Annotated in this window: 50 protein-coding genes, 1 tRNA gene and 2 pseudogenes (2 of these 53 running past the window's edge); 32 read left to right on the forward strand and 21 right to left on the reverse strand. The window is 47.9% G+C overall.

Going from position 1 to position 57,671, the window contains the following annotated elements; translation table 11 throughout:
• A protein-coding gene (gene nupC / locus ACK8NJ_RS06855) for a nucleoside permease NupC (protein WP_000376337.1) crosses the window boundary here: on the reverse strand, positions 1 to 399 show its start. The gene continues 804 nt to the left of window position 1, outside the view; 399 of the gene's 1,203 nt are visible here — the first part of the coding sequence; the start codon lies at positions 397 to 399; its stop codon lies off the left edge, out of view.
• A 298-nt stretch (positions 400 to 697) separates the two neighbouring features.
• On the opposite strand from nupC, the gene ACK8NJ_RS23860 reads away from it, so the two are divergent.
• Positions 698 to 754, forward strand: a complete 57-nt coding sequence (locus ACK8NJ_RS23860) for a hypothetical protein (protein WP_418134935.1) — start codon at positions 698 to 700, stop codon at positions 752 to 754.
• On the forward strand, positions 735 to 1,973 hold the full coding sequence (locus ACK8NJ_RS06860) for an Nramp family divalent metal transporter (protein WP_000186369.1): 1,239 nt from the start codon (positions 735 to 737) through the stop codon (positions 1,971 to 1,973). The genes ACK8NJ_RS23860 and ACK8NJ_RS06860 overlap by 20 nt, the downstream gene beginning before the upstream one ends.
• Before the next feature lie 141 nt (positions 1,974 to 2,114).
• Here the strand turns inward: ACK8NJ_RS06860 and ypeC are convergent, their stop codons facing one another.
• Together ypeC and ACK8NJ_RS06870 are read right to left on the reverse strand one after the other, a co-directional pair.
• A complete protein-coding gene (gene ypeC, locus ACK8NJ_RS06865) occupies positions 2,115 to 2,441 on the reverse strand; it encodes a DUF2502 domain-containing protein YpeC (RefSeq protein ID WP_000490072.1) in 327 nt (108 codons plus the stop codon).
• A gap of 114 nt (positions 2,442 to 2,555) precedes the next feature.
• Positions 2,556 to 3,812: an ion channel protein gene (locus ACK8NJ_RS06870; protein WP_061300831.1), complete on the reverse strand. Its 1,257-nt coding sequence runs from the start codon at positions 3,810 to 3,812 to the stop codon at positions 2,556 to 2,558.
• A 203-nt stretch (positions 3,813 to 4,015) separates the two neighbouring features.
• Here ACK8NJ_RS06870 and glk point away from each other — a divergent pair, with 203 nt between their 5' ends.
• The 6 genes from glk to ptsP all read left to right on the forward strand — a co-directional run bounded on the left by glk (position 4,016) and on the right by ptsP (position 11,452).
• Positions 4,016 to 4,981, forward strand: coding sequence for a glucokinase (gene glk / locus ACK8NJ_RS06875; RefSeq protein ID WP_000170346.1), 966 nt, complete (start codon positions 4,016 to 4,018; stop codon positions 4,979 to 4,981).
• Positions 4,982 to 5,199: 218 nt separating this feature from the next.
• Positions 5,200 to 5,526: a PTS fructose transporter subunit IIB gene (locus ACK8NJ_RS06880; protein ID WP_000038456.1), complete on the forward strand. Its 327-nt coding sequence runs from the start codon at positions 5,200 to 5,202 to the stop codon at positions 5,524 to 5,526.
• 21 nt (positions 5,527 to 5,547) lie between these two features.
• Positions 5,548 to 6,795 (forward strand): PTS fructose transporter subunit IIC, encoded by a 1,248-nt coding sequence (locus ACK8NJ_RS06885; RefSeq protein WP_411962282.1) that lies wholly within the window; start codon positions 5,548 to 5,550, stop codon positions 6,793 to 6,795.
• Positions 6,796 to 6,809: 14 nt separating this feature from the next.
• Positions 6,810 to 7,895 (forward strand): aminopeptidase, encoded by a 1,086-nt coding sequence (gene ypdF / locus ACK8NJ_RS06890; protein ID WP_001600263.1) that lies wholly within the window; start codon positions 6,810 to 6,812, stop codon positions 7,893 to 7,895.
• The gene (ypdE, locus tag ACK8NJ_RS06895; RefSeq protein ID WP_000366061.1) at positions 7,895 to 8,932 is read left to right on the forward strand and encodes an aminopeptidase; all 1,038 of its coding nucleotides are present in this window, start codon (positions 7,895 to 7,897) and stop codon (positions 8,930 to 8,932) included. The genes ypdF and ypdE overlap by 1 nt, the downstream gene beginning before the upstream one ends.
• 24 nt (positions 8,933 to 8,956) lie before the next feature.
• Positions 8,957 to 11,452, forward strand: coding sequence for a phosphoenolpyruvate--protein phosphotransferase (gene ptsP, locus ACK8NJ_RS06900; protein ID WP_411962283.1), 2,496 nt, complete (start codon positions 8,957 to 8,959; stop codon positions 11,450 to 11,452).
• A gap of 2 nt (positions 11,453 to 11,454) precedes the next feature.
• Here ptsP and ACK8NJ_RS06905 read toward each other — a convergent pair whose 3' ends face one another.
• From ACK8NJ_RS06905 to ypdA, 3 genes are read right to left on the reverse strand one after another with little or no spacing between them, the layout of a single operon-like run.
• The gene (locus tag ACK8NJ_RS06905) at positions 11,455 to 12,312 is read right to left on the reverse strand and encodes an AraC family transcriptional regulator (protein WP_000646842.1); all 858 of its coding nucleotides are present in this window, start codon (positions 12,310 to 12,312) and stop codon (positions 11,455 to 11,457) included.
• A gap of 12 nt (positions 12,313 to 12,324) precedes the next feature.
• Positions 12,325 to 13,059 carry a two-component system response regulator YpdB gene (gene ypdB, locus ACK8NJ_RS06910; RefSeq protein ID WP_001298580.1) on the reverse strand — a complete coding sequence of 245 codons (735 nt, stop codon included), beginning with the start codon at positions 13,057 to 13,059 and terminating at the stop codon, positions 12,325 to 12,327.
• A 14-nt stretch (positions 13,060 to 13,073) separates the two neighbouring features.
• Positions 13,074 to 14,771 carry a two-component system sensor histidine kinase YpdA gene (gene ypdA / locus ACK8NJ_RS06915; protein WP_000544359.1) on the reverse strand — a complete coding sequence of 566 codons (1,698 nt, stop codon included), beginning with the start codon at positions 14,769 to 14,771 and terminating at the stop codon, positions 13,074 to 13,076.
• Positions 14,772 to 15,147: 376 nt separating this feature from the next.
• Here ypdA and alaC point away from each other — a divergent pair, with 376 nt between their 5' ends.
• On the forward strand, positions 15,148 to 16,386 hold the full coding sequence (alaC, locus tag ACK8NJ_RS06920; protein WP_000785931.1) for an alanine transaminase: 1,239 nt from the start codon (positions 15,148 to 15,150) through the stop codon (positions 16,384 to 16,386).
• 64 nt (positions 16,387 to 16,450) lie between these two features.
• On the opposite strand, the gene ypdK is transcribed toward alaC, so the two are convergent.
• Both ypdK and lpxP read right to left on the reverse strand, forming a co-directional pair.
• Complete coding sequence (gene ypdK / locus ACK8NJ_RS06925; protein WP_010723117.1) at positions 16,451 to 16,522, reverse strand: membrane protein YpdK; 72 nt, start codon at positions 16,520 to 16,522, stop codon at positions 16,451 to 16,453.
• Between the two features lie 355 nt (positions 16,523 to 16,877).
• Positions 16,878 to 17,798 (reverse strand): kdo(2)-lipid IV(A) palmitoleoyltransferase, encoded by a 921-nt coding sequence (lpxP, locus tag ACK8NJ_RS06930; protein WP_000484405.1) that lies wholly within the window; start codon positions 17,796 to 17,798, stop codon positions 16,878 to 16,880.
• 352 nt (positions 17,799 to 18,150) lie between these two features.
• Between lpxP and ACK8NJ_RS06935 the strand changes: the two genes are divergently transcribed.
• Entirely contained in the window at positions 18,151 to 18,393 is a 243-nt protein-coding gene (locus ACK8NJ_RS06935) for a YfdY family protein (protein WP_000639883.1), read from the forward strand.
• Between the two features lie 76 nt (positions 18,394 to 18,469).
• Here ACK8NJ_RS06935 and ypdI read toward each other — a convergent pair whose 3' ends face one another.
• Positions 18,470 to 18,745 carry a colanic acid biosynthesis lipoprotein YpdI gene (gene ypdI / locus ACK8NJ_RS06940; protein WP_411962285.1) on the reverse strand — a complete coding sequence of 92 codons (276 nt, stop codon included), beginning with the start codon at positions 18,743 to 18,745 and terminating at the stop codon, positions 18,470 to 18,472.
• Between the two features lie 295 nt (positions 18,746 to 19,040).
• Between ypdI and ACK8NJ_RS06945 the strand changes: the two genes are divergently transcribed.
• From ACK8NJ_RS06945 to yfdE, 5 genes are all read left to right on the forward strand, one after another.
• On the forward strand, positions 19,041 to 19,673 hold the full coding sequence (locus ACK8NJ_RS06945) for a YfdX family protein (protein WP_411962286.1): 633 nt from the start codon (positions 19,041 to 19,043) through the stop codon (positions 19,671 to 19,673).
• Between the two features lie 512 nt (positions 19,674 to 20,185).
• The gene (gene frc, locus ACK8NJ_RS06950) at positions 20,186 to 21,436 is read left to right on the forward strand and encodes a formyl-CoA transferase (protein WP_000106757.1); all 1,251 of its coding nucleotides are present in this window, start codon (positions 20,186 to 20,188) and stop codon (positions 21,434 to 21,436) included.
• Between the two features lie 53 nt (positions 21,437 to 21,489).
• Positions 21,490 to 23,184, forward strand: coding sequence for an oxalyl-CoA decarboxylase (gene oxc / locus ACK8NJ_RS06955; RefSeq protein ID WP_001283465.1), 1,695 nt, complete (start codon positions 21,490 to 21,492; stop codon positions 23,182 to 23,184).
• 68 nt (positions 23,185 to 23,252) lie between these two features.
• On the forward strand, positions 23,253 to 24,197 hold the full coding sequence (yfdV, locus tag ACK8NJ_RS06960; protein ID WP_000955028.1) for a transporter YfdV: 945 nt from the start codon (positions 23,253 to 23,255) through the stop codon (positions 24,195 to 24,197).
• Positions 24,198 to 24,270: 73 nt separating this feature from the next.
• Positions 24,271 to 25,416, forward strand: a complete 1,146-nt coding sequence (yfdE, locus tag ACK8NJ_RS06965; RefSeq protein WP_001308823.1) for a CoA:oxalate CoA-transferase — start codon at positions 24,271 to 24,273, stop codon at positions 25,414 to 25,416.
• Positions 25,417 to 25,470: 54 nt separating this feature from the next.
• Here yfdE and evgS read toward each other — a convergent pair whose 3' ends face one another.
• Complete coding sequence (gene evgS / locus ACK8NJ_RS06970) at positions 25,471 to 29,064, reverse strand: acid-sensing system histidine kinase EvgS (RefSeq protein ID WP_411962287.1); 3,594 nt, start codon at positions 29,062 to 29,064, stop codon at positions 25,471 to 25,473.
• 4 nt (positions 29,065 to 29,068) lie between these two features.
• Positions 29,069 to 29,683 (reverse strand): acid-sensing system DNA-binding response regulator EvgA, encoded by a 615-nt coding sequence (evgA, locus tag ACK8NJ_RS06975; RefSeq protein ID WP_000991370.1) that lies wholly within the window; start codon positions 29,681 to 29,683, stop codon positions 29,069 to 29,071.
• Between the two features lie 415 nt (positions 29,684 to 30,098).
• Between evgA and emrK the strand changes: the two genes are divergently transcribed.
• A complete protein-coding gene (emrK, locus tag ACK8NJ_RS06980) occupies positions 30,099 to 31,262 on the forward strand; it encodes a multidrug efflux MFS transporter periplasmic adaptor subunit EmrK (protein ID WP_411962288.1) in 1,164 nt (387 codons plus the stop codon).
• Entirely contained in the window at positions 31,262 to 32,800 is a 1,539-nt protein-coding gene (gene emrY, locus ACK8NJ_RS06985) for a multidrug efflux MFS transporter permease subunit EmrY (RefSeq protein ID WP_001018714.1), read from the forward strand. The genes emrK and emrY overlap by 1 nt, the downstream gene beginning before the upstream one ends.
• Before the next feature lie 108 nt (positions 32,801 to 32,908).
• On the opposite strand, the gene dsdA is transcribed toward emrY, so the two are convergent.
• Both dsdA and ACK8NJ_RS06995 read right to left on the reverse strand, forming a co-directional pair.
• A complete protein-coding gene (dsdA, locus tag ACK8NJ_RS06990) occupies positions 32,909 to 34,237 on the reverse strand; it encodes a D-serine ammonia-lyase (protein WP_264832303.1) in 1,329 nt (442 codons plus the stop codon).
• 17 nt (positions 34,238 to 34,254) lie between these two features.
• A pseudogene (locus ACK8NJ_RS06995) lies at positions 34,255 to 34,473 on the reverse strand (D-serine transporter DsdX); the annotation flags it as partial.
• Positions 34,474 to 34,715: 242 nt separating this feature from the next.
• Here ACK8NJ_RS06995 and ACK8NJ_RS07000 point away from each other — a divergent pair.
• Positions 34,716 to 35,711 (forward strand): LacI family DNA-binding transcriptional regulator, encoded by a 996-nt coding sequence (locus tag ACK8NJ_RS07000; protein ID WP_001315771.1) that lies wholly within the window; start codon positions 34,716 to 34,718, stop codon positions 35,709 to 35,711.
• A gap of 7 nt (positions 35,712 to 35,718) precedes the next feature.
• Here ACK8NJ_RS07000 and cscA read toward each other — a convergent pair whose 3' ends face one another.
• On the reverse strand, positions 35,719 to 37,152 hold the full coding sequence (gene cscA, locus ACK8NJ_RS07005; RefSeq protein WP_000194523.1) for a sucrose-6-phosphate hydrolase: 1,434 nt from the start codon (positions 37,150 to 37,152) through the stop codon (positions 35,719 to 35,721).
• Positions 37,153 to 37,367: 215 nt separating this feature from the next.
• On the opposite strand from cscA, the gene ACK8NJ_RS07010 reads away from it, so the two are divergent.
• The gene (locus ACK8NJ_RS07010; RefSeq protein WP_001274881.1) at positions 37,368 to 38,291 is read left to right on the forward strand and encodes an aminoimidazole riboside kinase; all 924 of its coding nucleotides are present in this window, start codon (positions 37,368 to 37,370) and stop codon (positions 38,289 to 38,291) included.
• Positions 38,292 to 38,352: 61 nt separating this feature from the next.
• Positions 38,353 to 39,600 (forward strand): MFS transporter, encoded by a 1,248-nt coding sequence (locus ACK8NJ_RS07015; RefSeq protein ID WP_001197021.1) that lies wholly within the window; start codon positions 38,353 to 38,355, stop codon positions 39,598 to 39,600.
• A gap of 79 nt (positions 39,601 to 39,679) precedes the next feature.
• Here the strand turns inward: ACK8NJ_RS07015 and ACK8NJ_RS07020 are convergent, their stop codons facing one another.
• From ACK8NJ_RS07020 to ACK8NJ_RS07030, 3 genes are all read right to left on the reverse strand, one after another.
• On the reverse strand, positions 39,680 to 39,832 hold the full coding sequence (locus ACK8NJ_RS07020; protein ID WP_001316510.1) for a DUF4942 domain-containing protein: 153 nt from the start codon (positions 39,830 to 39,832) through the stop codon (positions 39,680 to 39,682).
• 209 nt (positions 39,833 to 40,041) lie between these two features.
• Positions 40,042 to 40,116: transfer RNA gene (locus ACK8NJ_RS07025), tRNA-Arg, on the reverse strand.
• Between the two features lie 75 nt (positions 40,117 to 40,191).
• Complete coding sequence (locus ACK8NJ_RS07030) at positions 40,192 to 41,124, reverse strand: formate/nitrite transporter family protein (RefSeq protein WP_000368131.1); 933 nt, start codon at positions 41,122 to 41,124, stop codon at positions 40,192 to 40,194.
• A 293-nt stretch (positions 41,125 to 41,417) separates the two neighbouring features.
• Here ACK8NJ_RS07030 and mlaA point away from each other — a divergent pair, with 293 nt between their 5' ends.
• Entirely contained in the window at positions 41,418 to 42,173 is a 756-nt protein-coding gene (mlaA, locus tag ACK8NJ_RS07035) for a phospholipid-binding lipoprotein MlaA (RefSeq protein WP_000776768.1), read from the forward strand.
• A gap of 227 nt (positions 42,174 to 42,400) precedes the next feature.
• On the opposite strand, the pseudogene ACK8NJ_RS07040 reads toward mlaA, so the two are convergent.
• The 3 genes and pseudogenes from ACK8NJ_RS07040 to fadL all read right to left on the reverse strand — a co-directional run.
• Positions 42,401 to 42,538: pseudogene (locus ACK8NJ_RS07040) on the reverse strand (hypothetical protein); the annotation flags it as partial.
• 30 nt (positions 42,539 to 42,568) lie between these two features.
• Positions 42,569 to 43,624, reverse strand: a complete 1,056-nt coding sequence (locus tag ACK8NJ_RS07045; RefSeq protein ID WP_411962290.1) for a hypothetical protein — start codon at positions 43,622 to 43,624, stop codon at positions 42,569 to 42,571.
• Between the two features lie 366 nt (positions 43,625 to 43,990).
• Positions 43,991 to 45,331, reverse strand: a complete 1,341-nt coding sequence (fadL, locus tag ACK8NJ_RS07050; RefSeq protein ID WP_001362313.1) for a long-chain fatty acid transporter FadL — start codon at positions 45,329 to 45,331, stop codon at positions 43,991 to 43,993.
• Between the two features lie 371 nt (positions 45,332 to 45,702).
• On the opposite strand from fadL, the gene ACK8NJ_RS07055 reads away from it, so the two are divergent.
• The 11 genes from ACK8NJ_RS07055 (at position 45,703) to ACK8NJ_RS07105 (ending at position 57,417) form a co-directional block, all read left to right on the forward strand.
• The gene (locus ACK8NJ_RS07055; protein ID WP_001296261.1) at positions 45,703 to 45,987 is read left to right on the forward strand and encodes a YfcZ/YiiS family protein; all 285 of its coding nucleotides are present in this window, start codon (positions 45,703 to 45,705) and stop codon (positions 45,985 to 45,987) included.
• Positions 45,988 to 46,167: 180 nt separating this feature from the next.
• Entirely contained in the window at positions 46,168 to 47,478 is a 1,311-nt protein-coding gene (gene fadI / locus ACK8NJ_RS07060) for an acetyl-CoA C-acyltransferase FadI (RefSeq protein WP_411962291.1), read from the forward strand.
• Complete coding sequence (gene fadJ / locus ACK8NJ_RS07065) at positions 47,478 to 49,622, forward strand: fatty acid oxidation complex subunit alpha FadJ (protein ID WP_411962292.1); 2,145 nt, start codon at positions 47,478 to 47,480, stop codon at positions 49,620 to 49,622. The genes fadI and fadJ overlap by 1 nt, the downstream gene beginning before the upstream one ends.
• Before the next feature lie 202 nt (positions 49,623 to 49,824).
• Entirely contained in the window at positions 49,825 to 50,310 is a 486-nt protein-coding gene (gene sixA, locus ACK8NJ_RS07070) for a phosphohistidine phosphatase SixA (protein WP_096930848.1), read from the forward strand.
• Between the two features lie 658 nt (positions 50,311 to 50,968).
• On the forward strand, positions 50,969 to 51,535 hold the full coding sequence (locus ACK8NJ_RS07075) for a fimbrial protein (RefSeq protein ID WP_000033308.1): 567 nt from the start codon (positions 50,969 to 50,971) through the stop codon (positions 51,533 to 51,535).
• 83 nt (positions 51,536 to 51,618) lie between these two features.
• Complete coding sequence (locus ACK8NJ_RS07080) at positions 51,619 to 54,258, forward strand: fimbrial biogenesis outer membrane usher protein (protein WP_411962293.1); 2,640 nt, start codon at positions 51,619 to 51,621, stop codon at positions 54,256 to 54,258.
• Between the two features lie 19 nt (positions 54,259 to 54,277).
• A complete protein-coding gene (locus ACK8NJ_RS07085) occupies positions 54,278 to 55,027 on the forward strand; it encodes a fimbria/pilus periplasmic chaperone (protein ID WP_000170521.1) in 750 nt (249 codons plus the stop codon).
• Positions 55,028 to 55,042: 15 nt separating this feature from the next.
• The gene (locus ACK8NJ_RS07090) at positions 55,043 to 55,534 is read left to right on the forward strand and encodes a fimbrial protein (RefSeq protein ID WP_000826023.1); all 492 of its coding nucleotides are present in this window, start codon (positions 55,043 to 55,045) and stop codon (positions 55,532 to 55,534) included.
• On the forward strand, positions 55,531 to 56,010 hold the full coding sequence (locus ACK8NJ_RS07095) for a fimbrial protein (RefSeq protein ID WP_000826833.1): 480 nt from the start codon (positions 55,531 to 55,533) through the stop codon (positions 56,008 to 56,010). The genes ACK8NJ_RS07090 and ACK8NJ_RS07095 overlap by 4 nt, the downstream gene beginning before the upstream one ends.
• Positions 56,007 to 56,552, forward strand: a complete 546-nt coding sequence (locus ACK8NJ_RS07100; protein ID WP_001037532.1) for a fimbrial protein — start codon at positions 56,007 to 56,009, stop codon at positions 56,550 to 56,552. The genes ACK8NJ_RS07095 and ACK8NJ_RS07100 overlap by 4 nt, the downstream gene beginning before the upstream one ends.
• A 1-nt stretch (position 56,553) precedes the next feature.
• Entirely contained in the window at positions 56,554 to 57,417 is an 864-nt protein-coding gene (locus ACK8NJ_RS07105) for a StfH/YfcO family fimbrial adhesin (protein WP_328115718.1), read from the forward strand.
• 69 nt (positions 57,418 to 57,486) lie between these two features.
• Here ACK8NJ_RS07105 and smrB read toward each other — a convergent pair whose 3' ends face one another.
• Positions 57,487 to 57,671 carry the end of an endonuclease SmrB gene (smrB, locus tag ACK8NJ_RS07110; RefSeq protein ID WP_000727295.1) on the reverse strand. The gene runs 367 nt beyond the window's last position, so the window shows 185 of its 552 coding nt (coding positions 368-552); the start codon falls outside the window, past its right edge; its stop codon occupies positions 57,487 to 57,489.

Below are 57,671 nucleotides of genomic sequence, written 5' to 3' on the forward strand. Positions count from 1 at the left end.
TTTGCCCATGCCGTTGACTTTGGAGAGCAGGAAACCAATTGCGCGGATAATCACCGGCAACACGCGAATGTGCTGGAGAATACCGATCAGTGCAGAGATAAAGACGATTGGGCACAGCACTTTCAGGAAGAAGAATGCCAGGCCTTGATCATTCATGCTACCAAAGACGAAGTTAGTCCCTTCGTTGGCAAATCCGAGCAGTTTTTCGAACATTTCGGAGAAGCCTTTCACGAAGCCTAAACCAACGTCGGAGTTCAGGAAGAACCACGCCAGTAACACTTCGATAACAAGCAGTTGAATAACATAACGGATACGAATTTTTTTGCGGTCGCTGCTTACCAGCAGTGCGAGAATCGCAACAACGGCAAGTGCCAGTACAAAATGAAGGACGCGGTCCATATTTGCTCCAAATATGAGGCAGGTTAAATTTCCGTGCACATTCTATGTAACATGGTTAAGGAAAACGAGATCTGACACACACTATAATGACGTCCTGTGACCAGCTTCAAAAATAGTGAGCTGTCATACATTTCTGCTATGTTGTGTATGGAAGCTGAAAGTTATGTAAATGTGCTAACATTAAACATAACCATAACATTCAAGTCATCAATCTTTTCGTAGTCATAATCCTGGTCTATCAGAGAAATCACCACAACCCATTTAAATGAATTTGATAATCATTCTCGTTTGGCATAGCATGAAACATAGCAAAGGCTATGTTTTAGAGGCACAAGATGACGAACTATCGCGTTGAGAGTAGCAGCGGACGGGCGGCGCGCAAGATGAGGCTCGCATTAATGGGACCTGCGTTCATTGCGGCGATTGGTTATATCGATCCCGGTAACTTTGCGACCAATATTCAGGCGGGTGCCAGCTTCGGCTATCAGCTACTGTGGGTTGTCGTTTGGGCCAACCTGATGGCGATGCTGATTCAGATCCTCTCTGCCAAACTGGGGATTGCCACCGGTAAAAATCTGGCGGAGCAGATTCGTGATCACTATCCGCGTCCCGTAGTGTGGTTCTATTGGGTTCAGGCAGAAATTATTGCGATGGCAACCGACCTGGCGGAATTTATTGGTGCGGCGATCGGTTTTAAACTCATTCTTGGTGTTTCGTTGTTGCAGGGCGCGGTGCTGACGGGTATCGCGACATTCCTGATTTTAATGCTGCAACGTCGCGGGCAAAAACCGCTGGAGAAAGTGATAGGCGGGTTACTGTTGTTTGTTGCCGCGGCTTACATTGTCGAGTTGATTTTCTCCCAGCCTAACCTGGCGCAGCTGGGTAAAGGAATGGTGATCCCGAGTTTACCTACTTCGGAGGCGGTCTTCCTGGCAGCAGGCGTGTTGGGGGCGACGATTATGCCGCATGTGATTTATTTGCACTCTTCGCTCACTCAGCATTTACATGGCGGTTCGCGTCAACAACGTTATTCCGCCACCAAATGGGATGTGGCTATCGCCATGACTATTGCCGGTTTTGTCAATCTGGCGATGATGGCTACAGCTGCGGCGGCGTTCCACTTTTCTGGTCATACCGGTGTTGCCGATCTTGATGAGGCTTATCTGACGCTGCAACCGTTGTTAAGCCATGCTGCGGCAACGGTCTTTGGATTAAGCCTGGTTGCTGCCGGACTGTCCTCAACGGTGGTGGGGACACTGGCGGGGCAGGTGGTGATGCAGGGCTTCATTCGCTTTCATATCCCGCTGTGGGTGCGTCGTACAGTCACCATGCTGCCGTCATTTATTGTCATTCTGATGGGATTAGATCCGACACGGATTCTGGTTATGAGTCAGGTGCTGTTAAGTTTTGGTATCGCCCTGGCGCTGGTTCCACTGCTGATTTTCACCAGTGACAGCAAGTTGATGGGCGATCTGGTGAACAGCAAACGCGTAAAACAGACAGGCTGGGTGATTGTGGTGCTGGTAGTGGCTCTGAATATCTGGTTGTTAGTGGGTACGGCGCTGGGGCTATAGTTCAACTGGCGTCGTACCAGGCATCACTGGCGGATGCGGCGTAAAACGCCTTATCCGCCCTATGCGTTAAAGAGACGGTTTGTAGGTCTGATAAGACGCGCTAGCGTCGCATCAGGCATTGTGCTCCATTGGCGAATGTGTTTAATGGCGGTGTCCATGTCCGCGGCCTTTTCCACGATGATCGTCACGATCGCGCCAGCCTTCACGATAGCCACGCTCATACGCTTTACGCTTATCCCAGCCACGATGGTAGCCATTATCATGACGCCACCAGCGGTTCTTACGCCATTCATAATTGCGATGCCAGTAGTCACGGTCGCGCCAGTGACCACCGTCCCAGTAATTACCGTAATGATCGCGATCGCCAATTTGTAATTTGATTGATGGCAGTAGGGTGATTTCACCTGCGTTTGCCGCAAGCGGGGTAAATGCCATCAGGGCGGCCGCCAGAAACAGTGACCTGAACATTGTTATTCTCCTTCACGATCGAAGCCGTCAGCGGCCTGTTAACGCAATATTACGGGGAGGTAAAGCCCCGTATCATCGCCATAACTCTTAAATCATAAAGGAGAGCATTTTTTGCTAAACGTTATCGTGGGGTGGCTGTTGCTTCGGACGATTGACCATCATCATCGGCTTACCTGCTAATAACAGCCATGCCGGAAGCATGACGATACAGAGCAGCGGTAGCAATGTGGTATTGGGTACAACGACTGCCGCCATAAAAAGACTTAACCAGCCATCGCGTGTTACCACCAGCACGATGCCGAGAATAGCGCAGGAAACGGTTATTGCCGCTGGAACGGCGGGAACGTGCTCATGCAGCATCAACCCTAATGCCACCCCGACAAACACTGCCGGGAAGATTCGCCCACCGCGAAAGCCACTGGCGGCAGCAACGACCAGGGCGGCAAGTTTAATTACTGCCAGCAAAAAGTAATCGCTGGTGCTGAAAGCCTGATTTGCCACCATCTGCTGCATCTCATCCAGCCCTTTAAACAGCGAAACTGGTCCACCCATAACCCCCAGAATACCGAGAATAAATCCGCCAATACCCAGCACGAGCACCGGATTTTTCATTTGATGCATCATCGCGTGCAACCGTGGTAAGCACCATACGGCGACCATCCCTGCTGCGATGGCAATCGCCGCGACAATTGCACCGCTGAGAATATCGGTCATTTCCATTTTTCCGTAATGCGCAATGGGCAGTGAAAAATGGGGATGGAAAAATAATCCGGTAGTAAGTGCACCAGCTGCTGCCGCCATTAACGGCGCAAAAAGACGATCCCATAGCGGAACTTCACTACTACCATTTAAGGTTTGCGAAAATATCAACGCCGCCGCAACAGGTGTGCCAAACAGTGCGCCGATGGTGCCGGCAGAGGCTAAAATAGTCCACTCCATTCGGTTGACGCGCGGTAACAGACGAGCGCCAATGGCAACCGCAAGGGCGATATTGACGGTCATGATCGGATGTTCCGGCCCCAGGCTGACGCCGCCAGCAAGACCGAGAATTAATGCTACGATAAGTCCAGGTAGCGCAGAGGGCGGAACCGGTGCGCCGATCAGCGGTTCACAGGCGGGGTCTGGTCCAGCATGCCCCTGGCTGAAACGGATAACCAACCCCACCGCAATACCTGTTAGCGTTAATATGGCGATGATCCAGAAAGGTGAATCCTGAGCTATCCCCAGAGTTCCCGGCAGTCGTTGCCAGAGCAAATTCTGTAATACCGAGGCGATTTTCATCACCACAATCAGAATAAGACTGGACGCAATCCCAATTGCCACGGCGGGGAGCGATAATAACAACATGGTTCTGGCTCGCGGATGGAGCATGTTCTATTCCTTATGCGGGGTCAGATACTTAGTTTGCCCAGCTTGCAAAAAGGCATCGCTGCAATTGGTGCTGAAACGATAAAGTAATTGTGTGACCCAGATCGATATTTACAGGGAGCCTGCCTTTCCGGCGTTGTTGTTATGCCCCCAGGTATTTACAGTGTGAGAAAGAATTATTTTGACTTTAGCGGAGCAGTTGAAGAATGACAAAGTATGCATTAGTCGGTGATGTGGGCGGCACCAACGCACGTCTTGCTCTGTGTGATATTGCCAGTGGTGAAATCTCGCAGGCTAAGACCTATTCAGGGCTTGATTACCCCAGCCTCGAAGCGGTCATTCGCGTTTATCTTGAAGAACATAAGGTCGAGGTGAAAGACGGCTGTATTGCCATCGCTTGCCCAATTACCGGTGACTGGGTGGCAATGACCAACCATACCTGGGCGTTCTCAATTGCCGAAATGAAAAAGAATCTCGGTTTTAGCCATCTGGAAATTATTAACGATTTTACCGCTGTATCGATGGCGATCCCGATGCTGAAAAAAGAGCATCTGATTCAGTTTGGTGGCGCAGAACCGGTCGAAGGTAAGCCTATTGCGGTTTACGGTGCCGGAACGGGGCTTGGGGTTGCGCATCTGGTCCATGTCGATAAGCGTTGGGTAAGCTTGCCAGGCGAAGGCGGTCACGTTGATTTTGCGCCGAATAGTGAAGAAGAGGCCATTATCCTCGAAATACTGCGTGCAGAAATTGGTCATGTTTCGGCAGAGCGCGTGCTTTCTGGCCCAGGACTGGTGAATTTGTATCGCGCAATTGTTAAAGCCGACAACCGCCTGCCAGAAAATCTCAAGCCAAAAGATATTACCGAACGCGCGCTGGCTGACAGCTGCACCGATTGCCGCCGTGCGTTGTCGCTGTTTTGCGTCATTATGGGCCGTTTTGGCGGCAATCTGGCGCTCAATCTCGGGACATTTGGCGGCGTGTTTATTGCGGGTGGTATCGTGCCACGTTTCCTTGAGTTCTTCAAAGCCTCCGGTTTCCGTGCCGCATTTGAAGATAAAGGGCGCTTTAAAGAATATGTCCATGATATTCCGGTGTATCTCATCGTCCATGACAATCCGGGCCTTCTTGGTTCCGGTGCACATTTACGCCAGACCTTAGGTCACATTCTGTAAATCCTTCCTGTTATATCGGGAGGTAACTCTCCCGATAATCTTTTAAATCATACAGTTAATTCAATTTTCCTTTGTGTCCCCTCACAAGGCCGACCTGCGTCACACTTCCGTACAGCGGGATTAATTCTCCAGTAAATGCATTATTTGTCTGGTAACGGCGATTTGTTTTGCACGTTCATAATTTCACTCGTCAACTATCACTGAACGAGGAATTAACGATGAGTAAGAAACTGATTGCTTTATGTGCCTGCCCGATGGGTCTGGCTCACACCTTTATGGCAGCCCAGGCGCTGGAAGAAGCGGCGGTGGAAGCAGGCTATGAAGTGAAAATTGAAACTCAGGGCGCGGACGGCATCCAGAATCGCCTGACCGCGCAGGATATCGCCGAAGCGACCATCATCATCCACTCCGTGGCGGTTACCCCGGAAGATAACGAACGTTTCGAATCACGCGACGTTTATGAAATCACTTTGCAGGACGCAATTAAAAACGCTGCGGGCATCATCAAAGAAATCGAAGAGATGATTGCCTCTGAACAACAGTAATATTCGACAGGGATAATTGTTATGGCCATTAAAAAACGCAGTGCAACCTTTGTGCCTGGCGCATCCGGTGCGGCAGCGGCAGTTAAGAATCCGCAGGCCTCTAAAAGCAGCTTCTGGGGTGAACTCCCGCAGCATGTGATGTCAGGGATTTCACGCATGGTGCCGACCTTAATTATGGGCGGTGTGATCCTCGCTTTCAGCCAGCTTATTGCTTATAGCTGGCTTAAAATTCCTGCTGATATCGGCATCATGGATGCTCTTAATAGCGGGAAATTCTCCGGTTTCGACCTTTCCTTACTGAAATTTGCCTGGCTGTCGCAGTCCTTCGGCGGCGTGTTGTTTGGTTTCGCCATTCCGATGTTTGCCGCTTTTGTGGCGAACTCTATCGGCGGCAAACTGGCGTTCCCGGCTGGTTTTATTGGCGGCTTGATGTCTACCCAGCCGACGCAACTGCTGAACTTCGATCCCAGCACTATGCAATGGGCGACCTCTTCGCCGGTGCCGTCCACCTTCATTGGTGCGCTGATTATTTCTATCGTTGCCGGTTACCTTGTGAAATGGATGAACCAGAAAATCCAGTTACCGGATTTCCTGTTAGCGTTCAAAACCACTTTTTTGCTACCGATTCTTTCCGCCATTTTTGTCATGCTGGCGATGTACTACGTCATCACCCCCTTTGGCGGCTGGATCAACGGCGGTATCCGTACCGTGCTGACTGCCGCAGGTGAGAAGGGCGCGCTAATGTATGCGATGGGGATCGCCGCGGCGACAGCAATCGACCTTGGTGGCCCGATCAACAAAGCCGCAGGTTTCGTTGCCTTCAGCTTTACCACGGACCACGTATTACCGGTCACCGCACGTTCTATCGCTATCGTTATTCCGCCGATTGGTCTGGGTCTGGCGACCATTATTGACCGTCGTTTAACCGGCAAACGCCTGTTCAACGCTCAGCTTTATCCGCAGGGTAAAACCGCCATGTTCCTTGCCTTTATGGGGATCAGTGAAGGTGCGATTCCGTTTGCGCTGGAAAGCCCCATCACCGCCATTCCGTCGTATATGGTCGGCGCGATTGTCGGCTCAACCGCTGCAGTCTGGCTGGGCGCAGTGCAATGGTTCCCGGAGTCCGCTATCTGGGCATGGCCGCTGGTCACTAACCTCGGCGTCTACATGGCGGGGATCGCGCTGGGGGCAGTCATTACTGCGCTGATGGTGGTGTTCCTGCGTCTGATGATGTTCCGTAAAGGCAAATTGTTAATCGATAGCCTGTAAGAAGGAAAATCCAGATGACATTACTCGCTTCGCTGCGCGACTGGCTTAAGGCGCAACAACTGGATGCGGTGCTTCTCTCCTCACGGCAGAACAAACAGCCGCATCTGGGGATCTCCACCGGATCAGGCTATGTGCTGATTAGCCGTGAAAGTGCGCACATTCTGGTGGACTCGCGCTATTACGCGGATGTCGAAGCCCGCACGCAAGGTTACCAGCTGCATTTGCTTGACGCGACGCACAAGCTTACAACCATCGCCAGGCAAATCATTGCCGATGAGCAGTTGCAAACGCTCGGTTTTGAGGGCCAGCAGGTGAGTTGGGAAACCGTGCACCGCTGGCAGTCTGAACTCAATGCGAAACTGGTTAGCGCCACGCCGGATGTGCTGCGGCAAATCAAAACGCCAGAGGAGGTGGAGAAAATCCGCCTCGCCTGTGGGATTGCCGATCGTGGTGCGGAGCATATTCGCCGCTTTATTCAGGCGGGGATGAGCGAATGCGAGATAGCCGCTGAACTGGAGTGGTTTATGCGCCAGCAGGGCGCAGAAAAAGCCTCTTTTGACACCATTGTCGCCAGCGGCTGGCGTGGGGCGCTGCCGCACGGTAAAGCCAGCGACAAGATTGTTGCGGCGGGCGAGTTTGTCACTCTTGATTTTGGTGCGCTCTATCAGGGGTACTGCTCTGATATGACGCGCACCTTGCTGGTGAATGGCGAAGGGGTGAGCGCCGAATCTCACCCGCTGTTTAACGTCTATCAAATTGTCCTGCAGGCACAGCTCGCAGCAATCTCCGCGATTCGCCCCGGCGTGCGCTGCCAGCAGGTTGACGACGCCGCGCGCCGGGTGATTACCGAGGCTGGATTTGGTGACAATTTCGGTCATAACACCGGTCATGCTATCGGTATTGAAGTCCATGAGGATCCGCGTTTTTCACCGCGGGACACCACGACGCTACAGCCAGGCATGTTACTGACCGTGGAGCCGGGGATTTATTTGCCAGGGCAAGGGGGCGTGCGCATCGAGGATGTTGTGCTGGTCACCCCGCAAGGCGCAGAAGTGCTCTACGCCATGCCGAAAACAGTGTTGCTCACGGGAGAGGCATAATGGATTTATCGTTATTAAAAGCGTTGAGCGAGGCAGATGCGATCGCCTCCTCGGAACAGGAAGTGCGGCAGATCCTGCTGGAAGAAGCGGATCGCCTGCAAAAAGAAGTGCGATTTGACGGCCTGGGATCGGTGCTGATCCGCCTCAATGAATCGACAGGTCCGAAGGTGATGATCTGTGCGCATATGGATGAAGTGGGATTTATGGTGCGCAGCATCTCCCGCGAAGGGGCGATCGATGTGTTGCCGGTTGGCAATGTACGCATGGCTGCCCGCCAGCTTCAGTCGGTGCGTATCACTACCCGTGAAGAGTGCAAAATTCCAGGCCTGCTTGACGGCGACCGGCAGGGGAATGACGTCAGCGCCATGCGCGTGGACATTGGTGCGCGCTCGTATGACGAAGTGATGCAGGCGGGAATTCGTCCAGGCGATCGCGTCACCTTTGATACAACTTTTCAGGTTCTCCCTCACCAGCGGGTGATGGGGAAAGCCTTTGATGATCGCCTCGGTTGCTATCTGCTGGTGACGTTACTACGTGAGCTGCACGACGCCGAACTGCCTGCGGAGGTGTGGCTGGTGGCCAGCTCCAGCGAAGAGGTGGGATTACGCGGCGGGCAAACCGCTACCCGTGCGGTTTCACCGGACGTTGCGATTGTGCTGGATACCGCCTGCTGGGCGAAAAACTTTGATTATGGCGCGGCTAACCATCGCCAGATTGGTAACGGCCCGATGCTGGTATTAAGCGACAAGTCGCTGATTGCGCCGCCAAAACTTACCGCGTGGATTGAAACCGTGGCGGCAGAAATTGGCGTGCCGTTACAGGCAGATATGTTCAGCAACGGCGGCACGGACGGTGGAGCGGTGCATTTAACTGGCACCGGCGTACCCACGGTGGTGATGGGGCCAGCGACGCGCCACGGACATTGTGCGGCATCGATTGCCGATTGCCGCGACATTTTGCAGATGCAGCAACTTTTATCTGCCCTTATTCAACGTCTTACCCGTGAGACGGTTGTTCAACTGACGGATTTCAGATGATCTCCTGATTAACCCGGAGCGGTTATGTTAACGATTCAATTTCTCTGTCCTTTGCCTAACGGTATTCATGCTCGTCCGGCGTGGGAACTTAAAGAACAGTGCAGCCAGTGGCAAAGCGAAATCACTTTTATTAACCATCGCCAGAACGCAAAGGCCGATGCCAAAAGTTCGCTGGCGCTGATTGGTACCGGCACTTTATTTAATGACAGTTGCAGCCTGAACATTAGCGGCAGCGATGAAGAGCAGGCGCGGCGCGTGCTGGAAGAGTACATCCAGGTGCGCTTTATCGACAGCGACAGCGTCCAGCCAACGCAGGCAGAACTGACGGCGCATCCGCTGCCGCGTTCATTAAGCCGTCTGAATCCTGATTTATTGTACGGCAATGTGCTGGCAAGCGGCGTCGGCGTGGGTACGCTGATCCTGTTACAGAGCGACAGCCTCGACAGTTACCGGGCGATCCCCGCCAGTGCGCAAGATTCCACCCGGCTGGAGCACAGCCTGGCAACGCTTGCCGAGCAACTGAACCAGCAGCTGCGTGAGCGTGACGGCGAAAGCAAAACTATCCTCAGCGCCCATTTGTCGCTGATTCAGGATGATGAATTTGCAGGCAATATCCGTCGCCTTATGGCAGAACAGCATCAGGGACTGGGGGCGGCGATCATCAGCAATATGGAGCAGGTTTGCGCCAAACTATCTGCTTCTGCCAGCGATTATCTGCGCGAGCGGGTCAGCGACATTCGCGATATCAGCGAACAGTTGCTGCATATCACCTGGCCGGAACTGAAGCCGCGCAACAATCTGGTGCTGGAAAAACCGACTATTCTGGTGGCCGAGGATTTAACCCCAAGCCAGTTTTTGAGCCTCGATTTAAAAAATCTTGCGGGCATGATTCTGGAGAAAACCGGGCGCACCTCGCATACCCTGATTCTGGCCCGCGCCTCGGCGATCCCGGTACTAAGTGGCTTGCCGCTGGATGCGATCGCGCGCTATGCCGGGCAACCGGCAGTGCTTGACGCCCAGTGCGGCGTGCTGGCGATTAATCCTGATGACGCGGTGAGCGGTTATTATCAGGTTGCGCAGACGCTGGCAGATAAACGTCAGCAGCAGCAGGCGCAGGCTGCCGCGCAGCTGGCCTATTCCCGTGATAACAAGCGCATTGATATCGCGGCGAATATTGGCACCGCTCTGGAAGCGCCTGGCGCGTTTGCCAACGGCGCGGAAGGCGTCGGGCTGTTCCGTACCGAAATGCTCTATATGGATCGCGACAGCGCGCCGGACGAGCAGGAGCAATTTGAAGCCTACCAGCAGGTGCTACTGGCAGCGGGCGACAAGCCGATTATCTTCCGCACGATGGACATCGGCGGCGATAAAAGCATTCCTTATCTCAACATTCCCCAGGAAGAGAACCCGTTCCTCGGCTATCGCGCGGTACGTATTTACCCGGAATTTGCTGGCCTGTTCCGCACTCAACTGCGGGCCATTTTGCGCGCCGCCAGTTTCGGCAACGCCCAGTTGATGATCCCAATGGTTCACAGCCTCGATCAGATCTTATGGGTGAAGGGCGAGATCCAAAAAGCGATCGTTGAGCTTAAGCGCGATGGCCTGCGTCATGCAGAGACGATTACGCTGGGTATCATGGTGGAAGTGCCGTCGGTGTGCTACATCATCGACCACTTCTGCGATGAGGTCGATTTCTTCAGTATCGGTTCTAACGATATGACCCAGTATCTGTATGCGGTCGATCGTAATAACCCGCGCGTATCGCCGCTGTATAACCCGATTACGCCATCGTTCCTGCGCATGTTGCAGCAGATTATTACCACTGCGCATCAGCGCGGAAAATGGGTAGGTATTTGCGGTGAACTGGGCGGTGAAAGTCGTTATCTGCCGCTACTGCTTGGGCTGGGCCTGGATGAGCTGAGTATGAGTAGCCCGCGCATTCCGGCGGTGAGAAGCCAGCTTCGTCAACTGGATAGCGAGGCGTGTCGGGAACTGGCGCGTCAGGCGTGTGAATGTCGCAGCGCGCAGGAGATTGAAGCGTTACTCACCGCCTTTACGCCGGAAGAAGACGTTCGCCCGCTGCTGGCGCTGGAGAATATCTTCGTTGATCAGGCCTTTAGCAATAAAGAGCAGGCGATCCAGTTCCTGTGCGGTAACCTCGGCGTTAACGGGCGCACTGAACATCCGTTCGAGCTGGAAGAGGATGTCTGGCAACGGGAAGAGATTGTTACCACCGGCGTTGGTTTTGGCGTAGCGATCCCGCACACCAAATCTCAGTGGATCCGTCATTCCAGTATCAGCATTGCCCGGCTGGTGAAACCGGTTGACTGGCAGTCAGAAATGGGCGAAGTCGAACTGGTGATCATGCTGACGTTGGGTGCTAACGAAGGGATGAACCATGTGAAAGTCTTCTCGCAGCTGGCGCGCAAACTGGTGAATAAAAACTTCCGCCAGTCGCTGTTCGCCGCGCAAGATGCACAAAGCATCCTGACGCTGCTGGAAACAGAATTAACCTTCTGACGTTAGCCCTGAAAACGGGCGCTGTACTCTCCTGGCGTCAGGCCAAACTGACGCCGGAAGACGCGACAAAAATAGTCGCTGTCCGGAAAGCCGCAACGCTGCGCCACTTCATGAATCGACAGATGATATTTCTGCAAAATCATCCTCGCCTTCGCCATTCGCACCCAACGCACATATTCGATAAAACGCATTGTTCCATGCTGCGCAAACAGTTTTGACAGATGATTGGGCGTGATATTAAAAAACAGCGCCACGCTCTCACGGGTGAGCGGCTGGGCATAATTATCCTGAACCCAGTTACAAATGCTGTGATAAAGAAAATCGCCGCGCGGCTGCGAATTACCCGGCGGCATATTCACCACGTTGCGGCAAAGATGCAGCAAACTTAACACCAGCGGCTGAATGATATTCTGCTCCAGCGGCGAACGGCTAAGATGGGTGAGGGCAGTAAGCATTGCTTCACCTTCGCCGCGTTGCAGGCTGGGAAGTTGGATCTGGCGAGCAGGATGCAACAACGACGTGGTACGGCTATCGTAAAACGATAACCCAAGCCAGGTCGGTGCGAACACCAGGCTTAACAGCATCACCGGTTTGTTGTTGATCGGTAAATTAGCCGCGCGCGCTGGAATAAACAGCATTTCTCCTTCAACCATACGTTGCTGCTTTGCTTCCAGCAGATTGCCGTATTCGCCGCGCAGCACGATATCCAGACGGGGAAAATCAATACATAAACTGCCCACCGGTAACGAGGCAGGCTGGCTGGCAAACCAGACGCGCCCCAGTAGTTGCGGGTTAAGCACCAGGCCGCTGAACAGATCGGCGAAAAATTGTTGATCGGCGGGCAAGCCTGGTGCTTTCATGAAAGTTCCCGATTAAAGATGCATTAACTGGCGGAATTCTTTAACTTTGCTGCGGCTGACTGGCACTTCAAAATCCAGATCTTTCAGCCGCAGAATATAGGTGTTATTAAACCACGGTTCGATCTCGCGGATTTTGTTCAGATTGACACAAAATGAGCGATGGCAGCGGAAAAAATGCGATGGCGGCAGCTTGCTGCAAAACTCGGTAATGTTCATCGGCATTACGTAGGATTCACGCCGCGTATAGACAAAGGTCATTTTCTCGTGCGCTTCGGCGTAATAGATATCGTTAATTGGCGTGACGATTATTCGCTCATCTTTCACCAGATTAATGGTGTCATTCTCACGCGTTACCGTCGTGGCAGGCGTACTGCTGGTCTGCTGTTGCTGCCAGGCCGCTTCCAGTTTTTGCAGCATCCCGGTAATGCGTGACTCCTGATACGGTTTGAGAATGTAGTCAAACGCTTCCAGTTCAAACGCTTCTACCGCATGTTCTTTCCACGCGGTGATGAACACAATAAACGGTTTATGGGCGAACTGGCTGATGTTTTGCGCCAGCAACACACCGTCCAGCGACGGAATATTGATATCCAGAAAAATGGCGTCGACGCGGTTATGCTGCAAAAACTTCAACACGTCCAGACCGTCGTCAAAGGTGCCGACAATCTCCATCTGGCTGTGCTCTTTAATTAGCCAGCTCAGTTCCTGTTGTGCCAGGAATTCGTCTTCAACAATGATGACTTTCACAATATCACTCCGGCTCAAAGCAATAACGTAGCCTGTGAGGCGACAGGGGTGCGTTGGTTAGGAATGTAAAACGCAATTTCCGTTCCTGGTTCCAGACGGCGGATATGCAGTCCCTCGCCATACAATAACTTCACGCGATGATGGACATTCAGCAGGCCAATTTTATTGCCCGGCATTTCGTTCGCTTCGACCCGCTCAATGACTTTTGGATCGATGCCGTGCCCGGTATCCCGCACCGCAATGCGTACCCGATTACCGCACTCTGCAACGCTGATGGTGACAACGCCTTTACCTTTGCAAGGCTGAATACCGTGGACAATGGCGTTCTCCACCAACGGTTGGATCAGCAGGCTGGGAATGCAGCAATTCACCTCTTCATCAATATCATAGATAACCGTCAGCTTGTCGCCAAAGCGGGCCTGCTCAATGGCAATATAGTCTTTAATTTGATACAGCTCTTTTTTGATATCGATTTGCTCATCGTCTTTTAATTCAATGTTATAGCGTAGATAACGCGACAGATTAAAGATCAGCTGGCGAGCGGTATCCGGATTCAGACGGATCGACGATGAAATAGCGTTCAAAGCGTTAAACAGGAAATGGGGATTAATTTTGCTTTGCAGGGCGCGAAGCTCTGCCTTATTTGCCATTTCACGTAGCTGCTCGGCGCGTGAAACCTCCAGTTGCGTGGAGATGATTTGCGACAGACCGACCGCCATTTCCTGTAATGATGACGTAATCTGATGCGCGTGGCAGTAGTAAATTTTCAGTGTTCCGGTCACAACGCCTTTCTCCCACAATGGGATCACCAGCATGGAATGAATCTCTGGTGTGCGGTGGGCTTCATCATTGTTTTTAATGATGATTTTTCCGTAATTCATCGCCTGTCGGGTAGTCGGGCTAATGAAGTCATCGCCATTCTGATAGTTGTGTTCACCCACGCCAACATAGGCCAGCACATGATCGGTATTGGTAATCGCCACCGCATCGGCATGAATATCATCGCGGATAATTTCACAAACTTTGCGTAATGACTCGCTATTGACATGGCGAAACAGCGGCAGCGTTTTGTTGGCGATATCCAGCGCCAGCTTGGCCTGCCGCGCGGCGCTGGCCTCTTTTTCGCCCTCAACGCTTTGCACCAGCAGCACAATAAAGCCGATACAGACGCTACCGAGGATCATTGGAATCCCGATTTTAGAGACGATATCGATCCCCAACGCGGTAGTTGGTGCCCAGACAATCACCAGAATCATGGTCAACGTTTCACATAACATGCCGCCGAGAATACCGACGCGCCAGCGCTGTGCTTTGGGGATTTTCAGGTTGATCCAGCCCGATATACAACCCGCCAGAATGCTGGTGATAAAGCAGGGGATCGCCGTCACGCCGCCGATATCAATTAAATACCGGTGAATACCTGCGATCACGCCGGTAATAATGCCTACCCACGGGCCAAAAAGAATCCCGCCTGACATCACCGCGATAATACGTACGTTCACCAGCGAGCCTTCTACGGGAACGCCGGACCAGGTGCTGAACAGGGCGAACAGCGAGAAAATGGCGGTAACGGCGAGCAGCTCTTTCGGTGAGTGTGCCGACTTGTGCAACAGTTCGCGAAACAGGCGGATACGGATGAGAAAGAACAGGCAGATAAGCATTAACGCTGCCCGATCGAAGACCGCCAGCAGCATGTTGAATATTTCGTGCACGGGTGACTCTGAATAAGGATTAAACCTCTATGATAGGTAACCTGAAGGCTGATGACCAGCAGGCCGTTTTTGAGGAAAAACCACAATTTTAAAAGGGGATTGATAGATAAATGGTGTATTAGCAATGCATCTCTTGATAATGCACATCTGCTTGGTAAATTTATTGAAATTATAATGTTAATAAAATGAGTGGTAATTTTCTTGTTAGCGCAGATAAATTTCCTGTTTTTGAAGTGGAGTTCCTCATTTAAAGCCATTGATAAAAATGTTCTAAAACGCTGGACAGACAGAAATTAATCAGGCTATTTTCAAAACAGCCACCATCGTGGCAGCGTCGCTCGGACGGTCCGGGCGCTAACGTTAATCTGAGGAAATTATGGCTGACACTCGCCCTGAACGTCGCTTTACGCGCATTGATCGTCTCCCGCCCTACGTTTTTAATATTACCGCTGAACTGAAAATGGCTGCGCGTCGGCGCGGCGAAGATATTATCGATTTCAGTATGGGTAACCCGGACGGTGCGACTCCGCCGCATATCGTCGAAAAATTATGTACGGTGGCCCAGCGACCGGACACACATGGTTACTCTACTTCACGCGGCATTCCGCGGTTACGTCGCGCCATTTCCCGCTGGTATCAGGATCGCTACGACGTCGAGATCGACCCGGAATCAGAAGCCATCGTCACCATTGGTTCGAAAGAGGGACTGGCGCATCTGATGCTGGCGACGCTGGATCATGGTGACACTGTACTGGTGCCTAATCCAAGCTACCCGATTCATATTTACGGCGCGGTGATTGCCGGGGCGCAGGTACGCTCAGTGCCGCTGGTGGAAGGTGTCGATTTCTTCAACGAACTGGAACGCGCCATTCGCGAAAGTTATCCGAAACCGAAGATGATGATCCTCGGCTTCCCGTCGAATCCAACCGCGCAATGCGTGGAGCTGGAATTCTTTGAGAAGGTTGTGGCGCTGGCGAAACGCTACGATGTGCTGGTGGTCCATGACCTGGCCTATGCCGATATCGTCTACGATGGCTGGAAAGCGCCGTCAATCATGCAGGTGCCGGGTGCACGCGATGTGGCGGTCGAGTTCTTTACGCTGTCGAAAAGCTACAACATGGCGGGCTGGCGTATCGGCTTTATGGTTGGCAACAAAACGCTGGTCAGCGCGCTGGCACGTATTAAAAGCTATCACGATTACGGCACCTTTACGCCGTTGCAGGTGGCAGCGATTGCGGCGCTGGAGGGCGATCAACAGTGCGTGCGCGACATTGCTGAACAGTACAAACGCCGCCGTGATGTACTGGTAAAAGGGCTGCATGAAGCGGGCTGGATGGTCGAAATGCCGAAGGCTTCGATGTATGTCTGGGCGAAAATCCCGGAACCGTATGCTGCCATGGGCTCGCTGGAATTTGCCAAGAAGCTGCTGAACGAAGCGAAGGTCTGTGTCTCTCCGGGGATTGGCTTTGGCGACTACGGCGACACGCATGTTCGCTTTGCACTGATTGAAAACCGCGACCGTATTCGTCAGGCGATTCGTGGGATTAAAGCGATGTTCCGTGCCGATGGTTTACTACCCGCCAGCAGCAAACATATTCACGAAAACGCGGAATAAACACCGACCTCAAAAATGCAAACAGGAGCCTGATGGCTCCTGTTTTTCATTGCACAGTTTGCTTTTAGATCATCAGGGCAAAAGTACCGGCCCAAACGATGACCATAAAAGAAATGCCCATAAAGAAATATTTCACTTTACATCTCTCCGCGTAATTACTGTTACGCCTGAATGACTTCATTACACCTGATACAGTGAGTTGACACCGGGCAAAACGACCTTAAAAGTCCTGTATTTTACCGTGGGCATCACCCCAGAATTCTGAGCTAAACTGCTCCAGACGGCGCTAATGTACGCCTAAAACTGAAACGAGACAAGAGGCATTTTCTTATTTACTTTTAGTAACTTACAGGTGTCTCATATCGGCGACAGTTTAATTTCTGACGGTAATAATTAGATATTCAGCGAAGGAAAAAACCTTAAGAAAAAAGCCATAAAAACCATGAGGTTATTATGGCTGATTTGAGGAGGGAAAGAGTAAGAGCAGTTTGTTAAATGTATAGCGACGATTCTCCCACCGGGCGCGTTTTAAAGCGACGGTGGATCCAGAGGTACTGCTCCGGTGCGCGCATGATCTCTTTTTCGATAATCTTGTTCATATAGGCAGCGGCTTGATTTTCATCTGCCGGGTAGCCTTCCATCTCTGGGGTGATGTACAAACGATATCCGCTGTAATCCGCTTTTCTTACCATCGTTACGGTTAACATGGCTGCGCCAGAGAGACGTGAAAGGACATACGTACCATTGGTTGTGGCGACATTTTCTACCGCAAAGAACGGCGCGAAGGAGCTGCCTTTACGACCATAATCCTGATCGGGAGCAAACCATACCGCTTCACCTTTCTTCAGTGCACCAACAATGCCGCGCAGATTATTTCTGCCGATCATCGCTTTGTTAGAGCGCATGCGCCCACGGGTCTGCACCCATTCCATCAGCTGATTATTATGTGGACGATAGGTAGCCATCATTGGTTGGCACAGTCCCATCACGCGGCCGCCCAGTTCCAGCGACATAAAATGGACGCCGACAACCATTACGCCGCGATTTTGCATTTGTGCGCGTTTAAGGTTATCCAGCCCTTCAACATCAAACCATTTGCGTACGCGACTGTCGGGCCAGAACCACGCCATGCCGGTTTCTACCAGCGCCATGCCGAGTGAACGAAAGTTTTCGGCAATCATCTTCTCGCGTTCTTCCGCAGAATGCTGCGGGAAGCAAAGTTCCAGGTTTTTACGGGCGATAGATTCACGCCGTTTCAGGAATGGTCGCGCCATTGCGCCAATACGCGTGCCGAGAAAGCAGAGAACAGGATAAGGAAGCTGTACCCAAAGCCAGAGTACACCAAGCCCAAACCATGTGAGCCAGTAGCGAGGATGTAGAAACTCGCGGGAAAATTTGCATTGTGGAAACATAGTTACCTTCTGTAGATACGAATTGTTGTATCGCAGAAGATTCCATGTCGACAGCGGTACACTCAATTGGTTGGGCCATCATGTACGACAATGGTTCCTGTAAAGAGTGTAAAGACTAGTCAGGACATAACCACGAGGAGCATGAATGCGGTATCTGTACTTTATCACTGGCTGACTGCTTTCAGCTACTGATTATTAATCGTGCAAAGTAAATATTTTTCCGTACGCAACAGTCTTGCGTTTAACATGCTGTTTTCATTGATGCTTAGCAAAAATTGCCAGAGGTTAAGGATTGTCTTACTATTAAAGTGACTGAAGTTACAGGTTTTTTAGCGCGGCAGGAGGTTGAGCTATGATTTATTTATGGATGTTTCTCGCCCTGTGTATTGTCTGCGTAAGCGGCTACATTGGTCAGGTCCTGAACGTGGTCTCGGCGGTCTCTTCTTTCTTCGGCATGGTGATCCTCGCTGCACTCATTTATTACTTCACCATGTGGTTAACTGGCGGTAATGAACTAGTGACGGGGATATTTATGTTTCTTGCCCCGGCTTGTGGCTTGATGATTCGCTTTATGGTGGGGTATGGCAGGCGGTAGTAGTTCAGGATGGATCATTTGGGCAGGTGCTCACATCATCAACAGACATGATTGTTCACCTGCCATGTGACAGACGCTATCGCACAGGATGAATAAGATAATTCGCCTTTGTCGGAAAAGGGGGCGTGATGTCTTCTGTGAGATTTAATGGTGGCGCATCTTCTCTCATCTTAAACAAAATCGCCTGTGATGGCTGAAGTTTTGTAGAGTGTGTGGTCGTCATCGCTGACGTTTTTTCCGTCTCTTTATCGCTCGCCTCACTACCACCACCAGAAATAGAAAATGCAAAAACATTGCATGCCATAATAGAGACCAATAAAAATAAGCTAAAAAGCATTAAGTTTACTTTCATAGAAAGTTATCCTGAAAATGGTTCACTGAAAACCTACGACGTTATTGCTGTATTTACATATAATTAATCAGTATTTACATCGATATAATAAATGACATCTCTTTTTGGTATATAAGAATAGTTCTCTGTGATAGGAAGCATATTCCTACAATTGTAAGACTAAAATACTTCTTGCGATAATAACTACAACTGTAAGATAACCCTTTCAAAATGAGCGTTGCTCTCTGATTTCTCATTTCATGCTCACCCAATATGATGGCGGCGTTTTCTAAAACTGTTAAAGAATGAGGTAAGTATGAAACGTTTAATTATGGCTACGATGGTCACAGCAATTCTGGCATCTTCAACTGTATGGGCGGCTGATAATGCACCGGTAGCGGCACAACAGCAAACTCAGCAAGTTAAGCAAACCCAGAAAACGGCAGCAGCAGAGCGTATCTCTGAACAAGGTTTATATGCGATGCGTGACGTGCAGGTAGCGCGCCTGGCTCTGTTTCATGGCGATCCGGAAAAGGCAAAAGAACTGACCAATGAAGCTTCCGCTTTGCTGTCAGATGACAGTACCGAATGGGCAAAGTTCGCAAAGCCAGGTAAAAAGACCAATGTCAATGATGACCAATATATTGTCATTAATGCATCTGTCGGAATTTCTGAGAGTTATGTAGCGACACCCGAAAAAGAAGCCGCGATAAAAATTGCCAACGAAAAAATGGCGAAAGGGGATAAAAAGGGCGCAATGGAAGAGCTTCGCCTGGCCGGTGTTGGCGTAATGGAAAACCAATATCTGATGCCGCTCAAACAGACTCGTAATGCACTTGCTGATGCGCAGAAACTGCTTGATAAAAAGCAATACTACGAGGCAAACCTGGCGCTTAAAGGTGCGGAAAATGGAATCATCGTCGATAGCGAAGCACTGTTTGTGAACTAATGCTGACAGGCAGTATATTGAGGTAAAGGATTTAACTCCCTCCAGCCGACAATTTTTTATGACCACAATACGACAGATTGTGGTCATAAAATTATTTGGCGCTCGCGGTTCTATAAACTCGCATTTTATCTTCCTCAAAGTAAACCGCAATAATCCCGTGTCATCACAAATCATTTATTATGTTATGTTTTATGGTACGCTTTAAAAAGCGTAATCATACCCTTACTTGTAAATCACCGGCGCTTCTTACAGTTGTAAGAATAACATCACAAATGTCGCGGCTCTCTCTGATTACCGCGAACCAATATTTATCATATTCTTCTTTTCGTCCTCACTACTTACCATGCAGAAAGGAATTGGAAGTGGCGATGAAATGATTTTCAGCACTTGATACAGGAATTTAAAAATATCGAGTGCAGCTACGACGATATTTTGCGGATTATTTATAGAGGGCGTTATGCCTTAAATAAACGCTAAATTAACATATATTTAATTAACTAATAGGTATTGCTATGTCAACTCCACTTCAAGGAATTAAAGTTCTCGATTTCACCGGTGTGCAATCTGGCCCATCTTGTACTCAAATGCTGGCCTGGTTTGGCGCTGACGTCATTAAAATTGAACGTCCCGGCGTTGGTGACGTAACGCGTCACCAGCTGCGAGATATTCCTGATATCGATGCGCTTTACTTCACCATGCTTAACAGTAACAAACGTTCTATTGAATTAAATACCAAAACAGCGGAAGGCAAAGAGGTAATGGAAAAGCTGATCCGCGAAGCTGATATCTTAGTCGAGAACTTTCATCCTGGGGCCATTGATCACATGGGCTTCACCTGGGAGCATATTCAAGAAATCAATCCACGTCTGATTTTTGGTTCGATCAAAGGGTTTGATGAGTGTTCGCCTTATGTGAATGTAAAAGCCTATGAAAACGTTGCTCAGGCAGCGGGTGGCGCGGCATCCACTACGGGTTTTTGGGACGGTCCGCCGCTGGTAAGCGCTGCAGCGTTGGGTGACAGCAACACCGGAATGCATTTACTGATCGGTTTACTTGCTGCTTTGCTGCATCGCGAAAAAACGGGGCGTGGGCAACGAGTCACCATGTCAATGCAGGATGCCGTATTGAACCTTTGCCGCGTGAAATTACGCGACCAGCAGCGTCTCGATAAATTGGGTTATCTGGAAGAATACCCGCAGTATCCGAATGGCACATTTGGTGATGCAGTTCCCCGCGGAGGTAATGCGGGTGGTGGCGGTCAGCCTGGCTGGATCCTGAAATGTAAAGGCTGGGAAACCGATCCTAACGCCTATATTTATTTCACTATTCAGGAGCAAAACTGGGAAAACACCTGTAAAGCCATCGGCAAACCAGATTGGATTACCGATCCGGCATACAGTACAGCCCATGCCCGACAGCCACATATTTTCGATATTTTTGCTGAAATCGAAAAATACACTGTCACTATTGATAAACATGAAGCGGTGGCCTATTTGACTCAGTTTGATATTCCTTGTGCACCGGTTTTAAGTATGAAAGAAATTTCACTTGATCCCTCTTTGCGCCAAAGTGGCAGTGTTGTTGAAGTGGAACAACCGTTGCGTGGAAAATATCTGACAGTTGGTTGTCCAATGAAATTCTCTGCCTTTACGCCGGATATTAAAGCTGCGCCGCTATTAGGTGAACATACCGCTGCTGTATTGCAGGAGCTGGGTTATAGCGACGATGAAATTGCTGCAATGAAGCAAAACCACGCCATCTGATATTAACGGGGGCTTCTGGCTCCCAATTTATAAAAATTTCGAGGTTATTAATCATGTCAGATCAACTTCAAATGACAGATGGTATGCATATCATCGTTGAAGCATTAAAACAGAATGATATTGACACTATTTATGGTGTTGTAGGTATTCCTGTGACGGATATGGCACGCCATGCCCAGGCGGAAGGCATTCGTTATATTGGTTTTCGTCATGAGCAGTCGGCAGGCTATGCCGCTGCGGCAAGCGGTTTTCTTACCCAAAAACCGGGGATCTGCCTGACAGTTTCTGCGCCAGGATTCCTCAATGGTTTGACCGCATTGGCCAATGCAACGGTAAATGGTTTTCCGATGATCATGATTAGCGGCTCCAGCGACCGCGCGATCGTCGACCTACAGCAAGGTGATTATGAAGAGCTGGACCAAATGAATGCGGCAAAACCGTATGCCAAAGCAGCATTCCGCGTTAATCAGCCGCAGGATCTTGGCATTGCATTGGCACGCGCTATCCGGGTCTCAGTATCGGGTCGCCCTGGCGGAGTTTATCTTGATTTACCAGCAAATGTCCTGGCCGCGACGATGGAAAAAGACGAAGCGTTAACCACGATTGTAAAAGTTGAAAATCCGTCGCCAGCATTATTGCCATGCCCGAAGTCAGTCACTAGCGCAATTTCGCTTTTAGCAAAAGCTGAACGTCCATTAGTTATCCTTGGCAAAGGCGCGGCGTATTCACAAGCGGATGAACAGCTTCGTGAATTTATTGAAAGTGCCCAGATTCCATTCCTGCCAATGTCTATGGCGAAAGGGATCCTCGAAGATACACATCCACTTTCTGCGGCAACTGCGCGTTCGTTTGCCCTGGCAAATGCTGACGTTGTCATGCTTGTTGGTGCACGACTGAATTGGTTACTGGCACACGGTAAAAAAGGATGGGCGGCAGATACACAGTTTATTCAACTGGATATTGAACCGCAGGAAATTGACAGCAACCGCCCCATTGCTGTGCCAGTCGTTGGCGATATTGCATCCAGTATGCAAGATATGCTGGCAGAACTGAAACAAAACACATTTACGACTCCACTGGTATGGCGCGATATTTTAAATATCCACAAGCAGCAAAATGCACAAAAAATGCATGAAAAATTAAGTACAGATACTCAACCATTAAATTACTTTAATGCATTAAGTGCTGTGCGCGATGTATTGCGCGAGAACCAGGATATTTATTTAGTTAATGAAGGTGCAAATACCCTGGATAATGCACGAAATATTATTGATATGTATAAACCACGTCGCCGTCTGGATTGTGGTACCTGGGGTGTCATGGGCATCGGTATGGGCTATGCCATCGGTGCTAGCGTGACCTCTGGTTCTCCGGTTGTCGCCATTGAAGGTGATAGTGCTTTTGGTTTCAGTGGGATGGAGATTGAAACGATTTGTCGATATAACCTGCCGGTGACGATCGTTATTTTTAATAATGGCGGCATCTACAGAGGAGACGGTGTTGATCTCAGTGGCGCTGGTGCACCATCACCAACGGATCTGTTGCACCATGCAAGGTATGACAAATTAATGGATGCGTTTCGTGGCGTTGGCTATAACGTCACTACGACAGATGAACTTCGTCATGCTTTAACCACCGGTATTCAGTCGCGCAAACCGACCATTATTAATGTGGTCATCGACCCAGCAGCAGGAACTGAAAGTGGCCATATTACCAAACTTAACCCAAAACAAGTCGCTGGTAATTAAATACTGACATCGTCTCCTCTTGCCAACTCATTATCGATGGTGAGGGGACCCTTATCGGAAATACTATTATGCTAACATTTTTTATTGGCGATTTATTGCCTATTATCGTAATCATGCTGTTGGGTTATTTTAGCGGCAGACGAGAAACTTTTTCAGAAGATCAAGCCCGGGCATTTAATAAACTGGTATTAAACTACGCTCTTCCCGCGGCTCTATTTGTATCTATTACCCGGGCAAACAGGGAAATGATTTTCGCGGACACTCGTCTGACCCTTGTATCACTTGTGGTTATTGTCGGATGTTTCTTTTTCTCCTGGTTCGGTTGCTACAAATTTTTTAAACGTACTCATGCAGAAGCAGCAGTATGTGCATTAATTGCAGGTTCACCTACCATTGGATTCCTGGGATTTGCAGTTCTCGATCCTATTTATGGTGATTCCGTATCAACAGGTTTAGTTGTAGCAATTATTTCTATTATTGTTAACGCAATTACTATTCCTATTGGTCTGTATTTGCTGAATCCTTCCTCAGGAGCGGATGGTAAGAAGAATAGTAATCTGAGCGCATTAATTTCTGCGGCAAAGGAGCCAGTAGTATGGGCACCTGTTCTGGCAACGATCCTGGTGTTGGTTGGGGTAAAAATTCCGGCAGCATGGGACCCAACCTTTAATCTGATTGCGAAGGCTAACTCAGGGGTAGCGGTATTCGCTGCGGGGTTGACTCTGGCTGCACATAAATTCGAGTTCAGTGCCGAAATTGCTTATAACACCTTCCTGAAGCTGATTCTGATGCCACTGGCGCTGCTTCTCGTGGGTATGGCATGTCATTTGAACAGCGAACATCTGCAGATGATGGTACTGGCAGGCGCATTACCGCCAGCATTCTCCGGAATCATTATTGCCAGTCGGTTTAATGTCTACACCCGCACTGGTACAGCGTCATTGGCTGTGAGCGTACTGGGTTTTGTCGTCACGGCTCCCTTGTGGATTTATGTCAGTCGACTGGTTTCATAATTAATCATGTTATTGATTTTACATAAATGCCGAAGTGTCTTTTCACCTTCGGCTTTTTTCAAGGCATAAGCAAATGACAAATAATGAATGCAAAGGGCCGTTTGAAGGCTTATTAGTTATCGATATGACACATGTCCTTAATGGACCTTTCGGAACTCAACTTCTTTGTAATATGGGCGCAAGGGTAATTAAAGTTGAGCCGCCGGGTCATGGTGATGATACCCGCACATTTGGTCCCTATGTGGATGGGCAGTCACTCTATTACAGTTTTATTAATCATGGCAAAGAGAGTGTGGTTCTTGATTTAAAGAATGCTCACGATAAAAGTATATTTATAAATATGCTTAAACAAGCTGATGTATTAGCTGAGAATTTTCGCCCAGGTACAATGGAAAAACTGGGGTTTTCATGGGAAACGCTACAAGAAATCAACCCGCGTCTCATATATGCTTCATCGTCAGGTTTTGGGCATACCGGCCCGCTAAAAGATGCTCCAGCCTACGATACCATCATTCAGGCAATGAGCGGGATAATGATGGAAACAGGGTACCCTGATGCTCCGCCAGTGCGCGTGGGTACCTCTCTTGCGGATTTATGTGGCGGTGTCTATTTATTCAGCGGAATAGTGAGTGCACTTTATGGCCGCGAAAAGAGCCAGAGAGGGGCGCATGTCGATATAGCGATGTTTGATGCCACGCTGAGTTTTCTGGAGCATGGTCTGATGGCATATATTGCGACAGGGAAGTCACCACAACGCCTGGGAAATCGCCATCCCTACATGGCACCTTTTGATGTTTTTGATACTCAGGATAAGCCGATTACTATTTGTTGTGGTAATGACAAGCTTTTTTCTGCGTTATGCCAGGCACTGGAGCTTACGGAACTGGTTAATGATCCCCGATTTAGCAGCAATATTTTACGCGTACAAAACCAGGCTATTCTTAAACAATATATTGAGCGAACGTTAAAAACGCAGGCAGCTGAAGTTTGGTTAGCCAAAATACATGAAGTTGGTGTGCCCGTCGCGCCGTTATTAAGTGTGGCTGAGGCCATTAATTTGCCACAAACTCAGGCGAGAAATATGTTGATTGAAGCCGGGGGAATAATGATGCCAGGTAATCCGATAAAAATCAGCGGCTGCGCGGACCCGCATGTTATGCCGGGAGCGGCAACGCTCGACCAGCATGGGGAACAAATTCGCCAGGAATTCTCATCGTAAATTAAGATGTGCTGGTAAATAGCTCCCACATTTGAACATTGTGGGAGCCGCTATTTAGTCATTTTGTTGACAGAAAACAGCAATCTCCTGGTCTAACTCTGCAATGTGTTCTTTAACAGAGTTCAGCAACTTAAGAATTTCAGGCTTGCTGTCATCTGAAACGGGCGTTATTTCTAACTGATGGCTAAGATTAATCAACTTTTGCAAATTCAGGATGTTAGCCGCACCGTGGATGCGATGAATACACTGATGGAAAGTTCTGTTGTCGCCAGCTTCTAGTGCATGAAACGCAGCGGGTAGATCTTTATGCGTTTCATGCTGGAAAGTCATGAGAATCTCCTGCATCAGTTGTAGATCGTTCGCCGTATTATTTTTCAGGGCCTCGATATCAAGGTGGTGATACTGAGGTGCAATATGCGCAACCTGGTGTAACTGACTTAAATGTGTTTTCAGTACATCCAGGGTCAACGGTTTGAACAAACATAAGTTCATGCCGCAATTTAACCCTTTTTCACGTTCGTTAGCCTGTGCGTTGGCTGTAAGCCCCCAGATGGGTAAGGATGAATTTTGCTCACGGAGTTTGCGTGTCAACTCAAAACCATCCATATTCGGCATATTTACGTCAGTAATAAGCAGATCATAATGTTGCATACTGACTTTGTTTAGCGCTTGCACACCATCAGTTGCTTCATCAACATCATATCCTAATAGGTTTAGCTGGCGTTTGAGTAATAGCCTGTTGGTCGGATGATCATCCGCGATTAATATGCTCAACTTTTCAGGGAGTGTCATGGGTTGTTCTGCTTTTGCCTCGACAGTCGCCACTTGTTGGGTAATTTCTACCGGGATTGTGATCGTAAATGTCGTTCCTATGCCTGGATGACTTTCTAATGACAAATCGCCCTGCATGTTTTTAATTAATTCTTTGCAGATCATTAAGCCTAAACCAGAACCTGTTTGCTGACGACCTGCACTTGTTTGGCTATAGCGTTTAAACAGTTGTTGTTGTTCTTCCTGCGATAATCCACTTCCAGAATCCATAATCGTCATTTTGATAACAGCGTGGTTGTCATCAATGTCACCCAGGGAGGTCGTAATTTTTACTGCCCCCTCGGTAGTAAATTTAAGAGCATTGCTCAGTAAATTAGATAAGACCTGCTTAAACGCCTGAGGGTCGATCTTAACCTGGTAATGTTCTGGAAACGTACTGCTGCAACTTAATGCGATGGATTTGCTTGCAGCAATCGCACCGAAAGAGTGACAAGTGTTCTGGACTAAAGTAGGGATATCGACCCATTGTGGTTGAAGTTGATAGTTACCCGACTCAATTTTGTCGACATCAAGGATTTCACCAATTAAGCCGAGGAGTGATTGTCCGGTGGCGTAGGCAAGTGAAATCGCCTCCACCCGTTGTTCCTTGCTAAGACCAGAACCCGACAGAAGTTCCAGGAAGCCCATAATGGAGCTTATTGGTGTTCTTATTTCGTGACTCATTGTTGCCAGAAACTGGCTTTTTGCGACAGTTGCATTGATCGCTTTATTTCTCTCTACTTCGAGTGCATGAATTAAATCACGCGTCTCGGTAATATCTTGCCAACCACAAATATAAACAGCATGATCGCTGGCTGGCAGATTGCATAATGTATGCCAGTGATTAATGCATCTTTTCTCTATGCCATTATCAATTTCAAATACCTGTGTGTATATTGTTCGATTTTCTTTCGTTTCTGCTGTGACTTCATGCGCATTAGAAAAAACATCTTTAAAGGGTGAGTCACTGTTTTCTAATGGTAACATTGCATTTTTGTAGTAATCCGCAGTGAAATAATGTTCAAAAGCACTATTATGACTAATGACATTACCTTGCCAGTTTACAACATAAGTTGGATTCGGTAAGGAATCCGAGAGTGCTTTTCGGAATGATATTTGGTTTTCTAAATCACCCTGAATGACTTTACGACGACGAACTGAGCGTAACAGGTAGAATCCCCATAAAAGGCTACTGCCAACTAATAAAACGGATAATGTCGTGACAATATAAAATTGCTCGCTATAGAGGTCCCATGTGTCAATGGTCACATTGGGCATTTTAATCCATTTTTCCGTCAGGCGCAGAACTTCGCTTGGGGGAATTGCATTCAGTGCTTTATTAATAATATCCTTAAGTTCCGGTTCTCCGCGAGGAAAAGCGAACGAAAGCGATGCATTCTGAACGCCGGGAATAAGAAAATGATAAAGTTCATTAGGATAGTAATGGTCGATCATGTAACGCGAATTTAGCTGTGTCGCGACCAGAGCATCAAGTTCACCTTCTTTAACCTTGTGAAATGCAGCACTAGCGTTATCGACTTTTATCCACTCTACCTCCGGATACATCTCTTTTAATTGCGAATGAAGCTCATAATAATATGGAATGGCAACTTTCATTCCTTTTTTTAATGTTTGTTCACTGTCAGGCGCTTTTTGCATGACAAAAACGTAAGGCGTTGTTATGAAGGCTTCAGCAAATGAAACATTATTTTCTCGATCTTCACTATAAATAGCGGCGGGCAATATATCCCATCCACCGGGGTTAAGCTGTGTCCCCGCATGAATATTGTGTGAAACGGTGATCGGAGAAAAATTTAAACCTGTTTGCAAGGTAATAATATTAAGAATATCACCCATCACGCCCCGAACTGAGCCATTTTCATCCGTCATAGAATAGGGAGGAGAGTAAGGATTTTCCAGCACCTTTAAATCGGGATGCTGCTTTATCCACTGTTTTTCATGTTCAGTGAGTTCTAATGGTTTGTTCAGAAAGGCCAGGTTTCCTGTATCAAGCCAATTTTGTGATACTTCATAGCGAACTTCATTTGTTAAAGCATCAACAAATCGATTGAGTACTTCATTAAGAACGACTGAATCTTTTCTGGTTAAGAAAAAGTTATATTGACGCGGCGAGTTATAATATTTCACTACATTTAAGGAGTGAGTGAAATAGCGGGAAATCATACTGCTGGTAATAATGTTACTACCAATAAAGTAATCATTCTGTCCGGCTGAGACGGATGCTAATGCCTGATATAAATTTGTAAAAGAGATAATTGTTGCTTTTGGAAATGATTGATGAATTACCTCATCTGGAGGGTAATTTGCTACCCGAGCAATATTTACTGGTTTTGATGAGGTAAGTGGTCTCATTGAATCGTGAAGGGTGGTGACCAGCGCCGGAAAGGTAATTATCAGCGGTTTGGTTGCAGCAATGTCATCATTAAGAGGCGGCGAAGCAACTAAATGTGATAACACTATATCGACTTCACCTTCTTCCAGCGCGTCCATTGCTTTTTGATGATCTGCGTATTCCCGTAGTGTTAATTTGATATTTAATGCTCTTTTTAACAGATTTAAATAATCAGCATTAATACCACGAACCCGTTGCTGCGAATTGGTATGCAACAAAGTAGCCGTTTGGGACTTGTGTACTGCAATCACAAGATTTTTTTTGCTCGCTAACCAACGTAATTCCTTGTTGCTCAGACGTAGTGGATCAAGCGTGACACGGTTGTTACTACTGATGCCACGATATTCGATGTAATCTTCGTCTGCGAAACTTATGGTCGACCAAAGACCACAACAGAGAAGAATAATATAGGGTAAAAACTTCATGTGGTTAGCCGATTTTGTTACGTTGTGCGAATGTGTAAAGATCCATCAGTGATTTACATTCTAATTTTTCCATCAGGCGACTTTTATAAGTGCTGACAGTTTTGTTGCTGATGAACATTTTTTCAGCAATGTCATTATTATCCTTGCCATCAAGAATATATCGCATGACACTAATTTCTTGTTTCGATAAGGAGTCGAGTTTTTGCTGGTCGGACGTTAAACTTCCAACAAACCGGTTGAGAGAGAAGGGGAAATAGCAGTAGCCATTTTTTGCAGCTTCAATAGCCGCAATGATATTGTTCATGCCTTCTTTTTTACTCACGAATCCATTAGCGCCAGCATCAGCACAATGTTTCCCGTAAAAATGGTCATTTTTAGCGGAGACGATAATAATAATTCCGCTATATTGACGCTTCCTTAGCGTTTCTAACACCTGGATACCGTTAACTCCGGGGATATCGACATCAATGATGACGATATCAGGCTTAAGTGTTTCCACCCGCTGAACGGCGCTTCCGCCTTCAGTCAACTCTGCTAAGATTTCAATATCGTTTTTGATCAATAAATTACGAATAGCTGCGATAGCAAGAGGATGGTCATCAATAATTATTGCGTTCATAGATTATTCCCTTTGCAATGAAGCATCTCCCTTCTCCCTGTAGTAATACAGACATAAGGCATCATCTCATTTTCTCAATAAAAATAAGAAAATTTGAGCTTCCTTTAAGATAATTCGACAAGTATACCATATAAATAGTCGGCATAAATGAAATGTCAACAATAAAATCAGGGATTGTACCGATGATTTATAGTTTCACATTAGCACTATAAGTCTTCTCACTAATCCTACAGGCGTAAGAATTTTATTGCAAAAGCCACGGTTTAGTCCTCTGTTGTTTCTTTTGCACCTCATTTAAATTAGGCCTCCAACGTTCCTGGGATAATGTGCAACACATGCACTGTGTTTGATATGAAGAATGAATACTCTTTTCATTCAATTCATAAATTTCATCTATGCGAAATGAGAGATAATAGTGGAACAGATTAATTCAAATAAAAAACATTCTAACAGAAGAAAATACTTTTCTTTATTGGCGGTAGTTTTGTTTATTGCGTTTTCAGGTGCCTATGCCTATTGGTCAATGGAATTAGAAGACATGATTAGTACAGATGACGCCTATGTCACGGGGAATGCAGATCCAATTTCTGCACAAGTCTCAGGTAGTGTCACTGTCGTTAATCATAAAGATACGAACTACGTTCGACAGGGTGACATTTTAGTTTCACTGGATAAAACTGATGCCACTATCGCACTCAATAAAGCTAAAAATAATCTGGCAAATATTGTTCGGCAAACGAATAAACTGTACTTACAGGATAAACAATACAGTGCCGAAGTCGCTTCAGCTCGTATTCAGTATCAACAATCTTTAGAAGATTATAACCGTCGTGTACCTTTAGCGAAGCAGGGGGTTATTTCAAAAGAAACGCTGGATCATACCAAAGATACGTTAATAAGTAGCAAAGCGGCATTGAATGCTGCTATTCAGGCTTATAAAGCGAATAAAGCTTTAGTAATGAACACACCATTAAACCGTCAGCCACAAGTCGTTGAAGCGGCGGATGCAACCAAAGAAGCCTGGTTAGCGCTTAAACGTACGGATATTAAGAGTCCTGTTACCGGCTATATTGCCCAGAGAAGCGTTCAGGTCGGCGAAACAGTGAGTCCCGGACAATCGTTAATGGCTGTCGTACCGGCACGTCAAATGTGGGTTAATGCCAACTTTAAAGAAACACAACTCACGGATGTGCGGATTGGTCAATCGGTCAATATTATCAGCGATCTTTATGGTGAAAATGTTGTGTTTCATGGTCGGGTGACAGGGATCAATATGGGAACCGGCAATGCGTTCTCCTTATTACCTGCACAAAATGCGACAGGGAACTGGATCAAAATCGTTCAGCGTGTCCCGGTTGAAGTTTCTCTTGATCCAAAAGAACTCATGGAACATCCCTTGCGCATTGGTTTATCGATGACTGCAACTATTGATACCAGGAACGAAGACATTGCCGATATGCCCGATCTGGCTTCAACCGTGACGTCCATGCCTGCTTATACCAGTAAGGCTTTAGTTATCGATACCAGTCCGATAGAAAAAGAAATTAGCAACATTATTTCGCATAATGGACAACTTTAATGGCAATCACTAAATCAACTCCGGCACCATTAACCGGTGGGACGTTATGGTGCGTCACTATTGCATTGTCCTTAGCGACGTTTATGCAAATGTTGGATTCCACTATTTCTAACGTCGCAATACCGACAATATCTGGCTTTCTGGGAGCCTCAACAGACGAAGGCACCTGGGTTATCACATCGTTTGGCGTAGCAAATGCCATTGCGATCCCTGTTACCGGCAGGCTGGCACAAAGAATAGGCGAATTAAGGTTATTTTTACTTTCAGTCACTTTTTTTTCGCTGTCTTCCTTAATGTGTAGTTTATCGACCAATCTTGATGTGCTGATATTTTTTAGAGTCGTTCAGGGCTTAATGGCGGGGCCGTTAATTCCACTGTCACAGAGTTTATTATTAAGGAATTATCCGCCAGAAAAAAGAACATTTGCTTTGGCATTATGGTCAATGACCGTGATTATCGCGCCGATATGTGGGCCGATATTGGGCGGTTATATTTGTGATAACTTTAGCTGGGGTTGGATATTTTTAATCAATGTCCCTATGGGGATTATCGTCCTGACATTATGCTTAACCTTACTTAAAGGAAGAGAAACTGAGACTTCACCGGTCAAAATGAATCTACCAGGACTGACCCTGTTAGTGCTCGGTGTTGGTGGCTTGCAAATTATGCTTGATAAAGGGCGCGATCTGGATTGGTTCAACTCGAGTACAATAATAATATTAACAGTAGTATCAGTTATTTCTCTGATCTCTTTAGTCATTTGGGAGTCGACCTCAGAGAACCCGATTCTTGATCTCAGTTTGTTTAAGTCCCGTAATTTCACCATTGGTATTGTGAGTATCACATGCGCGTATTTATTTTACTCTGGGGCGATAGTCCTTATGCCGCAGTTACTCCAGGAAACGATGGGGTATAATGCGATATGGGCCGGACTTGCTTATGCGCCCATCGGCATCATGCCACTATTAATTTCACCTTTGATAGGACGTTATGGCAACAAAATAGACATGCGGTTGTTAGTGACATTTAGTTTTTTGATGTATGCGGTTTGCTATTACTGGCGTTCTGTGACATTTATGCCAACGATTGATTTTACAGGCATCATTTTGCCACAGTTTTTCCAGGGATTCGCCGTTGCCTGTTTCTTTTTACCCTTAACAACGATTTCGTTTTCAGGGTTGCCAGATAATAAATTTGCCAATGCCTCGAGTATGAGTAATTTTTTTCGTACCTTGTCAGGATCAGTTGGTACGTCGTTGACAATGACGCTGTGGGGACGACGCGAATCGTTACACCATAGTCAGTTGACAGCAACCATCGATCAATTTAACCCCGTGTTTAATTCATCGTCACAAATTATGGATAAATACTATGGTTCGCTTTCAGGGGTTCTTAATGAAATTAATAATGAAATAACTCAGCAATCACTTTCAATTTCTGCAAATGAGATTTTCCGTATGGCGGCTATTGCTTTTATCTTACTTACGGTATTGGTTTGGTTTGCGAAACCGCCGTTTACAGCGAAAGGTGTTGGGTGATGGTAAAAAGAGAGAGCTATAGCAGGTAAGACGGTAGAATCTTAAGCCTGCGCCATCGGCAGCATCGCTCACCCAGGGAAAGGATGGCGATGCTGCATTGAAAATTAATTAGCGGCCTTTTGCCAGATATTGCTCCATCTCTTCTTCCGGCACCATTCCACCTCCCGTCGCCCACACCAGATGAGTGGCATTACGCAGTTGTTCTGCGCTGAAACCGTGCATCTGTTGGTAACTTACTGATGCGCACACGCGCTGAGGCCCGGCCATACCCGCCAGTGCCGAAGGTTCAAGACGAATACCTTCTTCCTGCGCCAGCCAGCCAAGCATGTCATACATGGTTTGATCGCTAAGGGTATAGAAGCCATCTAGTAGACGCTCCATTGCCCGCCCGACAAAGCCTGATGCGCGACCAACTGCAAGGCCATCCGCTGCGGTAAGGTTGTCGATACCAATATCCTGAACAGAAATCTGATCGTGTAATCCTGTATGGACGCCTAACAGCATACAAGGGGAGTGCGTTGGTTCGGCAAAAAAGCAGTGAACATGATCGCCAAATGCCAGTTTAAGTCCGAATGCGACGCCACCAGGACCACCGCCAACACCACACGGCAGATAGACAAACAGAGGGTTATCAGCATCGACGATACGACCTTGCTCGGCAAATTGCGCTTTAAGACGCTGGCCAGCGACGGAATATCCAAGGAACAATGTGCGGGAATTCTCGTCATCAATAAAGAAACAGTTCGGGTCAGACTGCGCTGCTTTACGTCCTTCCTCGACGGCAACACCATAATCTTGCTCATATTCCACGACCGTAACGCCATGGCTGCGCAGTTTCGCTTTTTTCCATGCCCGGGCATCAGCAGACATATGCACTGTCACCTTAAAGCCAATGCGGGCGCTCATTATGCCGATTGATAACCCCAGATTTCCGGTTGAGCCCACAGCAATGCTGTATTGGCTAAAGAGCTGTTTAAACTCCGGAGAAAGCAGTTTGCTGTAGTCATCTTCAAGCGTCAGCAACCCCGCTTCCAGAGCCAGTTTTTCTGCATGTGCCAGGACTTCATAAATCCCGCCGCGTGCTTTTATGGAGCCGGAAATGGGCAAATGGCTATCTTTTTTCAGTAGCAGTTGCCCGCTGATCGGTTGTTGATATTCCTTTTCCAGCCGTTTTTGCATAGCCGGAATGGCAACCAGTTCTGATTCAATAATCCCCCCAGTAGCAGCAGTTTCAGGAAATGCTTTTGCCAGATAGGGTGCAAAACGAGATAAGCGCGCATGGGCGTCCTGAACATCCTGTTCGGTCAGGCCAACATAAGGTAAACCTTCAGCCAATGAGGTCGTGCCAGGATTAAACCAGGTGGTTTCTTTAAGAGCAACCAGATCCTTTACCAACGGATACTGGGCGATGAGCGAGTTCATTTTAGCGTTTTCCATAGTACGTCTCTTTGCGCTTAGATGATAAATGACAGCAGGAATGTGCCCGCCAGAGCGACGACTGAAGCGATAAATGTCGCTGTCGTATAGTATTTAAATGTTTCATTGAGCGTAGCGCCGCAATATTGCTTCGCCAGCCAGAAAAGCGAGTCCGTAACGATCGTGCAGCCAATTGCACCTGAACCGATAGCAATCGTAAAAATTTCCGGGCTGATGTCGGGATACCGCGCCAGCACAATGATCCATATTTATATTTTCTTCTCCAGATTGGCGATGCCAGTTGGCATGTTTTACCTACTTGCCAACATGGTTACTCGTTGGCGAGAACAGAGGCGGAATTGGGTACAATTGTCCGGGAATTATTGTTATTTTTTATTGTATTGCCGTGTCGGGTTATAGGGCGTTGAGAATATCGTTGGATCTCGCCAGTGACGTCTGTTTCTGCTACAGTGCCCGTTTTACGGCAAACGGCTTGGGTATGGCTTCATTAAAGGATGTCGCACGCCTGGCGGGAGTGTCGATGATGACAGTCTCCCGGGTGATGCATAATGCAGAATCTGTGCGTCCTGCAACGCGTGACCGCGTATTGCAGGCAATCCAGACCCTGAATTATGTTCCTGATCTTTCCGCCCGTAAGATGCGCGCTCAAGGACGTAAGCCGTCGACTCTCGCCGTGCTGGCGCAGGACACTGCTACCACTCCTTTCTCTGTTGATATTCTGCTTGCCATTGAGCAAACCGCCAGCGAGTTCGGCTGGAATAGTTTTTTAATCAATATTTTTTCTGAAGATGACGCTGCCCGCGCGGCACGTCAGCTGCTTGCCCACCGTCCGGATGGCATTATCTATACTACAATGGGGCTGCGACATATCACGCTGCCTGAGTCTCTGTATGGTGAAAATATTGTATTGGCGAACTGTGTGGCGGATGACCCAGCGTTACCCAGTTATATCCCTGATGATTACACTGCACAATATGAATCAACACAGCATTTGCTCGCGGCGGGCTATCGTCAACCGTTATGCTTCTGGCTACCGGAAAGTGCGTTGGCAACAGGGTATCGTCGGCAGGGATTTGAGCAGGCCTGGCGTGATGCTGGACGAGATCTGGCTGAGGTGAAACAATTTCACATGGCAACAGGTGATGATCACTACACCGATCTCGCAAGTTTACTCAATGACCACTTCAAATCTGGCAAACCAGATTTTGATGTTCTGATATGTGGTAACGATCGCGCAGCCTTTGTCGCTTATCAGGTTCTCCTGGCGAAGGGGGTACGTATCCCGCAGGATGTCGCCGTAATGGGCTTTGATAATCTGGTTGGCGTCGGGCATCTGTTTTTACCGCCGCTGACCACAATTCAGCTTCCACATGACATTATCGGGCGGGAAGCTGCATTGCATATTATTGAAGGTCGTGAAGGGGGAAGAGTGACGCGGATCCCTTGCCCGCTGTTGATCCGTTGTTCCACCTGATATTATGTTAACCCAGTTGCCAGAGTGCTCCATGTTGCAGCACAGCCACTCCGTGGGAGGCATAGAGCGACAGTTCCCGTTCTTCTGGCTGCGGATAGATTCGGCTACTCATCACCGTTTCCCCGTCGTTAATAAATACTTCCACGGATGATGTATCGATAAATATCCTTAGGGCGAGCGTGTCACCCTGCGGGAGGGGAATACTACGGTAGCCGTCTAAATTCTCGTGTGGGTAATATCGCCACAAAACAAGTCGCTCAGATTGGTTATCAATATACAGCCGCATTCCTGTGCCGAGTTGTAATCCGTAATGTTCGGCATCACTGTTCTTCAGCTCCCACTGCAACTGAATCTCAACTGCTTGCGCGTTTTCCTGCAAAACATATTTATTGCTGATTGTGCGGGGAGAGATAGATTGATGCTGCTGGCGTAACGACTCAGCTTCGTGTACCGGGCGTTGTAGGAGTTTGCCATTGCTCTCTGATAGCTCGCGCGCCAGCGTCATGCAGCCTGCCCAGCCTTCACGTTTTGAGGGCATTGGCGATTCCCACATATCCATCCAGCCGATAAGAATACGCCGACCATCCTTCGCTAAAAAGCTTTGTGGTGCATAAAAGTCATGCCCGTTATCAAGTTCAGTAAAATGCCCGGATTGTGCAAAAAGTCGTCCTGGCGACCACATTCCGGGTATTACGCCACTTTGAAAGCGATTTCGATAACTGTATCCCTCGGCATTCATTCCCTGCGGGGAAAACATCAGATAATGCTGATCGCCAAGGCTGAAAAAGTCCGGACATTCCCACATATAGCTTTCACCCGCATCAGCGTGGGCCAGTACGCGATCGAAAGTCCATTCACGCAATGAACTGCCGCGATAAAGCAGGATCTGCCCCGTGTTGCCTGGATCTTTCGCCCCGACTACCATCCACCATGTGTCGGCTTCACGCCACACTTTAGGATCGCGGAAGTGCATGATGCCTTCTGGTGGAGTGAGGATCACACCCTGTTTCTCGAAATGAATACCATCCCGACTGGTAGCCAGACATTGTACTTCGCGAATTGCATCGTCATTACCTGCACCATCGAGCCAGACGTGTCCGGTGTAGATAAGTGAGAGGACACCATTGTCATCGACAGCACTACCTGAAAAACACCCGTCTTTGTCATTCTCGTCTCCTGGCGCTAGCGCAATAGGCTCATGCTGCCAGTGGATCATATCGTCGCTGGTGGCATGTCCCCAGTGCATTGGCCCCCAGTGTTCGCTCATCGGGTGATGTTGATAAAACGCGTGATAACGATCGTTAAACCAGATCAGGCCGTTTGGATCGTTCATCCACCCGGCAGGAGGCGCGAGGTGAAAATGGGGATAGAAAGTGTTACCTCGGCGCTCGTGAAGTTTTGCTAGTGCGTTTTGCGCCGCATGTAATCGAGATTGCGTCATTTTTATCATCCTGGTTAAGCAAATTTGGTGAATTGTTAACGTTAACTTTTATAAAAATAAAGTCCCTTACTTTCATAAATGCGATGAATATCACAAATGTTAACGTTAACTATGACGTTTTGTGATCGAATATGCATGTTTTAGTAAATCCATGACGATTTTGCGAAAAAGAGGTTTATCACTATGCGTAAGTCAGATGAATTTAAGGGAAAAAAATGTCAGCCAAAGTATGGGTTTTAGGGGATGCGGTCGTAGATCTCTTGCCAGAATCAGACGGGCGGCTACTGCCTTGTCCTGGCGGCGCGCCAGCTAACGTTGCGGTGGGAATCGCCAGATTAGGCGGAACAAGTGGGTTTATAGGTCGGGTCGGTGATGATCCTTTTGGTGCGTTAATGCAAAGAACGCTGCTAACTGAGGGTGTCGATATCACGTTTCTGAAGCAAGATGAATGGCACCGGACATCCACGGTGCTTGTCGATCTGAACGATCAAGGAGAACGTTCATTTACGTTTATGGTCCGCCCCAGTGCCGATCTTTTTTTAGAGACGACAGACTTGCCCCGCTGGCGACATGGCGAATGGTTACATCTCTGTTCAATTGCGTTGTCTGCCGAGCCTTCGCGTACCAGCGCATTTACTGCGATGACGGCGATCCGGCATGCCGGAGGTTTTGTCAGCTTCGATCCCAATATTCGTGAAGATCTATGGCAAGACGAGCATTTGCTCCGCTTGTGTTTGCGGCAGGCGCTACAACTGGCGGATGTCGTCAAGCTCTCGGAAGAAGAATGGCGACTTATCAGTGGAAAAACACAGAACGATCGGGATATATGCGCCCTGGCAAAAGAGTATGAGATCGCCATGCTGTTGGTGACTAAAGGTGCAGAAGGGGTGGTGGTCTGTTATCGAGGACAAGTTCACCATTTTGCTGGAATGTCTGTGAATTGTGTCGATAGCACTGGGGCGGGAGATGCGTTCGTTGCCGGGTTACTCACAGGTCTGTCCTCTACGGGATTATCTACAGATGAGAGAGAAATGCGACGAATTATCGATCTCGCTCAACGTTGCGGAGCGCTTGCAGTAACAGCGAAAGGGGCAATGACAGCGCTGCCATGTCGACAAGAACTGGAAGGTGAGAAGTAAACGGCGAGGCCGCTCTTATCTCTAAATAGGACATGAATTTTTTAACGACAGGCAGGTAATTATGGCACTGAATATTCCATTCAGAAATGCGTACTATCGTTTTGCATCCAGTTACTCATTTCTCTTTTTTATTTCCTGGTCGCTGTGGTGGTCGTTATACGCTATTTGGCTGAAAGGACATCTAGGATTAACAGGGACGGAATTAGGTACACTTTATTCGGTCAACCAGTTTACCAGCATTCTATTTATGATGTTCTACGGCATCGTTCAGGATAAACTCGGTCTGAAGAAACCGCTCATCTGGTGTATGAGTTTCATTCTGGTCTTGACCGGACCGTTTATGATTTACGTTTATGAACCGTTACTGCAAAGCAATTTTTCTGTAGGTCTAATTCTGGGGGCGCTCTTTTTTGGCCTGGGGTATCTGGCGGGATGCGGTTTGCTTGACAGCTTCACTGAAAAAATGGCGCGAAATTTTCATTTCGAATATGGAACAGCGCGCGCCTGGGGATCTTTTGGCTATGCTATTGGCGCGTTCTTTGCCGGTATATTTTTTAGTATCAGTCCCCATATCAACTTCTGGTTGGTCTCGCTATTTGGCGCTGTATTTATGATGATCAACATGCGTTTTAAAGATAAGGATCACCAGTGCATAGCGGCGGATGCGGGAGGGGTAAAAAAAGAGGATTTTATCGCAGTTTTCAAGGATCGAAACTTCTGGGTTTTTGTCATATTTATTGTGGGGACGTGGTCTTTCTATAACATTTTTGATCAACAACTCTTTCCTGTCTTTTATGCAGGTTTATTCGAATCACACGATGTAGGAACGCGCCTGTATGGTTATCTCAACTCATTCCAGGTGGTACTCGAAGCGCTGTGCATGGCGATTATTCCTTTCTTTGTGAATCGGGTAGGGCCAAAAAATGCATTACTTATCGGTGTTGTGATTATGGCGTTGCGTATCCTTTCCTGCGCGCTGTTCGTTAACCCCTGGATTATTTCATTAGTGAAGCTGTTACATGCCATTGAGGTTCCACTTTGTGTCATATCCGTCTTCAAATACAGCGTGGCAAACTTTGATAAGCGCCTGTCGTCGACGATCTTTCTGATTGGTTTTCAAATTGCCAGTTCGCTTGGGATTGTGCTGCTTTCAACGCCGACTGGGATACTCTTTGACCACGCAGGCTACCAGACAGTTTTCTTCGCAATTTCGGGTATTGTCTGCCTGATGTTGCTATTTGGCATTTTCTTCTTGAGTAAAAAACGCGAGCAAATAGTTATGGAAACGCCTGTACCTTCAGCAATATAGACGTAAACTTTTTCCGGTTGTTGTCGATATCTCCATATCCCTCAACCGGAAAATAGTAATACAAAAATGCTTAGCCCAACTAATAATCACCTAATCCAAACGCCTCATTCATGTTCTGGTACAGTCGCTCAAATGTACTCCGGATACGCGGTTCGCTGATTTCCAGGACATTGTCGTCATTCAGCGACCTGTCCCGAGTATCACGGGCCTGCGAATTCATCAAGGAATGCATTGCAGAGTGAAGTATCGAGTCACGCCATATTTCGCTATCAGGATTCTGTATGATGGTTACATCGCCCGGCCCAGGGCTGTTTAGTCATCAGCGCTTTCTGACAGTGCTGAGATTTCAACCTGTTGCAGTAAAAATGAGTAGATATAGGGCAAGTGTGCTGCCAAACCCATCTTTTACGGGGTGAAGGTAGATTTGGTTTGAAGGGTATCTGGTGTCCCCTGCAGGAATCGAACCTGCAATTAGCCCTTAGGAGGGGCTCGTTATATCCATTTAACTAAGAGGACAATGCGGCATGAGTATACCCGCTAATGGACTGCGGGGTAAGTACGCTGCCGCTCGATTGCTTAAACCCTCGCCATTTATGCCGGGTTTTTATCATTTTTCTTAATGTTTTCCGCACGTTCTGCTTTTTGGCGTGCTTCTGCTTTGCGCTTGTTGCTCATGTCGTTACGAATCTGTGCATGACTCATTAACGCGAAGATAAAGGTGCCGCCGCAGATGTTCCCCGCTAAAGTAGGTAGTGCGAAGGGCCAGATGAAATCGCTCCAGTGCAGCGTGCCGTTAAACACCAGATAGAGGATTTCTACAGAACCGACAACGATGTGAGTGGTGTCACCCAGTGCAATAAGCCAGGTCATCAATATAATCACCACAATCTTTGCCGCACCCGCTGCAGGAAACATCCAAACCATAGTGGCGATCAGCCAGCCGGAAATGATCGCGTTGGCAAACATCTCGCTGGGGGTGTTCTTCATCACATCCATGCCGATTTTGACAAATGCATCGCGAGTTTCTTCATTGAAGATTGGCATATATTCAAATGCCCACGCCGCAATACCTGTCCCGAGAATATTACCCAGCAGCACGACGCCCCATAACCGCATAAGTAAGCCGACGTTGCTCATTGTCGGTTTTTGCATGACGGGTAGTACCGCAGTCACGGTGTTTTCGGTAAATAATTGCTGGCGGGCCATAATGACGATAATAAAACCAAAGGTATAACCGAGATTCTCCAGCAAGAAGCTGCCCGGCACGCCTTCCAGTTCGACATGAAATATCCCTTTTGCCAGTAGTGAAGCGCCCATCGACAGACCCGCCGCAATGGCTGACCACAGTAGTGCCATTGCGTCGCGTTCCAGCTCTTTTTCACCATCCTGGCGGATATGCTCATGAATTGCCATCGCCCGGGAGGGGAGTCGGTCTTCATCTATTTCTATTTTTTTGCCGCGCTCTTTTTCTTCGCTCTCAACTTCAATTTCGTCGCTGTGTTGATCAATTTTGTCGTTGTCCATGGTCTCTTCTCTTGAATTAGCACGTATAGCTAAAGCGTAGCGGCTTTTTTGCTCGCAACTGGCGGGAGTTACTCTGAAAATGTAGAAAAGGCCGCGTTTGCCTTTTTCTGTTTCTATAGAATCAAGTAGCCTACAGGGCGGCGATTACCAGGCTATGATCAAATCAGCAAATCAGGGCGTCTGGACATCAGTTGACGTGCTGTTACAATCGCCCACACCTAAACAGGCGGATACGGTATCGTTCCGTCATGGATGGCAAACTGCATAAGCCATAAAAAAACAGGGAGACATTTATGAAGCTTCGCCTGTCGGCGCTTGCTCTGGGAACTACGCTTCTGGTGGGGTGTGCGAGTTCCGGTACAGATCAGCAAGGGCGTTCTGACCCGTTAGAAGGGTTCAACCGCACCATGTACAACTTCAACTTCAATGTATTAGACCCGTATATTGTTCGACCGGTCGCTGTCGCCTGGCGTGATTATGTTCCGCAACCGGCGCGTAACGGTTTGAGCAACTTCACGGGCAACCTGGAAGAACCTGCGGTGATGGTTAACTACTTCTTGCAGGGCGACCCTTATCAGGGGATGGTCCACTTTACCCGCTTTTTCCTGAACACCATTTTGGGGATGGGCGGCTTTATTGATGTTGCAGGGATGGCGAACCCGAAACTGCAACGGACTGAACCTCACCGCTTCGGTAGTACGCTTGGTCATTATGGCGTGGGTTATGGGCCGTACGTTCAGTTGCCATTCTACGGTAGCTTCACGCTGCGTGATGACGGTGGTGATATGGCGGATGGTCTTTACCCGGTTCTTTCCTGGTTGACCTGGCCGATGTCTGTGGGTAAATGGACGCTTGAAGGGATCGAAACTCGTGCGCAGTTGCTGGATTCCGACGGTCTGCTGCGTCAGTCGTCCGACCCTTACATTATGGTGCGCGAAGCGTACTTCCAGCGTCATGATTTCATCGCTAATGGCGGCGAACTCAAACCGCAGGAAAATCCGAACGCGCAAGCGATTCAGGATGATTTAAAAGATATCGATTCTGAATAAGAAACAAATAAAAAAGGTGAGTCGCAAAACTCACCTTTTTTGTTGTTATCCCTCAATTACCCCATGTAAAAGAAGATAAACCGACAATGGCCTGGACGTAATTATGTAAAAATACTGATGTTCGTCACTGACTATTTCCGATATTCAGGCGTTGAAAAATAAAAAAAACTGGAAAAATAATTTTAAATATCATCAAAATTAACACCTGGCGCATATAGTTGATTAATTTAATTTTGATATTCCGTCTGGCAATTTTGAAGCTTTTCTTCAATTTTACCTTTGAGTTCCTTATAGTGCTTATATATATTTTGAGAATGGTCAGCGTTAGCTTCGTTACCGAATAAAGTAGAAACTATTTCTTTTGTATTCTCAAGTGTATATTTTCTATTATCCTCTTAAAATTGATATCCTCTTGCTAGATTTGAAGGATTAAAAGCTTCGTTAGGTTCTCTCAGTCTTTCCCCTTTGAGTTCGTTTACAACTTGATGATCGGAACCTGTTGCAAATGATTCTGCAATGATTGCTTTACTGTGTTCAAACCACGCAGAAGCACTCCTGGCATTTTTACTACAATATTGGGTGAGATTATCACCATCAATACGAAATCCTTTTTGAATGTGGTAGCCATCCTGATCGTAGTAACCGAGAGATAAGTAATCATTTCCATTTTTATTTTTAATTACAATAGCGAGAGAGGCACCTTTTTGATCTATACCGTACCAGGTAAATAAGTCCGTTGGTTCACTTTTCCCGCTCTCATCGAACTCCGTTACCGTATGTCTGAGTTTGTGTGATATTTTATCGAAGATAAAACTTGGATCTTCATCATATATTTCTTTTATTGCGCTGAAGATCATTTTCTTGTTATTGATATCATTAGTATTCTCTACTACATTTTCATTGATGATGGTTTGGCCGACTTTTTTGTTTTCATCGTTCGCAGGTGATTTTGTTGGTTCTTGATTTTCAATATCAATATCAAAAGTAATATCGTCTGTATCATTGGAGTCAATGCCAATATCACTACGATCATCAATACCACTAACAATAATACCATCAGTAAACTCAGCATTATTTATATCATCATGAGTCTTCTCAACTATGTTGTCATTAATGATAGCACGGACGAGTTCTTTGTCTTTATAGCTCGCAAGTAATTTTATTGTTCCTTGGTTATCGATACCAATAGTAATATGGTCTGTATCATTGGAGCCAATATCAATATAAGTAACTGAGGAATTATTAATATTAAATCTATCAGGATTGTCGTTTCCTCGTATGGCGTTTTTTATAAGCGCAAGTAGATGTTTAACACAGGTGCTTATTCCTTCCTTACCATTAAAAAGGTTTTTGAGCTCTTGTACTAATCCATTAACTTCATCATTGTTATTTTCATTGATAGATTCTGTGTAAGCAGCGCTGGTGTTGTTGATTGAAATAGATGGTAGCATGATTTTATTCCATGTTGATTGATTTGTTACAAATATATATTACCTAATAAAATAGACTATCAAAAAACGCTCATTTATTTAGACCCTATCTTTAATTTGAGTGTATGAGCGCACAATAGCCAGGGTGGTTTGAGTATCCTGGAAATTCAGAAAAGTAAACTCTTTGAGAAAGACGAGCAGAACGCCTGAAAATATGCCTTTCCCTTCAGGTTTGTCTGTGGATACCACTTAATGATTTGAAAGGGCAAGCTACCATCAGGCTGTTTGCAAAACTCAGGAGGCAAGCAATGAGGAAACAACTTTCATTGAAGTGTGGGAGTTAAAGTCACCTGCATAGCAGGTGACTTTATCCAGGCGAACGCGTTATCAGAACGCGTAGTTAAAGTTAGTACCGAACAGCCAGGCTTTACCTTCAGACTCGAACTGGTATGGGCCTTCGTTAATTTTCACGCTCTGACCGTGCATATAAGAAACACCAACATCGACTGAAGCATCTTTATTAAATGCGTAAGTCGTACCTGCACTCAGCCAGAAACGGTCCTGGTCCGGAATGGAGATAGAACGATTCTGTGCCGGAACTGGGCTGTCATCAAAGGCGATACCGGTACGGAAGGTCCAGTTATCATCGTAGTAATAAGTGGTTCCCAACGCGATGCGGTAAGCATCTTTAAAGCCTTCATGTTTCTGGAACAGCGTGTCGCCACTCGTTGAGGTCGCTTTCAGCTGCTGGAACTGACTCCAGCTGGTGTAAGCCAGGCTATAGTGAATCGCCCACTGCGGATCAACACGGTTATAACCCGACACTTCCCACATTTCAGGCAGGTTCAGCGTCAGATAACCCGATTGCGTTGCGCCACCTGTCGCGGTAGGTATTGGTAAACCGTAGTTATTAAACGCACGATTAAGATCGCTGCTGTAGTTACCTTTGAAGTCAATTTTCACTTCAGAACGGTAGGTCAGTGCATAGCGGTTATTTTTATCCAGTTCATACAGGATACCGGCGTTCCAGCCAAAGCCCCACTGGTTACCGTTCAGATGAGCGATTTTGGTATTACTGTCGATACCGTTGGCGGTAGCTGCCAATGCTTGCCCTTGAGGAGTCTTCCCGGCAGGAGATTGCATGATCTGACCGGCAACCAGCTGCCCCAGATCGCCTGCGAAACGTTCAATTTTCGCGCGAGCGTAGACGGCGTTGAAACCAAGACCAAAGCTCCATGCATTATTTAAGCGATACGCACCGCTTAAGTTCAGGTTCATGGTTTCAAGGTCGGTTGTACCCCCGACAGAGCCGCCTGCATAAGTATCGTTAAACTCTGTTGCCAGGCCATAGTTAGAGGTAATAGAAGCGCCCCAACCAAATTGGTCGTTAATCGGTGCAACAAAGTGCATGTTCGGAACCCATGCCGTAGGCGCGATGTTATCGGCTTTCAGGCTACGACCAGATGGAGACGTTCCGCTGATATTTACATCCGGGTCAATATAAACCGCACCCGCAGAAAATGTCGGGCGGTCAAACATGGTAATCAATGCGGGGTTACGGCTAACGTTACCTGCATCATCGGCAATTGCGCCTTCCCCTGAATAAGCCCGGCCCAGGCCAGAGGAAGAAAATTCGTTTAACTGAAAGCCTGCCGACCAGGCCTGGGTGGAGATAAGTGCCACTGCGACTGCGAGAGCAGACTTTGTAAACAGGGTTTTCTGGCTCATGACCATAACCTCAATGATTTATTTTTATACAAACTATGTTACGTGCTGTAACAGGAGCGCGAAGTGTAGGGTCTGAGGTACATCTTAGAAATCAGACCAGTGGCGAGAGTATAGGTCGGACCAGCTGGAATGTTGCAAGTATGTTTCTATCTTTTTTCAAATATGATCTAAGAAACGCGATCCAGCTGGCAAAATTTGGAGGTGGCGCACTCATGGATTCGGGTGAATTTTGTTTTAGATCATTTTTAAGTGTGATTTCGGTCACTTATCCGATTTTGCAGAATTAACAACTGGAGCAGCACTTTCCGGAAGCGTAAAATATCCACAACGTTTATCTGGCACCTTGGGTGCACATACAGAGGAAATCAACGATGAGTAAATGTAGTGCTGATGAAACCCCGGTTTGCTGCTGTATGGATGTTGGCACCATTATGGACAACTCCGACTGCACCGCGTCTTACAGCCGCGTGTTTGCAAACCGCGCAGAAGCAGAACAAACGCTGGCGGCGCTGACTGAAAAAGCCCGTAGCGTGGAATCCGAACCGTGCAAAATCACCCCGACTTTCACTGAAGAGTCTGACGGTGTGCGCCTGGATATCGATTTCACTTTTGCCTGCGAAGCTGAAATGCTGATCTTCCAGCTGGGTCTGCGTTAATTCCTCTCGGGTACGTACGCCCCTGTTAGTTGTTGGCAGGGGCGTTTTATTTTCTCTTCTACTTTTCTCTCTGTGTCATAGCTCCCACTTTCCCTTTTCTCCACTTGGCTAAATGTAAAAAAATGGTTAAGACTATGATCAGGTCAGACCACTTTATTTATTATTTTACAGGGGAGTGTTATGGGTCAGGTTTTACCGCTGGTTACCCGCCAGGGCGATCGTATCGCCATTGTTAGCGGTTTACGTACGCCTTTTGCCCGCCAGGCGACGGCTTTTCATGGCATTCCCGCGGTTGATTTAGGGAAGATGGTGGTAGGCGAACTACTGGCACGCAGCGAAATTCCCGCCGAAGTGATTGAACAACTGGTCTTTGGTCAGGTCGTACAAATGCCGGAAGCCCCCAACATTGCGCGTGAAATTGTTCTCGGTACTGGAATGAATGTGCATACCGATGCTTACAGCGTCAGCCGCGCTTGCGCTACCAGTTTCCAGGCGATTGCAAACGTCGCAGAAAGCCTGATGGCGGGAACTATTCGCGCGGGGATTGCCGGTGGGGCCGATTCCTCTTCCGTATTGCCAATTGGCGTCAGTAAAAAACTGGCGCGCGTGCTGGTTGATGTCAACAAAGCTCGAACCATGAGCCAGCGCCTGAAACTCTTCTCTCGCCTGCGTTTGCGCGACTTAATGCCCGTACCGCCTGCGGTAGCAGAATATTCTACTGGCTTGCGGATGGGCGACACCGCCGAACAAATGGCGAAAACCTACGGTATTACTCGCGAACAGCAAGATGCATTAGCGCACCGTTCGCATCAGCGAGCCGCTCAGGCGTGGTCAGACGGTAAACTCAAAGAAGAGGTGATGACTGCCTTTATCCCTCCTTATAAACAACCGCTTGCCGAAGACAACAATATTCGCGGTAATTCCTCGCTTGCTGATTACGCAAAGTTGCGTCCGGCGTTTGATCGTAAACACGGGACGGTAACGGCAGCAAACAGTACGCCGCTGACCGATGGCGCAGCGGCGGTGATCCTGATGACCGAATCGCGGGCGAAAGAATTAGGGCTGGTACCGCTGGGATATCTGCGCAGTTACGCATTTACTGCGATAGATGTCTGGCAGGACATATTGCTCGGTCCGGCCTGGTCAACGCCGCTGGCGCTGGAACGTGCCGGTTTGACAATGAGCGATCTGACATTGATCGATATGCACGAAGCCTTTGCAGCTCAGACACTGGCGAATATTCAGTTGCTGGGTAGCGAACGTTTTGCTCGTGATGTACTGGGGCGTGCACATGCCACTGGCGAAGTGGACGATAGCAAATTTAACGTGCTTGGCGGTTCGATTGCTTACGGGCATCCCTTCGCGGCGACCGGCGCGCGGATGATTACCCAGACATTGCATGAACTTCGCCGTCGCGGCGGTGGATTTGGTTTAGTGACCGCCTGTGCTGCGGGTGGGCTTGGCGCGGCAATGGTTGTGGAGGCGGAATAATGGAAATGGCATCAGCGTTTACCCTTAATGTCCGTCTGGACAACATTGCTGTTATCACCATCGACGTACCGGGTGAGAAAATGAATACCCTGAAGGCGGAGTTTGCCTCGCAGGTGCGCGCCATTATTAAGCAACTCCGTGAAAACAAAGAGTTGCGCGGCGTGGTGTTTATCTCCGCGAAACCAGACAACTTCATTGCTGGCGCAGACATCAACATGATCGCCAACTGCAAAACGGCGCAAGAAGCGGAAGCACTGGCGCGGCAGGGTCAACAGTTAATGGCGGAGATTCATGCTTTGCCCGTTCCGGTTATCGCGGCTATTCATGGCGCTTGCCTGGGCGGTGGGCTGGAGTTGGCGCTGGCGTGCCACGGTCGCATGTGTACTGACGATCCTAAAACGGTGCTCGGTTTGCCTGAAGTACAACTTGGATTATTACCCGGTTCAGGCGGCACCCAGCGTTTACCGCGCCTGATAGGTGTCAGCACAGCATTGGAGATGATCCTCACTGGAAAACAACCTCGGGCGAAAGAGGCATTAAAGCTGGGGCTGGTGGATGACGTCGTTCCGCAATCCATTTTACTGGAAGCCGCTGTTGAGCTGGCAAAGCAGGATCGTCCATCTTCACGCCCTCTACCTGTACGCGAGCGTATTCTGGCGGGGCCGTTAGGTCGTGCGCTGCTGTTCAAAATGGTCGGCAAGAAAACAGAACACAAAACTCAGGGTAACTATCCGGCGACAGAACGCATCCTTGAGGTTGTCGAAACGGGATTAGCGCAGGGCACCAGTAGCGGCTATGACGCTGAAGCCCGTGCTTTTGGCGAACTGGCGATGACGCCGCAATCGCAGGCGCTGCGTAGTATCTTTTTTGCCAGTACGGAAGTGAAGAAAGATCCTGGCAGTGATGCGCCGCCTGCGCCATTAAACAGCGTGGGAATTTTAGGTGGTGGCTTGATGGGCGGCGGTATTGCTTACGTCACTGCTTGTAAAGCGGGGCTTCCGGTCAGAATTAAAGATATCTACCCGCAGGGCATAAATCATGCACTGAAGTACAGTTGGGATCAGCTGGAGGGCAAAGTTCGCCGTCGTCATCTCAAAGCCAGTGAACGCGACAAACAGCTGGCATTAATCTCCGGAACGACAGACTATCGCGGCTTTGCCCATCGCGATCTGATTATTGAAGCGGTGTTTGAAAATCTCGAATTAAAACAACAAATGGTGGCGGAAGTTGAGAAAAATTGCGCCGCTCATACCATCTTTGCTTCGAATACGTCATCTTTACCGATTGGTGATATCGCCGCTCACGCTACGCGACCTGAGCAAGTTATTGGCCTGCATTTCTTCAGCCCGGTAGAAAAAATGCCGCTGGTGGAGATTATTCCTCATGCGGGGACATCGGCGCAAACCATCGCTACCACAGTAAAACTGGCGAAAAAACAGGGTAAAACGCCAATTGTCGTGCGTGACAAAGCCGGGTTTTACGTCAATCGCATTTTAGCGCCTTACATTAATGAAGCTATCCGCATGTTGACCGAAGGTGAACGGGTAGAGCACATTGATGCCGCGCTGGTGAAATTTGGTTTTCCGGTAGGCCCAATCCAACTTTTGGATGAGGTAGGAATCGACACCGGGACTAAAATTATTCCTGTACTGGAAGCCGCTTATGGAGAACGTTTTAGCGCGCCTGCAAATGTTGTTTCTTCAATTTTGAACGACGATCGCAAAGGCAGAAAAAATGGTCGGGGTTTCTATCTTTATGGTCAGAAAGGGCGTAAAAGCAAAAAACAGGTCGATCCCGCCATTTACCCGCTGATTGGCACACAAGGGCAGGGGCGACTCTCCGCACCGCAGGTAGCTGAACGGTGTGTGATGTTGATGCTGAATGAAGCAGTACGTTGTCTGGACGAGCAGGTTATCCGTAGCGTGCGTGACGGAGATATTGGCGCGGTATTTGGCATTGGTTTTCCGCCATTTCTCGGTGGTCCGTTCCGCTACATCGATTCTCTCGGTGCGGGTGAAGTGGTTGCAATCATGCAACGACTGGCCACGCAGTATGGTTCCCGTTTTACCCCCTGCGAGCGTTTAGTCGAGATGAGCAAGCGTGGGGAAAGTTTTTGGAAAACAACTGCAACTGACCTGCAATAAGAAGGTCAAAGCTATATGAATCCGCGCTGAATGGCGGAGTGTTGCTCAAAATGTAAACGCATATTGACTATACTTACGCCATTGAGGTAAAAAACAGCGTTTCATTCGGTGAATGGATAAGGCACAATGCCGGCCACCGTTTTCTTTCTCTGGTTTCAGATGAAAGAAAACGGGCGAATCTGGTTAACAAAAGCGGTGCAATATGCAAGTTTTTATCATGCGTCACGGCGACGCAGCCCTCGATGCCGCCAGTGATTCGGTTCGTCCTCTGACCACTAACGGTTGTGACGAATCTCGCCTGATGGCGAACTGGCTGAAAGGTCAAAAAGTGGAAATCGAACGCGTTCTGGTGAGCCCGTTCCTGCGAGCCGAGCAAACACTGGAAGAAGTAGGGGATTGTCTGAACCTGCCTTCCAGTGCAGAAGTTCTGCCGGAGTTAACGCCCTGCGGCGATGTTGGTCTGGTCAGTGCGTATCTCCAGGCACTGACCAACGAAGGTGTCGAGTCGGTACTGGTGATCTCCCACTTACCCTTAGTCGGGTATCTGGTTGCCGAGTTATGTCCGGGCGAAACGCCGCCTATGTTTACCACCTCGGCCATTGCCAGCGTAACGCTTGATGAAAGCGGAAACGGCACATTCAATTGGCAGATGAGCCCATGTAATCTGAAGATGGCAAAGGCGATTTAATACGCATGCACAAGGCCCGCTGGTGTAAGCTATCGGGCCTTTATTTTCTGGCAATGTTGAATTTTTTTAATCTTATTGTACTAACAATGATCCGCTTGTGATCGAATAGTCATAATTTTATATGGTATGACGCTTTTATTTGTGGAAATTTACATATTGAAAGAAAATTTACTTTTATTCATAAATTATTTTTCTGGAAGCATTTTTAGGTAAATAATGACTAAAGTGAAAAATATTATTGGGTCTTGATTTTATATTAATTATAGTGTTTTAATATTATATCGTTGCGAAATTAATATCACAAGATAGTCATTGCCATGTGATTGTTTTTGACTTTGATTTATTCACTGAATTTTTGCATTTGCCGTTTTTTTGAACTCATTCTTCATAACTGAGATGAAAAATTTCAGTAATTATTATCCCCGTCCATTAATTAAGTATTTCTAACTTTTAATGTTAGAAAATTTAAATTGCATCAGTCATATTAAAATATCAACATGTTCGGCACGCCAAAGAATATTATATCAAGGAACCTGTTTTTTCAGGAGCTGAAAATCTGTTCATTGGCTGCTTAAAAGTCGCTGTAAAAATTGAAGAAGCTCTACGTCAATATTTCAGTTGGCTTATATTCTAATTATTTATGGTTTAAGGACAAATAATGAGTAAGTTTGTAAAAGCAGCAGTTGCCACGGCAATGCTCATGGGGGCGCTGACTTCAGCATCAGTCGTTGCCGCAGGGAATAACGGTACAGTGAGATTTTACGGCACAATTGAAGACTCCCCGTGCTCAATTGTTCCTGACGATCATAAACTGGAAGTGGATATGGGCAGCATCGGTACGGGTTCTTTAACCGGCGGCAAAACAACCACACCAAAAGATTTCCAGATTCGTTTACAGGACTGTAATTTCAATACTGAAACGACAATGTCTACCACATTCACCGGTAATCCGTACTCTACTAACGCAGATAACTATTCTCTGTCTAACATGGATAATGGAACTGAAATTCCAAACGTTAGCCTGGTTATCGGTGACCAGCACGGTACAGGTTATGCTCTGGGAGCAGAGATTAAGCAACCTATCGTGAAGGACAGTTCAACGGGAAAAGGCAAACCTAAACAAACTCTGAACTTTAAAGCATGGTTAGTGGGGGAAACGGCTGCTGTAACACCAACACCGGCACCGTTTGAAACGCTGACGACGTTCCAGATCACGTATCTCTAATGTATTTCCCCCATAGCTGCAAAGTTATGGGGGTTATAACTACCAAATAACTAAATTATAAAAAATCATGGATGGATACGCCGATGCCAGAACATTCTTTTCTCCGTTTACGGGGGCTTTCGTGGTGGATTGCTCTGGCAATTTCTGGAAGTCCATTTAATGCCCTGGCAGACGATACCATTCAGTTTGATGGCCGATTTCTTGATTTAAAAGGCAATACCAAAATTGATTTGGGGCGTTTTTCGCAAAAAGGCTATGTAGAACCGGGAAAATATAACTTACGTGTTCATGTAAATAATCAGCCGTTACCTGACGACTACGATATCTACTGGTACGCAACTGAAAACGATCCGAATAAATCATATGCCTGCTTATCGCCAGAGCTGGTTGCCCAGTTTGGTCTGAAGGAAGATATTGCGAAGAATTTGCAATGGATCCGCGATGGTCAGTGTCTGAATACGGCACTTTTAGCAGGTACAGAAATTAGCGGCGATTTAGGCCAGTCTGCACTCCTTGTTTCTGTACCGCAGGCTTATCTGGAATATACCGACAGCGAGTGGGACCCGCCTTCGCGCTGGGATGACGGTATCCCTGGGCTTATTGCCGATTACAGTATCAACGCGCAAACCCGACATGAAAATGGGGGTGATGACACTAACGACATCAGCGGTAATGGTACGGTCGGCGTTAACGTTGGGCCGTGGCGCTTACGAGCTGACTGGCAGAGCGATTATCAGCATACCCGCAGTAACGATGACGGCGACACTGACGATAGCGGTACGCAAAAAAACTGGGAGTGGAGTCGTTACTACGCCTGGCGCGCCTTGCCGTCATTAAAAGCCAAACTTTCGCTGGGCGAAGATTACCTCAACTCCGATATTTTTGATGGTTTCAGTTACATTGGCGGCAGCATCAGTACCGATGATCAAATGTTACCGCCAAACCTGCGCGGCTACGCCCCCGATATTTCAGGTGTTGCACACACTACCGCTAAAGTGACTGTAACCCAAATGGGCCGTGTCATTTACGAAACCCAGGTGCCCGCAGGGCCATTCCGCATTCAGGATATTGGCGATTCCGTCTCTGGCACGCTGCATGTCCGCATTGAAGAACAAAACGGCCAGGTACAAGAATACGACGTCAGCACGGCGTCCATGCCATTCCTGACTCGCCCCGGCCAGGTGCGTTATAAAGTGACAATGGGGCGTCCACAAAACTGGGACCATCAGGTTGCAGGTAGCTTCTTCTCGGGCGGCGAGGCATCGTGGGGGATTGCCAATGGCTGGTCGCTCTACGGCGGTGCGTTAGCCGATGAAAACTACCAGTCGGCGGCGCTGGGCCTCGGTCGTGACCTGGCGCTGTTAGGCGCGTTAGCGTTTGATGTCACTCACTCTCGTGTTCAACTCGACGATAACAGCGTGTATGGCAACAAAACGCTGGACGGCAACTCTTATCGCGTCAGCTATGCCAAAGATTTTGATGAACTCAACAGTCGGGTGACGTTTGCTGGATACCGCTTCTCTGAAAAAAACTACATGACCATGAGCGAGTATCTGGATGCGAACGACGACGACCGGGCGCGCACCGGTAACGACAAAGAGATGTATACGGTCACCTATAACCAGAACTTCACGGATGCGCGCGTTTCGGTCTATCTCAACTATTCCCACCATACCTACTGGGATCGCCAGGATCAGACCAACTACAATATGATGCTTTCTCATTATTTCAATTTAGGAAGCCTTCGCAACCTGAGCGTTTCTCTGACCGGTTATCGCTACGAATACGATAAAAGTGCCGACAAGGGTGTTTATCTGTCCTTAAGTTTGCCGTGGGGCGACAACAGCACTATCAGTTACAACGGCAACTATGGCAGCGGTGCCGACAGCAATCAGGTGAGTCTGTATCACCGCATTGATGACGCCAGCCACTACACGTTAAGCGCCGGAACCAGCGAAAACCACAGCAGCGTGGATGGCTACTACAGCCACGATGGTACTCTGGCAAAAGTGGATCTCAGTGCCAACTACCATGAAGGGCAATACACCTCAGCGGGGATCTCTTTACAGGGCGGGGCAACGTTGACCGCTCACGGCGGGGCGCTGCATCGTACACAAAACATGGGCGGTACACGTCTGTTAATCGACGCTGATGGCGTTGCTAATGTGCCGGTTGAAGGTAATGGTTCCGCCGTTTATACCAACATGTTCGGCAAAGCGGTGGTGGCTGATGTGAATGATTACTACCGCAACCAGGCTTATATCGATTTGAACAAACTGCCGGAAAACGCTGAAGCTACAAAATCAGTGGTTCAGGCAACGCTGACGGAAGGCGCTATTGGCTACCGTAAATTTGCGGTGATCAGCGGTGAGAAGGCGATGGCAGTGCTGCGCTTGCAGGATGGCAGCCATCCGCCATTTGGGGCGGAAGTGAAAAACGATAATCAACAACAAGTTGGATTGGTTGATGACGAAGGTAATGTTTATCTGGCAGGCGTTAAACCGGGTGAACATATGACCGTTTTCTGGGAGGGTGAATCTCACTGCGGTATCAGCCTGCCAGACCCGTTACCGAATGACCTGTTCAATGGCTTGTTGTTGCTATGCCAGCAAAAGGGGGGAAGTTCTCCCGTCATACCGCATGATATTCAACCCGTCATTCAGGAGCAGACACAACAGGTGACACCAATGGAACCGCCGATGTCTGTTTCATCGAACCAATAACGTGATTAAGGAATGATCCATGACTAAATATCTCTCTGCCAAAACATTGACAACGGTACTGTCGTTACTGGCAGCAACGGTAAGTTTTTCTACCCAGGCGTCAGTAACGCCCGATCGTACTCGCCTGATTTTTAATGAAAGCGATAAATCTATCAGTGTGACGCTGCGTAATAACGACCCCAAACTGCCTTATCTGGCGCAAAGCTGGATTGAAGATGAAAAGGGCGTCAAGATCAGCTCGCCGCTGGCGGTATTGCCGCCTGTACAGCGCATTGAAGCAATGATGAATGGCCAGGTTAAAATTCAGGGCCTGCCGGATATTCATAAATTACCTGCCGATCGGGAATCGATGTTCTATTTCAACGTGCGCGAAATTCCGCCGAAATCGAACAAATCCAACACGCTACAAATCGCTCTTCAGACGCGTATCAAACTTTTCTGGCGACCGAAAGCTCTGGAAAAAAACACCACGCAAAACCCGTGGCAGCATAAAGTGACCTTAACCCGCAACGGTCAGGAATTTACTGTCAATAACCCGACGCCGTATTACGTCATTTTCAGTAATGCCAGCGCACAGAAAAATGGCAATCCGGCAGCCGGTTTCTCGCCTATAGTGATGTCGCCGAAAACCTCTGCACCGCTGAATGTGAAGATGGGGAGTGTGCCGGTACTGACCTATGTCAACGACTATGGCGCTCGGATGCCGCTCTTTTTCACCTGCAACGGTAACAGTTGCCAGGTTGATGAAGAGCAGAGCCGCAAAGGCTGAGGCCGGGAGTGTGAGATGAAACGACTACTTTTGGCCGGGCTGGGAGGAGTGCTGCTTACGGGCAGTGCTCTTGCCGGTGAAACGAAAAGTGTGCCATTGACATTGCGCGTACTGGTAGACCCACCACCTCCTTGTACCGTAAAAGGCAGTAACGTCGATTTTGGTGATGTGATCATCAAAAAAATCAATGGTACTGAATATCGCAAAGATGCAGGTTATACCCTGAACTGTGCCAATAGCCTGAGCGATGACCTTCAGATGCAGTTTAAGGGCACAACCACCACGATCAATGGCGAAACGGTGTTAAGCACGGGAATTACCGGGTTTGGCATTCGTATTGAAAATGCAGCAGATAACTCTCTGTTTGCGATTGGCGACAATACCTGGACTCCATTTAGCGTCAGTAGCCAGCCACAACTAAAAGCAGTGCCAGTCAAACAGAATGGCGTGACGCTGACAGGCGCACAGTTTAACGCCAGCATGACAATGGTGGTGGATTACCAATGAAACGACTCTCGTTAATTTTATTATCCGCTTTTTGCACCATAACGCATGCCGCACCGGAAGATATCACCTTCACGGGTACGCTGATCGAACCTCCGGTCTGCACCGTCAGCAATGGTGATGATATTGAGATCCAGTTTATCGACGTCATTATCGACAATATTGACGGGGTAAATTACCGCAAAGATGTTCCGTACCAGATAACGTGTGACCCTGATATTACCGATGACGCCTGGGTAATGACGCTAACCTGGACCGGTACACAGACCAACTATAACGATGCGGCGATTCAGACGGATGTCACGGGATTAGGGATTGAACTCCAGCAAAACGGTCAGCCCTTTAAGCTGAATACCCCGCTTAACGTGACACCCGCCAACCTGCCGAAGTTGAAGGCCGCACCTGTAAAAGCTTCCGATGCCACGCTGACTGACGGTAACTTTTCCGCTTACGCCACATTGCAGGTGGATTATCAATGAACAAACTGAAGAAATATCAATGTATCAGGGTGCAAACCCTTCTGTTGGGCGGTGTGCTGGTGCTGGTGAGTCATTCAGCACTGGCAGCTAATAATTTGCATTTTTACGGCAACCTGATGAGCAAAACCTGTACTCCGGTGGAACAGGCTGGAACGTTGGCAGAGGTACAGTTTGCTGATATCAGCCACAAAGATTTGATGGTGCGCGGTCAGTCCGATCGTGTACCGGTGGTTTTTCGCCTGAAAGATTGCCATGGGCCAGCGCAGTACAGCGTAAAAGTTACTCTGACCGGAACAGAAGACAGTGGGCAACCGGGATTTCTGGCTCTGGATGATACCTCCGGTGCACAGGGCGTAGGCATTGGTATGGAAACTACTGATGGTACTGCTGTTGCTATTAATAACACGACGGGAGTGACCTTTGTGCTGAATGATGGCAATAACAGTCTTAATTTCAGAGCATGGTTACAGGCAAAAGAGGGGCGTGATGTAACACCCGGTGATTTTACTGCCCAGTTAACCGCAACGTTTGAGTACATTTAAGATGAAAATAATACGCTGGACTTTTGGCCTGCTAATGTTGTTCTTTTTCAGTTCAGCAGTACAGGCGAATACCATTGTTGCAACATTGTATACCCCCATTGGATATTCAACGCATACTACAAAAGTTGTTTATTATCTCGATGTTCTCACTCCTGACTCCGTCAACCACGGTAGCTATAAACCACCAGATAGTTACGGGTTGATGACGGGATGGATGGAAAATATCAGTTGGACAGGACCGGGGACTGCACCATCATTAAAACTGATATCTATGACCAAGATCGGTAAATCATCATGCTCCGGGCTTGACGAGTTTGATAGTCGTTCTGGTTATAGTGACTGGATTTGTTATGAAACGCGAATTGAAGTCTGGAAGGAAGACTCCAGCGTCCATGGTTGCCCGTGGCTGGTTTCGACACATGCTGATAGCCGTCTACCTTTAGACCCTGGTCCAGGAACCTATTCCGGACCTACAGTCAGTAACTCTTCTTGTCCGGCTATACCGTTGGGGCCTTATGATGTCTCCTGGAATGAAAGTCGGGTTGTGCGTGATAAGGCGTTAAATCTCCAGTCTACCGGCGGGATAATTGAAAAAACGCTCTCCACCTATCTGATGAAAGACGGCAAAGTGTGTGACGGCAGCAAATTTGGCGATGCTGACGATCGTGGTGCTTATTGTCGTTGGGTGTCGCAGATGCTCACCTTCACCTCATCGGGCTGTGACAATGCTAAAGTGACGGTAACACCGAATCGTCACCCCGTTACCGACAAAGAGCTTCACGATATGGTGCTTCGCGTGGATACCACCTCGCGGCAACCTATTGATTCTACCTGTCGATTCCAGTACGTGCTGAATATGCTGTAGTAGTTCGTCGTTGTGCACTGATGCCTGATGCGACGCTGAAGCGTCTTATCAGGCATTCGATGCCAGCATTCACGGTAATTCCGGCGGCAACCACTCATCCACTTCAATCAACACCAGCAATGCCGCATCACCACCGTACTCTTTTGGTGCCTGGTGAAATGCCATCACATGCGGATGTTGTGCCAGCCACAGCGGCGTTTGCTGCTTCAAAATATGCTTCCCATGACCATGCATCACGCAGGCACAAAACACAT

The organism is Escherichia sp. F1 (assembly GCF_046764225.1).
In the GTDB taxonomy this organism is placed as follows: Bacteria; Pseudomonadota; Gammaproteobacteria; order Enterobacterales; family Enterobacteriaceae; genus Escherichia; species Escherichia coli.

Excerpts from the sequence above, each read along its gene's own strand:
- fadI (WP_411962291.1), top strand. The coding sequence starts at position 46,168 with ATGGGTCAGGTTTTACCGCTGGTTACCCGCCAGGGCGATCGTATCGCC.
- frc (WP_000106757.1), top strand. The coding sequence starts at position 20,186 with ATGTCAACTCCACTTCAAGGAATTAAAGTTCTCGATTTCACCGGTGTG.
- ACK8NJ_RS07100 (WP_001037532.1), top strand. The coding sequence starts at position 56,007 with ATGAACAAACTGAAGAAATATCAATGTATCAGGGTGCAAACCCTTCTG.
- ACK8NJ_RS07075 (WP_000033308.1), top strand. The coding sequence starts at position 50,969 with ATGAGTAAGTTTGTAAAAGCAGCAGTTGCCACGGCAATGCTCATGGGG.
- ACK8NJ_RS06905 (WP_000646842.1), bottom strand. The coding sequence starts at position 12,312 with ATGAAAGCACCAGGCTTGCCCGCCGATCAACAATTTTTCGCCGATCTG.
- ACK8NJ_RS07095 (WP_000826833.1), top strand. The coding sequence starts at position 55,531 with ATGAAACGACTCTCGTTAATTTTATTATCCGCTTTTTGCACCATAACG.
- ACK8NJ_RS07015 (WP_001197021.1), top strand. The coding sequence starts at position 38,353 with ATGGCACTGAATATTCCATTCAGAAATGCGTACTATCGTTTTGCATCC.
- ypdF (WP_001600263.1), top strand. The coding sequence starts at position 6,810 with ATGACATTACTCGCTTCGCTGCGCGACTGGCTTAAGGCGCAACAACTG.
- ACK8NJ_RS07020 (WP_001316510.1), bottom strand. The coding sequence starts at position 39,832 with ATGCATTCCTTGATGAATTCGCAGGCCCGTGATACTCGGGACAGGTCG.
- ypdE (WP_000366061.1), top strand. The coding sequence starts at position 7,895 with ATGGATTTATCGTTATTAAAAGCGTTGAGCGAGGCAGATGCGATCGCC.
- ACK8NJ_RS06885 (WP_411962282.1), top strand. The coding sequence starts at position 5,548 with ATGGCCATTAAAAAACGCAGTGCAACCTTTGTGCCTGGCGCATCCGGT.
- emrY (WP_001018714.1), top strand. The coding sequence starts at position 31,262 with ATGGCAATCACTAAATCAACTCCGGCACCATTAACCGGTGGGACGTTA.
- ACK8NJ_RS07010 (WP_001274881.1), top strand. The coding sequence starts at position 37,368 with ATGTCAGCCAAAGTATGGGTTTTAGGGGATGCGGTCGTAGATCTCTTG.
- yfdE (WP_001308823.1), top strand. The coding sequence starts at position 24,271 with ATGACAAATAATGAATGCAAAGGGCCGTTTGAAGGCTTATTAGTTATC.
- ypdI (WP_411962285.1), bottom strand. The coding sequence starts at position 18,745 with ATGAAAGTAAACTTAATGCTTTTTAGCTTATTTTTATTGGTCTCTATT.
- mlaA (WP_000776768.1), top strand. The coding sequence starts at position 41,418 with ATGAAGCTTCGCCTGTCGGCGCTTGCTCTGGGAACTACGCTTCTGGTG.
- evgA (WP_000991370.1), bottom strand. The coding sequence starts at position 29,683 with ATGAACGCAATAATTATTGATGACCATCCTCTTGCTATCGCAGCTATT.
- ACK8NJ_RS06870 (WP_061300831.1), bottom strand. The coding sequence starts at position 3,812 with ATGCTCCATCCGCGAGCCAGAACCATGTTGTTATTATCGCTCCCCGCC.
- ypeC (WP_000490072.1), bottom strand. The coding sequence starts at position 2,441 with ATGTTCAGGTCACTGTTTCTGGCGGCCGCCCTGATGGCATTTACCCCG.
- glk (WP_000170346.1), top strand. The coding sequence starts at position 4,016 with ATGACAAAGTATGCATTAGTCGGTGATGTGGGCGGCACCAACGCACGT.
- ACK8NJ_RS07085 (WP_000170521.1), top strand. The coding sequence starts at position 54,278 with ATGACTAAATATCTCTCTGCCAAAACATTGACAACGGTACTGTCGTTA.
- ACK8NJ_RS07045 (WP_411962290.1), bottom strand. The coding sequence starts at position 43,624 with ATGCTACCATCTATTTCAATCAACAACACCAGCGCTGCTTACACAGAA.
- fadL (WP_001362313.1), bottom strand. The coding sequence starts at position 45,331 with ATGAGCCAGAAAACCCTGTTTACAAAGTCTGCTCTCGCAGTCGCAGTG.
- lpxP (WP_000484405.1), bottom strand. The coding sequence starts at position 17,798 with ATGTTTCCACAATGCAAATTTTCCCGCGAGTTTCTACATCCTCGCTAC.
- ACK8NJ_RS06935 (WP_000639883.1), top strand. The coding sequence starts at position 18,151 with ATGATTTATTTATGGATGTTTCTCGCCCTGTGTATTGTCTGCGTAAGC.
- ACK8NJ_RS07000 (WP_001315771.1), top strand. The coding sequence starts at position 34,716 with ATGGCTTCATTAAAGGATGTCGCACGCCTGGCGGGAGTGTCGATGATG.
- alaC (WP_000785931.1), top strand. The coding sequence starts at position 15,148 with ATGGCTGACACTCGCCCTGAACGTCGCTTTACGCGCATTGATCGTCTC.
- ACK8NJ_RS07105 (WP_328115718.1), top strand. The coding sequence starts at position 56,554 with ATGAAAATAATACGCTGGACTTTTGGCCTGCTAATGTTGTTCTTTTTC.
- ptsP (WP_411962283.1), top strand. The coding sequence starts at position 8,957 with ATGTTAACGATTCAATTTCTCTGTCCTTTGCCTAACGGTATTCATGCT.
- sixA (WP_096930848.1), top strand. The coding sequence starts at position 49,825 with ATGCAAGTTTTTATCATGCGTCACGGCGACGCAGCCCTCGATGCCGCC.
- ACK8NJ_RS06860 (WP_000186369.1), top strand. The coding sequence starts at position 735 with ATGACGAACTATCGCGTTGAGAGTAGCAGCGGACGGGCGGCGCGCAAG.
- evgS (WP_411962287.1), bottom strand. The coding sequence starts at position 29,064 with ATGAAGTTTTTACCCTATATTATTCTTCTCTGTTGTGGTCTTTGGTCG.
- fadJ (WP_411962292.1), top strand. The coding sequence starts at position 47,478 with ATGGAAATGGCATCAGCGTTTACCCTTAATGTCCGTCTGGACAACATT.
- cscA (WP_000194523.1), bottom strand. The coding sequence starts at position 37,152 with ATGACGCAATCTCGATTACATGCGGCGCAAAACGCACTAGCAAAACTT.
- ACK8NJ_RS07055 (WP_001296261.1), top strand. The coding sequence starts at position 45,703 with ATGAGTAAATGTAGTGCTGATGAAACCCCGGTTTGCTGCTGTATGGAT.
- oxc (WP_001283465.1), top strand. The coding sequence starts at position 21,490 with ATGTCAGATCAACTTCAAATGACAGATGGTATGCATATCATCGTTGAA.
- dsdA (WP_264832303.1), bottom strand. The coding sequence starts at position 34,237 with ATGGAAAACGCTAAAATGAACTCGCTCATCGCCCAGTATCCGTTGGTA.
- ACK8NJ_RS06880 (WP_000038456.1), top strand. The coding sequence starts at position 5,200 with ATGAGTAAGAAACTGATTGCTTTATGTGCCTGCCCGATGGGTCTGGCT.
- ACK8NJ_RS06945 (WP_411962286.1), top strand. The coding sequence starts at position 19,041 with ATGAAACGTTTAATTATGGCTACGATGGTCACAGCAATTCTGGCATCT.
- ACK8NJ_RS07080 (WP_411962293.1), top strand. The coding sequence starts at position 51,619 with ATGCCAGAACATTCTTTTCTCCGTTTACGGGGGCTTTCGTGGTGGATT.
- yfdV (WP_000955028.1), top strand. The coding sequence starts at position 23,253 with ATGCTAACATTTTTTATTGGCGATTTATTGCCTATTATCGTAATCATG.
- ACK8NJ_RS07090 (WP_000826023.1), top strand. The coding sequence starts at position 55,043 with ATGAAACGACTACTTTTGGCCGGGCTGGGAGGAGTGCTGCTTACGGGC.
- ACK8NJ_RS07030 (WP_000368131.1), bottom strand. The coding sequence starts at position 41,124 with ATGGACAACGACAAAATTGATCAACACAGCGACGAAATTGAAGTTGAG.